The 47,807-nt window shown below is 56.5% G+C and carries 40 protein-coding genes and 4 tRNA genes (1 of these 44 only partly in view); 32 read left to right on the top strand and 12 right to left on the bottom strand.

Annotated features, from left to right (window positions below):
• The 3 genes from AO242_RS29595 to AO242_RS26730 all read right to left on the bottom strand — a co-directional run.
• On the bottom strand, positions 1-254 hold a 254-nt coding region (locus AO242_RS29595), incomplete at its 3' end, for a hypothetical protein (RefSeq protein WP_218927857.1).
• A 239-nt stretch (positions 255-493) separates the two neighbouring features.
• The gene (glyA, locus tag AO242_RS26735) at positions 494-1,747 is read right to left on the bottom strand and encodes a serine hydroxymethyltransferase (RefSeq protein WP_099271024.1); all 1,254 of its coding nucleotides are present in this window, start codon (positions 1,745-1,747) and stop codon (positions 494-496) included.
• A gap of 221 nt (positions 1,748-1,968) precedes the next feature.
• The gene (locus AO242_RS26730) at positions 1,969-5,820 is read right to left on the bottom strand and encodes a sensor domain-containing protein (protein ID WP_099271040.1); all 3,852 of its coding nucleotides are present in this window, start codon (positions 5,818-5,820) and stop codon (positions 1,969-1,971) included.
• Positions 5,821-6,217: 397 nt separating this feature from the next.
• Here AO242_RS26730 and ettA point away from each other — a divergent pair, with 397 nt between their 5' ends.
• The gene (gene ettA / locus AO242_RS26725) at positions 6,218-7,882 is read left to right on the top strand and encodes an energy-dependent translational throttle protein EttA (RefSeq protein WP_027901840.1); all 1,665 of its coding nucleotides are present in this window, start codon (positions 6,218-6,220) and stop codon (positions 7,880-7,882) included.
• Between the two features lie 173 nt (positions 7,883-8,055).
• On the opposite strand, the gene AO242_RS26720 is transcribed toward ettA, so the two are convergent.
• The 3 genes from AO242_RS26720 to AO242_RS26710 all read right to left on the bottom strand — a co-directional run bounded on the left by AO242_RS26720 (position 8,056) and on the right by AO242_RS26710 (position 11,174).
• Positions 8,056-8,553, bottom strand: coding sequence for a GreA/GreB family elongation factor (locus tag AO242_RS26720; RefSeq protein ID WP_099271023.1), 498 nt, complete (start codon positions 8,551-8,553; stop codon positions 8,056-8,058).
• Positions 8,554-8,724: 171 nt separating this feature from the next.
• Positions 8,725-10,578 carry an Lnb N-terminal periplasmic domain-containing protein gene (locus AO242_RS26715; protein ID WP_099271022.1) on the bottom strand — a complete coding sequence of 618 codons (1,854 nt, stop codon included), beginning with the start codon at positions 10,576-10,578 and terminating at the stop codon, positions 8,725-8,727.
• A gap of 107 nt (positions 10,579-10,685) precedes the next feature.
• Positions 10,686-11,174, bottom strand: a complete 489-nt coding sequence (locus tag AO242_RS26710; protein WP_099271021.1) for a DUF3015 domain-containing protein — start codon at positions 11,172-11,174, stop codon at positions 10,686-10,688.
• A gap of 282 nt (positions 11,175-11,456) precedes the next feature.
• Between AO242_RS26710 and AO242_RS26705 the strand changes: the two genes are divergently transcribed.
• The 5 genes from AO242_RS26705 to AO242_RS26685 all read left to right on the top strand — a co-directional run bounded on the left by AO242_RS26705 (position 11,457) and on the right by AO242_RS26685 (position 16,615).
• Complete coding sequence (locus AO242_RS26705) at positions 11,457-13,892, top strand: Lon protease family protein (protein ID WP_099271020.1); 2,436 nt, start codon at positions 11,457-11,459, stop codon at positions 13,890-13,892.
• Positions 13,893-14,398: 506 nt separating this feature from the next.
• A complete protein-coding gene (locus tag AO242_RS26700; protein ID WP_027901845.1) occupies positions 14,399-14,728 on the top strand; it encodes a PA4575 family protein in 330 nt (109 codons plus the stop codon).
• 176 nt (positions 14,729-14,904) lie between these two features.
• Positions 14,905-15,393, top strand: coding sequence for a TIGR00645 family protein (locus tag AO242_RS26695; protein WP_027901846.1), 489 nt, complete (start codon positions 14,905-14,907; stop codon positions 15,391-15,393).
• Positions 15,394-15,517: 124 nt separating this feature from the next.
• Complete coding sequence (locus tag AO242_RS26690) at positions 15,518-15,823, top strand: DUF6482 family protein (RefSeq protein WP_027901847.1); 306 nt, start codon at positions 15,518-15,520, stop codon at positions 15,821-15,823.
• Between the two features lie 174 nt (positions 15,824-15,997).
• On the top strand, positions 15,998-16,615 hold the full coding sequence (locus AO242_RS26685) for an FKBP-type peptidyl-prolyl cis-trans isomerase (protein WP_099271019.1): 618 nt from the start codon (positions 15,998-16,000) through the stop codon (positions 16,613-16,615).
• 80 nt (positions 16,616-16,695) lie between these two features.
• Here AO242_RS26685 and AO242_RS26680 read toward each other — a convergent pair whose 3' ends face one another.
• Complete coding sequence (locus AO242_RS26680; protein ID WP_099271018.1) at positions 16,696-16,938, bottom strand: PA4570 family protein; 243 nt, start codon at positions 16,936-16,938, stop codon at positions 16,696-16,698.
• 300 nt (positions 16,939-17,238) lie between these two features.
• Positions 17,239-18,207, bottom strand: a complete 969-nt coding sequence (locus tag AO242_RS26675) for a polyprenyl synthetase family protein (protein ID WP_027899707.1) — start codon at positions 18,205-18,207, stop codon at positions 17,239-17,241.
• A gap of 240 nt (positions 18,208-18,447) precedes the next feature.
• Here AO242_RS26675 and rplU point away from each other — a divergent pair, with 240 nt between their 5' ends.
• The 5 genes from rplU to AO242_RS26650 all read left to right on the top strand — a co-directional run bounded on the left by rplU (position 18,448) and on the right by AO242_RS26650 (position 22,379).
• Entirely contained in the window at positions 18,448-18,762 is a 315-nt protein-coding gene (gene rplU, locus AO242_RS26670) for a 50S ribosomal protein L21 (protein ID WP_003230856.1), read from the top strand.
• 34 nt (positions 18,763-18,796) lie between these two features.
• The gene (gene rpmA, locus AO242_RS26665) at positions 18,797-19,072 is read left to right on the top strand and encodes a 50S ribosomal protein L27 (protein WP_002551972.1); all 276 of its coding nucleotides are present in this window, start codon (positions 18,797-18,799) and stop codon (positions 19,070-19,072) included.
• A 234-nt stretch (positions 19,073-19,306) separates the two neighbouring features.
• Complete coding sequence (gene cgtA / locus AO242_RS26660) at positions 19,307-20,530, top strand: Obg family GTPase CgtA (protein ID WP_099271017.1); 1,224 nt, start codon at positions 19,307-19,309, stop codon at positions 20,528-20,530.
• A 103-nt stretch (positions 20,531-20,633) separates the two neighbouring features.
• On the top strand, positions 20,634-21,752 hold the full coding sequence (proB, locus tag AO242_RS26655) for a glutamate 5-kinase (protein WP_099271039.1): 1,119 nt from the start codon (positions 20,634-20,636) through the stop codon (positions 21,750-21,752).
• Positions 21,753-21,908: 156 nt separating this feature from the next.
• The gene (locus AO242_RS26650) at positions 21,909-22,379 is read left to right on the top strand and encodes a CreA family protein (protein WP_095096769.1); all 471 of its coding nucleotides are present in this window, start codon (positions 21,909-21,911) and stop codon (positions 22,377-22,379) included.
• 250 nt (positions 22,380-22,629) lie between these two features.
• Here the strand turns inward: AO242_RS26650 and rpsT are convergent, their stop codons facing one another.
• Entirely contained in the window at positions 22,630-22,908 is a 279-nt protein-coding gene (gene rpsT / locus AO242_RS26645) for a 30S ribosomal protein S20 (RefSeq protein ID WP_027899711.1), read from the bottom strand.
• 252 nt (positions 22,909-23,160) lie between these two features.
• On the opposite strand from rpsT, the gene murJ reads away from it, so the two are divergent.
• From murJ to ispH, 6 genes are all read left to right on the top strand, one after another.
• The gene (murJ, locus tag AO242_RS26635; RefSeq protein WP_027899712.1) at positions 23,161-24,699 is read left to right on the top strand and encodes a murein biosynthesis integral membrane protein MurJ; all 1,539 of its coding nucleotides are present in this window, start codon (positions 23,161-23,163) and stop codon (positions 24,697-24,699) included.
• A gap of 132 nt (positions 24,700-24,831) precedes the next feature.
• Positions 24,832-25,758 (top strand): bifunctional riboflavin kinase/FAD synthetase, encoded by a 927-nt coding sequence (gene ribF / locus AO242_RS26630; protein WP_027899713.1) that lies wholly within the window; start codon positions 24,832-24,834, stop codon positions 25,756-25,758.
• Positions 25,759-25,778: 20 nt separating this feature from the next.
• Positions 25,779-28,610: an isoleucine--tRNA ligase gene (ileS, locus tag AO242_RS26625; protein ID WP_099271016.1), complete on the top strand. Its 2,832-nt coding sequence runs from the start codon at positions 25,779-25,781 to the stop codon at positions 28,608-28,610.
• Positions 28,603-29,106, top strand: coding sequence for a signal peptidase II (lspA, locus tag AO242_RS26620; RefSeq protein ID WP_027899715.1), 504 nt, complete (start codon positions 28,603-28,605; stop codon positions 29,104-29,106). Before ileS ends, lspA begins: the two co-directional genes overlap by 8 nt.
• Complete coding sequence (locus AO242_RS26615; protein ID WP_027899716.1) at positions 29,099-29,551, top strand: FKBP-type peptidyl-prolyl cis-trans isomerase; 453 nt, start codon at positions 29,099-29,101, stop codon at positions 29,549-29,551. Before lspA ends, AO242_RS26615 begins: the two co-directional genes overlap by 8 nt.
• Positions 29,552-29,617: 66 nt before the next feature.
• Positions 29,618-30,565: a 4-hydroxy-3-methylbut-2-enyl diphosphate reductase gene (gene ispH, locus AO242_RS26610; RefSeq protein ID WP_027899717.1), complete on the top strand. Its 948-nt coding sequence runs from the start codon at positions 29,618-29,620 to the stop codon at positions 30,563-30,565.
• A gap of 135 nt (positions 30,566-30,700) precedes the next feature.
• Here the strand turns inward: ispH and AO242_RS26605 are convergent, their stop codons facing one another.
• Entirely contained in the window at positions 30,701-31,198 is a 498-nt protein-coding gene (locus AO242_RS26605) for a GspH/FimT family pseudopilin (protein ID WP_099271015.1), read from the bottom strand.
• Positions 31,199-31,329: 131 nt separating this feature from the next.
• On the opposite strand from AO242_RS26605, the gene AO242_RS26600 reads away from it, so the two are divergent.
• Genes AO242_RS26600 through thiO form a run of 7 tightly spaced genes read left to right on the top strand, consistent with a single transcriptional unit; the run spans position 31,330 to position 38,359 of the window.
• Positions 31,330-31,806 (top strand): GspH/FimT family pseudopilin, encoded by a 477-nt coding sequence (locus tag AO242_RS26600; RefSeq protein ID WP_099271014.1) that lies wholly within the window; start codon positions 31,330-31,332, stop codon positions 31,804-31,806.
• Positions 31,799-32,326, top strand: coding sequence for a type IV pilus modification protein PilV (gene pilV, locus AO242_RS26595; RefSeq protein ID WP_257153514.1), 528 nt, complete (start codon positions 31,799-31,801; stop codon positions 32,324-32,326). The genes AO242_RS26600 and pilV overlap by 8 nt, the downstream gene beginning before the upstream one ends.
• Positions 32,323-33,033, top strand: a complete 711-nt coding sequence (locus AO242_RS26590) for a PilW family protein (RefSeq protein WP_099271012.1) — start codon at positions 32,323-32,325, stop codon at positions 33,031-33,033. The genes pilV and AO242_RS26590 overlap by 4 nt, the downstream gene beginning before the upstream one ends.
• Before the next feature lie 11 nt (positions 33,034-33,044).
• Positions 33,045-33,548 (top strand): pilus assembly PilX family protein, encoded by a 504-nt coding sequence (locus AO242_RS26585; protein ID WP_241154149.1) that lies wholly within the window; start codon positions 33,045-33,047, stop codon positions 33,546-33,548.
• Positions 33,535-36,798, top strand: coding sequence for a pilus assembly protein (locus tag AO242_RS26580; RefSeq protein ID WP_099271010.1), 3,264 nt, complete (start codon positions 33,535-33,537; stop codon positions 36,796-36,798). Before AO242_RS26585 ends, AO242_RS26580 begins: the two co-directional genes overlap by 14 nt.
• 12 nt (positions 36,799-36,810) lie before the next feature.
• Positions 36,811-37,221 (top strand): type IV pilin protein, encoded by a 411-nt coding sequence (locus AO242_RS26575; protein WP_099271009.1) that lies wholly within the window; start codon positions 36,811-36,813, stop codon positions 37,219-37,221.
• Positions 37,222-37,249: 28 nt separating this feature from the next.
• Positions 37,250-38,359, top strand: a complete 1,110-nt coding sequence (thiO, locus tag AO242_RS26570; RefSeq protein WP_099271008.1) for a glycine oxidase ThiO — start codon at positions 37,250-37,252, stop codon at positions 38,357-38,359.
• A gap of 78 nt (positions 38,360-38,437) precedes the next feature.
• Here thiO and AO242_RS26565 read toward each other — a convergent pair whose 3' ends face one another.
• Both AO242_RS26565 and AO242_RS26560 read right to left on the bottom strand, forming a co-directional pair.
• Complete coding sequence (locus AO242_RS26565) at positions 38,438-38,677, bottom strand: PP0621 family protein (RefSeq protein ID WP_099271007.1); 240 nt, start codon at positions 38,675-38,677, stop codon at positions 38,438-38,440.
• 272 nt (positions 38,678-38,949) lie between these two features.
• Positions 38,950-39,963, bottom strand: coding sequence for an outer membrane protein assembly factor BamD (locus AO242_RS26560; protein ID WP_027899727.1), 1,014 nt, complete (start codon positions 39,961-39,963; stop codon positions 38,950-38,952).
• 148 nt (positions 39,964-40,111) lie between these two features.
• Here AO242_RS26560 and rluD point away from each other — a divergent pair, with 148 nt between their 5' ends.
• The 8 genes from rluD to AO242_RS26520 all read left to right on the top strand — a co-directional run.
• The gene (gene rluD / locus AO242_RS26555; protein ID WP_087272735.1) at positions 40,112-41,074 is read left to right on the top strand and encodes a 23S rRNA pseudouridine(1911/1915/1917) synthase RluD; all 963 of its coding nucleotides are present in this window, start codon (positions 40,112-40,114) and stop codon (positions 41,072-41,074) included.
• On the top strand, positions 41,071-41,802 hold the full coding sequence (gene pgeF, locus AO242_RS26550) for a peptidoglycan editing factor PgeF (protein ID WP_099271006.1): 732 nt from the start codon (positions 41,071-41,073) through the stop codon (positions 41,800-41,802). Before rluD ends, pgeF begins: the two co-directional genes overlap by 4 nt.
• Before the next feature lie 269 nt (positions 41,803-42,071).
• A complete protein-coding gene (clpB, locus tag AO242_RS26545) occupies positions 42,072-44,636 on the top strand; it encodes an ATP-dependent chaperone ClpB (RefSeq protein ID WP_099271005.1) in 2,565 nt (854 codons plus the stop codon).
• A gap of 284 nt (positions 44,637-44,920) precedes the next feature.
• A tRNA-Asn gene (locus tag AO242_RS26540) sits at positions 44,921-44,996 on the top strand.
• A gap of 21 nt (positions 44,997-45,017) precedes the next feature.
• Positions 45,018-45,094, top strand: a tRNA-Pro gene (locus AO242_RS26535).
• 5 nt (positions 45,095-45,099) lie between these two features.
• Positions 45,100-45,175: transfer RNA gene (locus AO242_RS26530), tRNA-Lys, on the top strand.
• 102 nt (positions 45,176-45,277) lie between these two features.
• Positions 45,278-45,354 (top strand) — tRNA-Pro (locus AO242_RS26525).
• 1,691 nt (positions 45,355-47,045) lie between these two features.
• A protein-coding gene (locus tag AO242_RS26520; RefSeq protein WP_099271004.1) for an alpha/beta fold hydrolase crosses the window boundary here: on the top strand, positions 47,046-47,807 show its 5' portion. 102 nt of this gene lie beyond the right edge of the window; only the first 762 of its 864 coding nucleotides appear in the window; its start codon is at positions 47,046-47,048; its stop codon lies beyond the right edge, outside the window.

Genomic DNA, 47,807 nt, shown 5'->3' with positions numbered 1-47,807 from the left:
ATCAGTGAATAGGAGTTATCGGATGGAGAGTATTTGAAGTAAAACTTTTGAGCGTAATGCTCAAATGTGTTGACCGTCATGTACTCGAAAAACTCAAGGTTGTAGCCCGCGTCATTTGGTGTGTCGCCTCCGCCAGAGAGAGGGTTCTGTATTGTCGGTGTGTTGGTATGCGTTACGTAGGAGAAATTAACTTTGGAGTCATCACTGGCCAAACTAAGCTCGCCGTAGAATGATTTGCTGATGTCGTCTGCCATTTTCGTTTACCTGTTGAGTTCCATCACGTGATGGTCAAGTCAGGCTAGTGAGTGCTGTGGGCGTTGACTACTGTCATAGTTGACAGTGGTTGGAATTAATGTCGATTTAAAGGAGTGTTTTTATTCCGAAAAAAGTGCTAGTTAAGCAGCCTGTTACGGGTTTGCGTTGACGCTGGGATATGAAAAAGCCCCGGCTCTCGCGAACCGGGGCTTTTTGTGACTGTTGCAAACGGGGCTGATTAAGCGCCGTATACCGGCAGTCTGGCGCAGATGGCTTTTACTTTTTCACGTACTGCGTCGATCACGGCTTCGTTGTTCAGGTCAGCCAGGATGTCGCAGATCCAGGTTGCCAGCTCTTTGCACTCTGCTTCCTTGAAGCCACGAGTGGTGACTGCCGGTGTGCCGAAGCGCAGGCCGGAGGTGACGAACGGGGAGCGTGGGTCGTTGGGTACGGAGTTCTTGTTGACGGTGATGAAGGCGCGGCCCAGGGCAGCGTCAGCGTCTTTACCGGAGATATCCTGCTTGATCAGCGAGAGCAGGAACAGGTGGTTTTCAGTACCGCCGGAAACCACGTCGAAACCGCGCTCGATGAATACACCGGCCATGGCCTTGGCGTTTTTCACGACTTGTTGCTGATAAGCCTTGAACTCAGGCTGCAGAGCTTCCTTGAAGCATACGGCCTTGGCGGCAATCACGTGCTCCAGTGGGCCGCCTTGGGCACCTGGGAAAACTGCGGAGTTCAGCTTCTTCTCGATGTCGGCGTTGGCGCGAGCCAGGATCAGGCCGCCACGTGGACCGCGCAGGGTCTTGTGCGTGGTGGTGGTCACGACGTCAGCGAAAGGCACCGGGTTCGGGTAAACACCGGCAGCAACCAGACCGGCTACGTGGGCCATGTCGACGAACAGGTAAGCGCCAACCTTGTCAGCGATCGCGCGGAAGCGCGGGAAGTCGAGAATCTGCGAGTAGGCAGAGAAACCGGCCACGATCATCTTTGGCTTGTGCTCAACCGCCAGGCGTTCAACTTCGTCGTAGTCGATCATGCCATTGGCGTCGATGCCGTACTGAACGGCGTTGTACAGCTTGCCCGACGAGCTGACGCTGGCGCCGTGGGTCAGGTGACCGCCGTGGGCCAGGCTCATGCCCAGAATGGTGTCGCCGCCTTGCAGCAGAGCGAGATAAACGGCGCTGTTGGCTTGCGAACCAGCGTGTGGCTGAACGTTGGCGTAATCTGCGCCGAACAGTTCTTTGGCGCGGTCGATGGCCAGTTGCTCAACCACGTCGACGTATTCGCAGCCGCCGTAGTAACGCTTGCCCGGGTAGCCTTCAGCGTATTTGTTGGTCAGGACCGAACCCTGAGCTTCCATCACCGCTGGGCTGGTGTAGTTTTCCGAAGCGATCAGCTCGATGTGCTCTTCCTGGCGCAGGGCTTCTTGCTCCATCGCGGCGAAGAGATCGGAGTCGTACTTGGCGAGAGTCAAATCACGGCTGAACATGGCGGTCCTCAGGGATCGGGGGCAGAAAAGGGGGGCATTCTAACCCAAGCGCTTTCTGGAGTGATATGAAACGCAGTCATGTTGTCTAGAAGCAGCTTCAAGTTACAAGTTGCAAGCTTCAAGCAAAAGCCGTTCTGCTTTTGCCCTTGCCCTTGCCCTTGCCCTTGCCCTTGCCCTTGCCCTTGCCCTTGCTTGTAGCTTGTAGCTTGTAGCTGTCCCTCTCAATCAAACATAAACAGCGCATCATTGCTGTACTGCGCCTCGAACATGCTGGCTGGCATCGGGCGGCCGAAGAGGTAGCCTTGCACTTCATCACAACCGTGCTCGCGCAGAAACTCGAGCTGCTCGTGGGTTTCGACGCCCTCGGCGATGACCGCCAGGTTCAGGCTGTGGGCCATGGCGATGATGGCGCGGGCGATCTGTGCGTCCTGCTCGCCCGAAGGCAGACCGTCGACGAAGGTCCGGTCGATCTTGAGGATGTCGATGGGGAACTGTTTCAGGTAGTTCAGCGACGAATAGCCGGTGCCGAAGTCATCTACCGCAATGCTCAGGCCCAGGCGCTTGAGGCCGTCGAGAATCTGCATCGCCACGCCGACTTCGCGCATCAGAATACTTTCGGTCAACTCCAGTTCAAGGCAGGCAGGGGACAGCCCGGTCTCCTGGAGAATATTGGCGATCCGGTTACCCAACTGGCCGTCAGCGAATTGCCGGGCGGAAATGTTGACCGAGACCTTGGGCACGCGCACCTTGGCCCGGTGCCAGGCTTTGAGCTGTTTGCAGGCCTCGGTGAGTACCCAGTCGCCCACTTCCACCACCAGCCCGAGCTCCTCCAGTACGGGAATGAACTCGTTTGGCGAGACCAGTCCGCGACGTGGATGACGCCAGCGCAACAAGGCTTCGGCACCCGTGAGGCGCTTGCCGTCGCCGCTGAACTGAGGCTGGTAGAACAGGGTGAATTCCTGCTGCTCCAGTGCATGGCGCAAGTCGCTTTCCAGCTCCAGGCGTTCCAGCGCCGAAGCGTTCATGTCGGCCTGATAGAACTGGAAGTTGTTTTTGCCGTTTTCCTTCGCGTGATACATCGCGGTGTCGGCGTTCTTCATCAACTGGCTCAGTTCGTTACCGTCTTGAGGGCTGAGGGCGATGCCGATACTGGCGGTCACGAAGAACTCCCGCCCTTCAAGGACGAACGGTGTGACCAGGCTGGTCAGGATCTGCTCGGCAACGTGAATGGCGCGGTTCAGGGCGAGCTCCCGAGTCGGACTCGGTTGCAGCAGCAAGGTGAACTCGTCGCCGCCCATGCGGGCAACTGTGTCGTCATCGGCGACGCACGCCAGCAGCCGCGTGGCCATTTCCTTGAGCATGCGGTCACCGGCCGCGTGTCCCAGGGAGTCGTTGATCGGCTTGAAGCGGTCAAGGTCGAGGAACATCAACACGACCCAGGCATTCTGCCGCTCGGCATGCTGCAGCGCTGAGTGCAGGCGATCCTGGAATAGCGAGCGGTTCGGCAAGTGAGTCAGGGCGTCGTAGTAAGCCAGGCGATGGATGCGCTGCTCGCTGGCCTTGCGCTCACTGATATCGGTGAAGAAGCAGACGTAACTGGCCAGATCGCCTTCGTCATCCAGTACTGCCGTGATGCCGACCCAGGCCGGGTAGTGTTCATCATTGCGACGTTTGAGCCAGACTTCGCCTTCCCAACTGCTGTGCTGATTCAGCTGTTTGACGATGTAGCGCAAGTGCGCTTCCTGCTGGTTATCGACGGTCAGCAGAGTGGGTAACTGGTCGAGCACCTGTGCTGCGGTGTAACCGCTGACCCGGCTGAACGCCTCGTTGGTTTGCACGATGTAGCCCGCCGGATCGGTAATCAGGATGGCGGAAGTCGAGTGTTCGAATACGGTAGCGGCCATGCGCAGGTCTTTTTCAGCCCGACGCTGCTGGCTGATATCACGTCCCACGCCAAGGATGCCCTCAAACGTACCCTGGTCGTCCCAGACCAGCACCAGGCGCAACTCGATAGGGATTTTCCGCCCGTCGGCGCGCAGGCAGTCAAACAGGAATAACTGGGTCGGGATCTCTTGGCGCAAGGCCGCCAGTGCTTCCGGTTTTTTCAGCACTTTGCGGATGCGATCCATCAGCGCGTAAAAGCCTGCCAGTTGCTGCGGGTTGGCGACGGTGGATTTCCAGCCGTGCTTGAGAATCCATTCGGCACTGTAACCGAGCACGCCCTGCACTGAAGGGCTGACGTAGTTGGGCGTGAGTTTGCTGTTGGTGGAGAAGATCACGTCGCTGATGCTTTCGGCCAGCATGCGGTAGCGCTGTTCGCTGTCACGCAGGGACTCGCTGGCTTCCAGCTGTTCGGTGATGTCTTTGGCGACGCCGATGATGCGCGTAACCTGATCATCAAGATCCCGGGACAACGCCTGCTCGCGGATATCGAAACGCCGCCATTTATTGTCACGGTCACGGAAGCGCAGCTGGCATTGCAGAAGTTCGCTGTGACCACGGTGGCGCTGTCGCAGGCGCATGTCCTGATAACGCTCGGCGTCATCGGGGTGCAGCAGCATCTCCCAGAAAAACTCGCCCATGCGCAGCAGTTCAGTCCTGCTGTAACCGAGTGTCTGGCCAAGGTTGTGGTTGCTATAGATCATCCGTTGGCTGAGCACATCCTGCACATACAGATGGTCCGGGACGGTGCGCACCACATTCGACCAGAACCCTTCGCGTTCCTGCTGCGACAGCTCGACCCGCTTGCGACTGGTGATGTCGCCGATACTCAGAATGACGGAATTGAAGTCCTCGCGGTCTTCAGGCAGCCGCACCACCAGCCACAGGTATTGATCTTCGCCGCGATCCCGAGTCAGGCGGATTTCGATTTCCAGCTGGTTTTTTCGGGTCAGCACCGCGTGGATCAGTTGCTCGCCAATCCCTTGATGGCTTCGCTGCCCGCCTTCTATAACGTGCTGCCATGCCTGATCGTTGGATTTGACGTTGAGCAGGCTCAATGCGACCTGATTGACTTCGGTAATGCGCAATTTGCGCAGCAGCGCCTTGAGTTGCCCGGGCTGGGCCTTGAGCAGTTCATTCAGTCCCTGGCTGTTATCGATTTGCAGTGTTTCGAGATAGCCGGGCAGGTCTGACATATCCAGCACGCAGATGGCGACGCCAGCACCTTCGAAAATATCCTGATAGCGGCGTCTGCTCTCATGGAGCTGACGTTGACGTCGACGCAGGCTCAACAGCGCGAATAACGGCAGGATTGAACAAAGCAGGCCAATCACGCATTTGCCGATCAACGGCCCGAGCAGTTGTTCACGCGCCTTGCTGACGTCGAACTGGCCGCGTAGCTGCCAATTACTATTGGTCAGAGGTTGAAGCAGCACGCTCTCGATCTCGCCAATGCTGCTCACCAGCGGTTCATGCTCGATGGTTTTGTCGCGAAATAACAGGCGATCAGTGGAGCGGTTCTCCAGGCGCCAGAGCGGCTGGAAACCCTGGCGCGTCTGACGCGTCAGGGACTTGAGGACGTCCGGGCTCAAACGCAGTGCCCAATAGCTTTGGTTGCTTTTACCGGGATGCTGGATCAGCAGGTAGATCTGCGAGCCGTCTTCACTGTTGTCGTAATAAAAAGGCCGGCCCATGGCTTGTTGGACCGTCTGCTTGAGAAACAAGGCGTCGGTGGAAGCATCCAGGCTGTCTGTTGTGACCTTGCCGCTCGCGTCCAGCCACGCAATGCTGCGCAAAGAGGGCAGCGAATGACGCAAGTCGTCCAACAGCTTTATTTTCTGCTCCGGGCTTTGAGGCTCCTGTGGGCTGCTGCGGCTCAGCAAATTGAGCGCCACTTGAGCACTCAGCTCCATGTTCAGGCTCAAGCGGTCCGCCAGCTGCACGCTGTAGTCGAGACTGCGATGGCGTTGACGATCCTGGTTCTGTTGGTACTGATCAATCAACTGCCAAAGAATCAGTGCAAGCATCATCAACACCAGCGCTGCCAGCATGCCTTTCAATGACCCGCGCAAAGGCACCGCTGTTGCGCTCCTGGTGGCGCTCGATTGAGACGGGGGAGTTGATGTTGGCAACATTGATCCTGACTACTGAACTGAACAGGCTGTTTGAAAACGATAGCATCGGGCTGCGCTGCCGCGAATGCGGGGGAACTATATGCCGACGCCCAAAGGGCGGCTAGCATGCCTTGAGTTGTGGCTAAGTGCCAGCCCCGCTGGCTCAGATGGTTTGCCCTCAAGCCCGCATTCGGGTAGCTTTGCCCAACGCGCAGCCTCTGCCGACTTCTGCATGAGTGACTCCACTGCTTGCAAACTTTGATCTGGTTCCACGGCCCTCACATCCTGCGATGTAGATAATTCAAGGCGTGGAACCGTCCAACGGCAAGTGCCGTCGACAAATAAAACGTTTTTTTGCGTCGTAGCGCCAAGCTCGCGTCCCTATTCAACAGTCATAAACCCAGGTTTTCATCCCATGGCCCAATACGTCTTCACCATGCATCGGCTGAGCAAAGTTGTGCCGCCGAAGCGGGAAATTCTCAAAAATATATCCCTGTCGTTTTTCCCGGGCGCCAAGATCGGCGTGCTCGGTCTGAACGGTTCGGGTAAGTCCACTCTTCTGAAAATCATGGCGGGTGTCGACACCGAGTTCGACGGTGAAGCACGTCCGATGCCTGAACTGAACATCGGTTATCTGCCTCAAGAGCCGCAGCTTGATCCGACCAAGACCGTGCGTGAAGTGGTTGAGGAAGCGGTCAGTGTGATCAAGAACGCTCAGGCGCGTCTTGATGAAGTGTATGCAGAATATGCAGACCCTGATGCTGACTTCGACAAGCTGGCTGCCGAGCAGGCGAAGCTGGAAGCCATCCTCCAGGCCTCCGATGGCCACAATCTGGACCGCCAACTGGAAGTCGCCGCCGATGCGCTTCGTTTGCCAGCGTGGGATGCGAAGGTTGAAGTGCTTTCCGGCGGTGAAAAACGTCGTGTAGCCCTCTGCCGCCTGCTGCTGTCCGCGCCGGACATGCTGCTCCTCGACGAGCCGACCAACCACCTGGATGCCGACTCGGTAGCCTGGCTTGAACACTTCCTGCACGATTTCCCGGGCACAGTGGTTGCGATCACGCACGACCGTTACTTCCTGGATAACGTCGCGGGCTGGATTCTGGAACTCGACCGCGGCGCTGGCATTCCTTACGAGGGCAACTATTCGGGCTGGCTGGAAGCCAAATCCGATCGTCTTGCCCAGGAGTCCAAGCAGCAGTCGGCCCATGAAAAGGCTATGAAAGAAGAGCTGGAATGGGTTCGCAAAGGTGCCAAGGCACGTCAGTCCAAGTCTAAGGCTCGTCTGCAACGCTTTGAAGAAATGCAATCGCAGGAATTCCAGAAGCGCAGTGAAACCAACGAGATCTATATCCCGGCCGGTCCACGCCTGGGCGACAAGGTCATCGAATTCAAGAACGTCAGCAAGGGTTACGGCGATCGCGTGCTGATCGACAACCTGTCGTTCGCCATGCCTAAAGGCGCAATCGTGGGCGTGATCGGTGGTAACGGTGCCGGTAAATCGACCCTGTTCCGCATGTTGATGGGCAAGGAAACGCCGGACTCGGGCAGCATCGAGATTGGTGAAACCGTGCAACTGGCTTGTGTTGATCAGAGCCGTGACGACCTGGATGGCAGCAAGACTGTGTTCCAGCAGATTTCCGACGGTTCCGACCAGATCCGTATCGGCAACTACGAAATCCCGTCACGCACTTATGTCGGCCGCTTCAACTTCAAGGGCGGTGATCAGCAGAAGTTCGTCAAGGATCTCTCCGGTGGTGAGCGTGGTCGCTTGCACTTGGCGTTGACCTTGAAGGAAGGCGGCAACGTCTTGCTGCTCGACGAACCGTCCAACGACCTCGACGTGGAAACCCTGCGTTCGCTGGAAGAAGCACTGCTGGACTTCCCTGGCGCCGCCATTGTGATCTCTCACGATCGGTGGTTCCTGGACCGGGTTGCGACCCACATCCTGGCTTACGAAGATGATTCGCAAGCAGTGTTCTTTGAAGGCAACTACACCGAGTACGAAGCCGACCGCAAGAAACGCTTGGGCGACGCTGCGGCCCAGCCGCATCGGGTACGCCACAAGAAGCTAGCCTGATTTATTCAGGTGTTACAGAAACGGAGCCTACGGGCTCCGTTTTTTTTGGCAGCAATGTTCGCTTATCGATATGTAAAGCGTCCGGCAGGAGCGAACTTGTTCGCGAGGCAGACGACGTGGTGTGTCAGGTGCATCGCCTCGCGAACAAGTTCGCTCCTACCGGGCGGCATACCCTATGCATCCGGTTCAATCAGAATAACCTCGATATCCTGATCTCCGGCCGGGCGCTTCCAGAGCACTTCATCACCCAACTGCGCGCCAATCAAGGCGCGACCCAGCGGCGAGGCCCAGTTAATCAAACCTGCGGCTGCATCAGCCTGATCTTCGCCGACCAGTTGCACGCGATGTTCAGTGCTGTCTTCATCGGCATAGGTCACCCAGCTTCCGATCTGGACCTTTTCCGTCGAGATGGCGGGAGTGACGACTTGTGCACTTAGCAGGCGCTGATTGAAATAACGCAGGTCACGTTCAAGGTCAGCCAGATGCTGTTTGTCGTTGTCTTGATCCAGTGCCGCGATCTCGCTGTGATGGGCCTGAAGTTCGGCGACGCGGCGCTGCAAATGCTCCAGACCGCTGGCGGTAACGTAATTGGGTTGCTCGCTGATCAGGCGCTCGACCGGCTGGTCGGCATCCGCAGCGGCGTTGTCTTCGTTGACGAAGGCGCGGCTCATGGTTTTTCTCCTCTAATGGAGGTTGGGCCATGGGTGCGGGGGATAAGTTTCGTTGATTATTACGCAGATGTTATTCCCTGTAGGAGCTGCCGAAGGCTGCGATGGGGCGTGTCAGGATGAATGCTTTCGCAGCCTTCGGCAGCTCCTACAGGTACTCGCACCGCCTATCAATCAATAGTGATACCACTTCACCTCAAGCATCACTTCGTTCTGCGGGGAGCTCAGTTGGCTGAACTCGCGCTGTGCGCTCAGGCGCAGGCCAAAGTTGCGTGACAGTTCCCACTGCTGGTTGAGGCTGATGCTGCGGCGGACTTCGCCGTTGGTGAAATAGTCGCCCTTGGTTTCAAGGCTCAGGTTACCCAACGGATTACGCCACAACACGCCGGTGTTGAAGCCGGCAGCGGGTGAGATGAACTCGGCGAAATCGTTGTTGTGCTCGACACGAACGGTGCCCAGCGCGAAACCCAGCACGTCTTCGCCCAACTGCCATGTCCCGCCTGCGCCGCCGTTCACATGGGAAACCAGCGTTTCATCGCCGTGTTTACCGAGTACTCGCTCCAGACCGCCAGTCACTTGCCACGACCAGGGTTGCAGCAGCGCATTGCGCGGCGTCAGCGAACGAATCGTCGCCAGATCCAGTTGCTGCAGTTGCCAGTGATTGCCTTCGTACTGACGCAGCTTGAGTTGCAGGATTTCGATCTGCGCCCCCAGCGGGAAGCCATAGGCGTTGTCGTTGAGATCGTGATAGGCCATGCGCAGGCCATATTCTGCAAAGGCCTTGTCATCACGGGTGCCGACGCCGGCTTGCCAAGTGCGGGACTCGTGACCATCTTCGGGTAAACCGGGACGTTTGATGTCCAGCGCTGGCGGCGGGTTCTGATTGATTGCACGCAGTAGCTCGAAGCTGCGCTGAGCGCGCCCGGCATCACGTTCCTGACCGTTCGCGCGGTAGCGTTCCAGGCGATACGCGGCATCCTGAATCAGCGCGCGACGCTCTTTGGGTTGAGCAAGGTATTCAGGGTTTTGCAGTTGCTTCTGATCGGCACTGACATCCAGTACCCATTGCTGCTCGGAGCTGTTTAGCGGTTTTGCGCGCTCAAGCAGTTCGCGTTCCCGGGAAGGACGGTAGTCGATCTTGTCCACAAGGCCAGCGGCTTTGACAGCCTTGACGGTATCGGTCGGGATAGCGGTCAGAGGGAATTGCTCGGTGAGCTTCAAGCCGGGGCGAGCAACCTGCAGCAGTTCCAGTAGGCGATAAGAGCAGTTTTCGTCGAAGAAGTAGTAACCGAAGCGGATCTGCTTGAGCTCCCACACGTGTTCAACCATTCGCCCGGTTTCTTCCGGGGTCAGGTTGAGGTGGTATTCCCACAGGTCGCGGTTTTCCAGGCTGCGATATTCCGACAGTTTTTCCTGGTAAGGCACCAGCGCGAACAGGCCGGGGTAGCCGCCAGCCAAGCCCTTCCAGGCATACAGAATGCTGTTGTCCATGCCTTCGATATAAGCACCGAAGTTGATCGCATAGCTGAGCAGGGCAGTGTTATTGGTTTTTACATCAGCCTGATCGATGCGCAGCAGCGTATGGCCGAACATGGATGACGGGCTGTTCAGGTAGGCGGCGGGGAAGATCATTACTGCGCTGTCGGGTGCAACGTCCTTGAACCATTGAGTGAACTCTTTGCACTCTACGGCTGGCAGGTCTTTGAGCTGCAATTGATCCTTCAGCCAGCGAGTGCGTGCCGGGTAGACACACTGGGCGTGCTTCTCGCCCGCGCTTGCCGGGGCATAGAGGGCATCAACGGTGGCGCTCAGCTCCGCCTTCGGGTCGTGTTCACCGTTGGCCGAGAGAAAGAATTTTGGGTCGTCAACATAGCTGCGCCAGCCACCCAGCTTGGCGGTCTCGTAATGCCCTAATGAAATCCAGAATGGCTCATTGGCCAGTTGCTGCAAACGTTCATCGCTCGCGTGTTGCGCGGCGGACAGCGGGGTGCAGACGCAGAGCGCCAGATACACAAGGCGTTTGAGCATGGAAAGCAACTATTCAAGAGATCGTCAGGAGATCGGGAAGTCAGCAGTCTAGCGCGTGAACGCAACAAAAAGCCCGCCCTCCGAGTGGGAGGGCGGGCGCAACGAGCTTATGCCTGGGTAGCGTACTTGGCCAGGGTTGGATCGTTTTTCAGTACGTCGATGGTGTTGGTGTGAACGTCTTCAGCGGTGGCGTCTGCCTTGCTGAAAATCTGGTTGAAGTGCTCGTGGGTGACAGCGGCGAAATGCGCACGGTCTTCCGGTGCAACGCCCAGCACTACCGCGTAAGTAGTCAGTGCTTCGCCTTGACCCATGGCCATGTCCTTGGAGAGCTCGTCCATCATGCCGTTCATGGCAATCCAGGATTTACCGCCGTAGGTCAGTGCGCTGTTGGTGGAGCAGCCGTTGGTGCCCGAGGTCATGCCGAAAGTGGCGTTGCCCGAAGTACCGTTAGTGGTTGATGCGAGGAAATGAGCGGGAGTACCGCGTTGACCTTCGAACAACATGTTGCCCCAGCCGCAGTCCGGGCCACCAGGAGCCTGGGCCATAGCGTTGATGGAAACAGCTGCGAAGAGACTACCAAGAAGAATCCGTTTCATAGCTTTATTCTCTTTATATTCAACCAAGGGTCAGGGTTCATGGCTTAAGTTGCGCCAAGGCGGCCAGCGTTAAATGTCTGGTGCGCCAAAGTTGGAGCTTAGGCGCTATCCAAGGGTTCCGCCTTTTATTACAAAATGTTCATCAAAAAAATCTCATTGATATAACGCTCTGGCCAGCGTACCGCAGGGTTTGTGACGACTTGAGTTTTTTACTGTCTTGCAAGTCGAGTCCAGCGAGCGCCAGAATGCCGCCATCTGCCCCGCCTGATGTAAGGATGCCCGATGCCCGATACTGTTGCTGCCAGCCTGCGTCTTGCGCCTGAAGCGCTGACGCGTCCTTTTTCCGCTGAACAGTTCAGCTTTTCGACGACCAATGATCTGGAGCCTTTTCGCGGTGTGCTCGGCCAGGAACGAGCAGTAGAAGCCCTGCAATTCGGTGTGGCCATGCCGCGCCCCGGTTACAACGTGTTCGTCATGGGCGAGCCCGGTACCGGCCGCTTCTCGTTCGTGAAGCGATACCTCAAAGCCGAAGGCAAGCGTCTTCAAACCCCCAGTGACTGGGTTTACGTCAACCACTTCGACGAACCCCGCGAGCCCCGTGCACTGGAGTTGCCACCGGGCAGCGCGCATCAGTTCATCACTGATATTGGTGGTTTGATCGATAACTTGCTGTCGACCTTTCCGGCCGTCTTCGAGCATCCGTCGTATCAGCAAAAGAAAAGTGCCATCGACCGCGCTTTCAACCAGCGGTATGACAAGGCACTGGACGTCATCGAGCGTCTGGCGCTGGAAAAAGACATCGCTCTGTACCGCGACAGCACCAATATCGCCTTTACCCCGATGCTGGACGGCAAGGCGCTGGATGAAGCCGAGTTTTCGCAACTGCCTGAAGCTGATCGCGAGCGCTTCCACGAAGACATCTCGGCACTTGAAGAGCGGTTGAACGAAGAGCTCGCCAGCTTGCCGCAGTGGAAGCGCGAGTCCAGTAATCAACTGCGTCAGTTGAACGAAGAGACCATCACCCTGGCGCTTCAGCCACTGTTGGCACCATTGTCCGAGCAGTACGCGGAGAACGCGGCGGTCTGTGCGTATTTGCAGGCGATGCAGGTTTACCTGTTGAAGACCGTGGTCGAGCAACTGGTCGACGACAGCAAGACCGATGCTCAGGCGCGCAAGCTGCTTGAAGAGCAATACAGCCCGAGTCTGGTGGTGGGTCACGCAGCCAGCGGCGGCGCTCCGGTGGTGTTCGAGCCGCATCCGACTTACGACAACCTGTTTGGCCGTATCGAATACAGCACCGATCAGGGCGCGCTTTACACCACCTACCGCCAGTTGCGGCCAGGTGCATTGCATCGCGCCAACGGTGGGTTCCTGATTCTCGAAGCGGAGAAAATGCTCAGCGAGCCTTTTGTCTGGGACGCCCTCAAGCGCGCCCTGCAATCGCGCAAACTGAAAATGGAATCCCCGCTGGGTGAGATGGGGCGTCTGGCTACGGTCAGCCTCACGCCGCAAGTGATCCCGTTGCAGGTCAAAGTGATCATTATCGGTGCGCGGTCGCTGTATTACACGCTGCAGGACCTGGATCCGGACTTCCAGGAGATGTTCCGGGTACTGGTGGATTTCGATGAAGACATCCCGATGTACGACGAAACTCTTGAGCAGTTCGCCCAGTTGCTGAAGACCCGTACTTCGGAAGAGGGCATGGCGCCACTGACGGCGGACGCGGTGGCGCGTCTGGCGACCTACAGCGCTCGCCTGGCCGAGCATCAGGGGCGTCTCTCGGCGCGAATCGGTGATTTGTTCCAGCTGGTCAGCGAGGCTGATTTCATTCGCCAGTTGGCTAACGATGAGCAGACCGACGCGGGCCATATCGAACGAGCACTCAAGGCCAAGGCCACACGGACCGGTCGTGTGTCGGCGCGGATTCTCGATGACATGATGGCTGGCATCATCCTCATCGACACTGACGGTGCGGCGGTCGGCAAGTGCAACGGGCTGACGGTGCTGGAAGTGGGCGACTCCGCTTTCGGTGTACCCGCTCGGATTTCCGCCACGGTCTATCCGGGCGGCAGCGGCATCGTCGATATCGAGCGTGAGGTTAACCTCGGCCAGCCGATTCACTCCAAAGGCGTGATGATCCTGACTGGCTATCTGGGTAGCCGGTATGCGCAGGAATTTCCGTTGGCGATTTCGGCGAGTATCGCGCTGGAGCAGTCTTACGGTTACGTGGATGGCGACAGTGCGTCGTTGGGCGAGGCGTGCACGCTGATTTCGGCTTTGTCGAAAACCCCGCTCAAGCAGTGCTTTGCAATCACCGGCTCGATCAACCAGTTCGGTGAAGTGCAGGCGGTGGGCGGGGTCAACGAGAAGATCGAAGGCTTCTTCAGACTCTGTGAGGCACGCGGTCTGACCGGCGAGCAGGGCGCAATCATCCCGCAGGCCAACGTGGCGACACTGATGCTTGATGAGCGTGTGCTGCAAGCCGTACGCGCCGGGCAATTCCACGTTTATGCAGTGCGTCAGGCGGATGAAGCCTTGAGCCTGTTGGTGGGCGAGCCTGCCGGTGAGCCGGACGAGAACGGCGAGTTCCCGGAAGGCAGCATCAATGCCCGTGTCGTCGAGCGTCTGCGTGATATCGCCGAGATGCTCAGCGATGACGATCTCAGAGAGGAGCTGGAGAAGGAGCCTGCGCAGCTGGCACCAGAGTTCAAGGCTTAACCACGGAAGTGGCAACGCCTTCTGTGCAGACTCTGTGAAAACTACTGCGCTCGGCAATACTGCGTTAAAAACAGGCGAAAAATGCTCATTTAGAACACCTAAACTCCGCTTTTTCGCCTGTTTTTGCCTTGTCTTGCCGTCGCTCGCTACGTTTTCACACAGTCTGTGTGGGAGCGAATTCATTCGCGAATACGGTATGTCAGCCGACGATGATGTTGACCGTGCCGGCCCCTTCGCGGATAAATCCGCTCCCGCAGGCCCTAAATTCAGCACGATTCCTGTAGGAGCTGCCGAAGGCTGCGAACGACGGAGTGTCAGGAGCATCGCTTCGCAGCCTTCGGCAGCTCCTACAGACTTCGATGGCTACCGATGCGCCGTTCATCCCCCTCAACTTTCCCAATTCATCTTTTCCTCTATCCTGTTTCCGTACCACGGTTGTCAAAGGGACTGACGCGCCTTAAAGCATTTTCAATGCGGCGAACACCGTAGCCAACGAGGAGCTCGCCATGTCGCGTAGCCTCTGCCTTACCCGCCAATGCCTGGGTCTGATGACCCGGATCGAATGTGTGATACGCCCCCTTTCTGGTGACAATGGCATGTGGACGTTGCTATTTGCTGCTGGCATGACTGGGGAACAACCCTCTGCGATCAAGACTCAAGGGCCTTTTCCCGGGGCTCCGGCTGCCGAGTCAGTGATGTTGGCGATTGCCGAGAGTCTGACTTCCAGCGGTTACGAAGAAACAGACGATATGCCTATCTGGAGCCTGCACCTGCAGGGCGAGTTACGCCGGATCAATAGTGATTCATCCGGGGCCCAGCGTTCTTCCCCTTTCTAGCCTCATTCAACCTGCGCTACGACGTTACCTTGCGATTCATATGATCCATATGGAAGGCTGCAGTAGTAACGTCGGATCTTCACTTTCAATCCGTCATGCGTGGCTTTAGGTCACATTCTGCGAATCGTCGGGTGGCTGGTATACTCGCCGCCATCTCCACGCATCTGTGAGTTCAAATGGAACGTTTTGTCGAAAATGCCATGTATGCCTCGCGCTGGCTGCTGGCCCCTCTGTATTTCGGTCTGTCTCTGGGTTTGCTGGCACTGGTACTGAAGTTCTTTCAGGAGATCTTTCACGTCCTGCCCAACGTGTTTGCGTTGGCCGAGGCTGACCTGATTCTGGTCTTGTTGTCCCTTATCGACATGGCGCTGGTGGGTGGCCTGTTGGTGATGGTGATGATCTCCGGCTACGAAAACTTCGTGTCGCAACTGGACATCGACGAGGGCAAAGAGAAGCTCAACTGGCTGGGCACCATGGACTCTTCGTCGCTGAAGATGAAAGTTGCCGCCTCCATTGTTGCGATTTCCTCGATTCACCTGTTGCGGGTGTTCATGGACGCCAAGAACATCGAGCCGCAGTACCTGATGTGGTACGTAATCATCCACATGACGTTCGTGGTATCGGCATTTGCCATGGGTTACCTGGACAAGGTCACCAAGCACTGACATCGTTGCGCTAATTGCTTCACATCGCCGCCCGTCCATTGAAAAATGGACGGGCGGCGTCGTTTCAGGTGATTGAAATCCGTTACCTTGTTTAGCGATCGTGTTCTTGAGCGAGGAGTTCAAAGTGACTGAAGATGAATTGGCAGTACATCTCAATGCCGGCAGCATCGACGAGCTGAACCTGATTTCCATCGAGGGCGGGATTTATCTGCTTGAAGCGCGCATGCAGGGCGTCGTAGAGCTTCTCAGGGGCGAGCGAGGCGAGACGGTCCGGTTACGCTCGGTCGAGCATGCGCGCGAGCTACTCAAAGACTTCACTCCTGTGCCGTTTCATCTGGTTCACGCGGTGGTCCACGACGAAATGTGCGGCATGCCAGTGGATAAGCGCGAGGCGCTGCGAGTGCCGATCAGCTTTCATTCGAAGTGGTAGTTTTTGTTTTTTGTAGGAGCTGCCGAAGGCTGCGAACAGTAGTGTGCCAGGAATATCGCTTTCGCAGCCTTCGGCAGCTCCTACAGTGGCGTATGCAGGTACTTCATGTGCTAGGCTGCTCGGCCTTTTGATACGGAGTGCCTGGTTCAGGCATTCCTTTAGCGGAGCAGTGATATGTCCGAAGTCAACTTGTCCACCGACGAAACTCGCGTCAGCTACGGCATTGGCCGTCAGTTGGGCGGCCAACTGCGCGACAACCCTCCGCCGGGCGTTAACCTGGATGCGATCCTGGCTGGCCTGACCGATGCGTTCGGTGGCAAGCCAAGCCGTGTTGGCGAAGAAGAAATGTCCGCCAGCTTCAAGGTGATCCGCGAAATCATGCAGGCTGAAGCCGCTGTCAAGGCTGAGCAGGCTGCTGGTGCTGGTCTAGCTTACCTGGCTGAAAACGGTAAGCGCGAAGGCGTTACCACTCTGCCATCCGGACTGCAATTTGAAGTGCTGACCACCGGTACTGGCGCCAAGCCAACCCGTGAAGATCAGGTTCGCACTCACTACCACGGCATGCTGACTGACGGCACCGTGTTCGACAGCTCCTACGAGCGTGGCGAGCCAGCTGAATTCCCGGTAGGTGGCGTTATTGCTGGCTGGACTGAAGCGCTGCAACTGATGAACGCTGGCAGCAAATGGCGTCTGCACGTACCGAGCGAGCTGGCTTACGGCGCTCAGGGCGTTGGCAGCATCCCGCCGCACAGCGTGCTGGTATTCGACGTTGAGCTGCTCGACGTTCTCTGATCGATTTCATATCGGTTCAGTAACGGGCAGGGCGAGTCTTGCAGGCTCGCTCTGCTCTTGTTTCAGCGGCTGGCGTCATGTCAGTGCAATTCCGCGATCGGGCGCAACGCTCGGGCATAGCAGAACAGAAATAGATTGCGCACCAACTCTTTCAGCACGATCGGCTCGCTTGAACTTAGCTCGTTGACGTCCAGATCCCCTTGATCGCGCAGTTCATCCAGCGCTTCCTTCTCCAGCACGGCACACACTTCCCCGGTTTCGCGATGCAGAATTCGCAGGTAAGGGTGAGGGCGGTCCAGCCATGCATCGATCAAATACGTCATGTTGCTTCTCCTTGAAAGGTTTCAATGAGAATAATTCTTATTGGTGGAATAGCAAGTCTCTATTGAGAATAATTCGCATTTTAATGCCGGGTGGTTGATCTGGGTCAGGTTGGGACATTGAATTTTGTTCTGTGGGAGCTGGGCTTGCCCGCGATAAGGCTGAATACGGTTCACCTTTAGATCGCGTGCAGCCTTATCGCGGGCAAGCCCAGCTCCCACAGGATCGCGATATTCAGCACGTTTTCATTTGCCAACAAAAAGCCCGTCACAGGGACGGGCTTTTTTAACAGCTCATGGCGATCAGTGGGTACGGGCCACCGCAAACTCGCTCAGTTCAACCAGTGCGTCGCGGTATTCACTCGGCGGCAGGGCATCCAGGCATTTGATGGCGCGAGCGACGTAATCGCGGGCCAGCTGCGCGGTGTAGTCCAGCGCACCAGCGCTTTCTACGGCGCTACGAATGCTTTCCAGATCTTCCAGGCCACCTTTCTGGATGGCCTGACGTACCAGGGCAGCCTGTTCGGCAGTACCTTCGCGCATGGTGTAGATCAACGGCAGGGTCGGCTTGCCTTCGGCCAGATCGTCACCGACGTTCTTGCCCAGGGTTTCAGCGTCGCCACGGTAATCGAGAAGGTCGTCTACCAGTTGGAAAGCGACGCCCAGGTGGTCACCAAAGGTGCGCAGCGCTTCACTTTGCTCTTCCGTGGCGTTGCACAGGGCTGCGGCGCTATGAGTCGAGGCCTCGAACAGCATGGCTGTCTTGCCGCGAATCACCTCCATATAGATCTCTTCGGTGGTGCTTGCGTCGCGCACTTTAGACAGCTGCAGCACTTCGCCTTCGGCAATGACCCGGGTCGCTTTCGAGAGGATCTTCATGACGGGCATCGAGCCCAGCTCGACCATCATTTCGAAAGAGCGGGAATAAAGGAAGTCACCGACCAGCACGCTTGGCGCATTTCCCCACAGCGCGTTGGCGGTGGAGCGGCCGCGGCGCATGCCCGACATGTCGACCACATCGTCATGGAGCAGTGTCGCGGTGTGCAGGAACTCGATGGTAGCAGCCAGCAGACGGACGTCGTCGCCCTCGCGGCCAAGCGCTTTGCCACAGAGAAGAACCAGCAGCGGACGCAGGCGTTTGCCTCCAGCCGAGGTAATGTAGTCGCCGATTTTCGAGACCAACGGTACCCGCGACGTCAGCTGCTTCTTGATAATGACGTCGACGGCACTAAAATCGTCCGCCACAGCGCGGTAGAAGGCTTGAGGTTGCATCAGCGAGGGGTGCTCCAGAAGGGTTGCGCCGCATGCTAGGTTGCGGGTCAGAGCGTGTCAAGGTATGACATCCCGCCTCTTGCAACCGTTTGATGCCTTGCGTACAATCGCGCACCCTAACTTTCCTGGGCAGCACCTGCCTTACGCAATTGCCAACGGGCCTTTCCAGCCCCAGGCAGCCATGCCAGCCGATACTCTACTTATAAAGAGCTGGGTGAGCAGGATTTTCGGAGAAATACCATGTCTTATGCAGTAATCGTTACCGGTGGCAAGCAGTACAAAGTTGCCCCAGGTGAATACCTGAAGATCGAAAAACTGGAAATCGCCACTGGCGAATCCGTTACCTTCGATCGCGTTCTGTTGGTTGCCAACGGCGACGACGTTAACATCGGTGCACCTGTTGTTGCCGGCGCTACCGTTGTAGCTGAAGTGATCTCGCAAGGTCGTCACGACAAGATCCGCATCATCAAGTTCCGTCGTCGTAAGCACCACATGAAGCGTATGGGCCACCGCCAGTGGTACACCGAGATCAAAATCACCGGTATTCAGGCTTAATTTCAGCCTAATCCCTCACTAGGAGAATTGACTCATGGCACACAAAAAAGCTGGTGGTAGTACCCGTAACGGTCGCGATTCAGAAGCCAAACGCCTTGGCGTGAAGATGTATGGCGGCCAGGCTATTATCCCGGGCAACATCATCGTGCGTCAGCGCGGTACCCAATTCCACGCTGGCTACGGCGTTGGTATGGGTAAAGATCACACCCTGTTCGCGAAAGTGGAAGGCGTGATCAAGTTCCAGGTTAAAGGCGCCTTCGGTCGTCGCTACGTGAGCATCGTTCCGAAGACTGAAGTCTCCGCAGCGTAATCATGCAGCAGCTGGAAAAGCCCTGTCTCGCGACGGGGCTTTTTCGTTTTTGAAGGTTGTTGGCTACAGGCTTTAAAAGGCTTTGGTGAGTCTCTTGCAAAACTGTTTGTGCGGGCTGTTGTGATGTTGACCTGTGAGGTCACTGGTTTTTGATCGGTATCGCAACGCTCATTTTTGCAAGAGTCTTATGTATTTATGTTGTTCTGCTCGTCCCTGTGGCGGGAGGCGTGCGTTATGAAATTTGTAGATGAAGTATCCATTCGAGTAAAGGCCGGTGACGGTGGCAACGGTTGCATGAGCTTCCGTCGCGAAAAATTCATCGAAAACGGCGGTCCTAACGGCGGTGATGGTGGTGATGGCGGCTCGATCTTCATGGTCGCCGACGAAAACCTCAATACCCTGGTTGACTACCGTTACACCCGTCACTTTGATGCTGAGCGCGGTTCCAACGGCGGCAGCGCTGACTGCACCGGCAAGAAGGGTGAAGAGTTGGTGTTGCGTGTGCCGGTAGGTACTACGGTCATCGACGCCAGTACCCAGGAGATCATCGGCGACCTGACTAAAGCTGGTCAGCGTTTGCTGGTGGCAATGGGTGGGTGGCACGGTCTGGGTAACACCCGATTCAAGTCCAGTACCAACCGTGCGCCACGTCAGACTACGCCGGGCAAGCCGGGCGACCAGCGTGACCTCAAGCTTGAGTTGAAAGTATTGGCTGATGTGGGTCTGTTGGGTTTGCCGAACGCTGGCAAAAGTACCTTCATTCGCTCTGTGTCTGCTGCCAAGCCGAAAGTCGCTGACTATCCGTTCACTACCCTGGTGCCAAACCTGGGTGTGGTCAGCGTCGATCGCTGGAAGAGCTTTGTGGTTGCGGACATTCCAGGTCTGATCGAGGGCGCTTCCGGTGGTGCAGGCCTCGGCATTCGCTTCCTCAAGCACCTGGCGCGTACTCGCTTGTTGCTGCACCTCGTTGATATGGCCCCGCTGGATGAGAGCAGCGCTCCGGATGCTGCGGAAGTCATCGTTAACGAGCTGGTCAAGTTCAGTCCTTCTCTGGCTGAGCGTGATCGCTGGCTGGTGCTGAACAAATGCGACCAGATTCTCGAAGAGGAGCATGAAGCTCGCGTCAAGGAGATCGTTGATCGTCTTGAGTGGACAGGTCCTGTCTACGTGATCTCGGCCATTGCCAAAGAAGGCACCGAGCAGCTTAGCCGCGACATCATGCGTTATCTCGAAGAGCGTGCTCAGCGCATTGCTGAAGAGCCCGGCTATGCTGAAGAGCTGGCGGAGCTGGATCAGCGCATCGAAGATGAGGCGCGTGCTCAGTTGCAGGCACTGGATGACAAGCGTGCATTGCGTCGTAGCGGCGTGAAGAGCGTGCATGACATCGGTGAAGATGATTGGGACGAAGAAGATGAGGATGATGAAGACGGTCCGGAAATCATTTACGTCCGTGACTGATCCTCTGCAGTAAACTAGACGCCGCTTAGAGATAAGCGGCGTTTTTGTATCTGATATCTTGAATTTGTATCTACCAAAATTCTCTGGCTAAGGTTGGAAGATGATGCGCAGCAAAGTGACAGGTGCCCGACGCTGGGTCGTAAAGATTGGCAGTGCCTTGCTGACTGCGGATGGCAGGGGGCTGGATCGTGCGGCGATGGGTGTTTGGGTCGAGCAGATGGTGGCGCTGCATGAGGCGGGCGTTGAGTTGGTCCTGGTTTCCTCCGGGGCTGTGGCTGCCGGTATGAGCCGTTTGGGCTGGACGTCGCGACCCAGTGCCATGCATGAGCTGCAAGCTGCCGCTGCAATTGGTCAGATGGGGCTGGTTCAAGCGTGGGAATCCAGCTTTGCCGAGCATGGTCGCCATACGGCGCAGATTCTGCTGACTCATGACGACCTGTCCGATCGCAAGCGCTACCTGAATGCTCGCAGTACGCTGCGTACCCTGGTTGATCTGGGGGTCGTTCCGGTCATCAATGAAAACGACACTGTCGTGACCGACGAAATTCGCTTTGGCGACAACGATACCCTGGCGGCGTTGGTGGCGAACCTGGTTGAGGCCGACTTGCTGGTGATCCTTACGGATCGCGACGGCATGTTCGATGCCGATCCGCGTAACAATCCTGAAGCGCAGTTGATCTACGAAGCGCGTGCTGATGATCCGGCCCTTGATGCTGTTGCGGGCGGTACGGGTGGTGCGCTGGGTCGTGGTGGCATGCAGACCAAATTGCGTGCTGCACGATTGGCGGCTCGTTCGGGGGCTCACACGGTGATTGTCGGTGGGCGCATTGAGCGCGTGCTTGCGCGCCTTAAAGGTGGTGAGCGTCTGGGGACGCTGCTGTCTCCTGAGCGTGAAATGCTCGCAGCTCGCAAGCAGTGGCTGGCGGGGCACTTGCAGACTCGCGGCACTCTGGTTCTGGATGAAGGTGCCGTGGCTGCGCTGAGCAAGGATCACAAAAGCCTGCTGCCTGTTGGTGTCAAGCTGGTCCAGGGCAGCTTCCGTCGTGGCGAGATGGTTGTGTGCGTTGCGCCTGACGGTCGCGAAGTTGCGCGTGGGCTGAGTAACTACAGCGCCCTTGAGGCGCAGAAAATTATTGGTCAGTCGTCAGAGGCAATCGTGCGTGTGCTGGGCTATATGGCCGAGCCTGAGCTGGTGCATCGGGATAATCTGATTCTGGTTTGAAATCAGCTGATACATCGTCGTTCTGGCGAAACGGGATTCCGGTAGGAGCGAACTTGTTCGCGAGCAGTTGTATGGTTGTGGCGAAGGCCGTCTCGCGAACAAGTTCGCTCCTACCAAGTGTGAATTGGCCGGATATCTCAAGATAAGGAATACGTAATGCGCGTAATGAAGGGACTGCTCGGGGCTTTGCTGGTGCTGCCGATGCTGGCTTCTGCGGAAGAGATTGGTCAGGTGTCGACGGTGTTCAAGCTCGTTGGCCCGAATGATCGAATTGTGGTCGAGGCTTTTGATGATCCCAAGGTCGATGGCGTGACTTGCTATCTTTCGCGCGCCAAGACGGGTGGGGTGAAGGGTGGTCTGGGTCTGGCCGAAGATCGCGCCGAGGCATCCATCGCTTGTCGTCAGGTCGGCCCCATTCATTTCAAGGGTGAGTTGAAGGATGGGGATGAAGTGTTCAAAGAGCGCACTTCCCTGGTGTTCAAAACCATGCAGGTTGTGCGCTTCTTCGATAAAAAGCGTAATGCGCTGGTTTATCTGGTGTACAGCGACCGGATCATCGAAGGAAGTCCGCAGAATGCGGTGACTGCGATTCCGATTCTGCCGTGGTCTCCTGCTCCCGCGCCGTGATGCTGTTCCTGGCACCGCGCTGTCCTTGGTCGGCATGCGGCTTGTAGGAGCGCGCTTGCCCGCGATTGCGTCAGAGCGGCCCATGCATTCATTGGTTGATAGAATCTAATCGCGGGCAAGCGCGCTCCTACAGGTCCTGTGTCTATCTCGTGACTGTGTAGTGTTAGGAGCAAGTGCGATTATTCAACAAATTGCAGGCAACAAAAAACCGACCCTTGGGTCGGTTTTTTTTACGGCTTAAGCTTATCGCTTAGGCTGCAGCAGCAACGCTCAGGTCTTTGATGTGACCGTTCAGGCGGCTTTTATGACGAGCAGCTTTGTTCTTGTGGATGATGCCTTTATCGGCCATACGGTCGATAACTGGCACGGCCAGAACATAAGCAGCTTGTGCTTTTTCAGCGTCTTTTGCGTCGATGGCTTTAACTACATTCTTGATGTAGGTACGAACCATGGAACGCAGGCTGGCGTTGTGGCTGCGACGCTTCTCAGCCTGTTTTGCACGTTTTTTGGCGGAAGGTGTGTTGGCCACCGTCGAGCTCCTCGAAAGACTTTTTAGGGAATAGCTTACAAAATAGGCCGCGAATCATGCCGATGACTGGATTGATTGTCAAGGGGTGGTGATCGGTTCCGCCGAGTGGTCGCTATGTTCGACCGGGATATTTATTTCCGGTGCGCGACCTGTAAACTCGCCGGCTTTGCCTCTGTGCTTTTGCGGCGCGGAGTATCGCATAAATGGACAGGTTTATCGCCTGGTCCTTTAGCCAAGGCGCTAAATTCTTCAATGAACCTACTCAAATCGTTGGCTGCCGTCAGCTCTATCACCATGCTTTCCCGGGTGTTGGGCTTCGTTCGAGACACTATTATTGCGCGCACATTTGGCGCGGGAATGGCGACGGATGCCTTCTTTATTGCTTTCAAATTGCCGAATCTGCTGCGCCGGATTTTCGCTGAAGGTGCGTTCTCTCAGGCCTTCGTGCCGATTCTGGCGGAATATAAAAGCCAGCAAGGCGAGGAGGCGACTCGCACGTTTGTCGCCTATGTCACCGGGCTCCTGACGCTGGTCCTGGCGTTGGTCACGCTGCTGGGGATTATCGCTGCGCCTTGGGTGATTTGGGCCACTGCACCAGGTTTTGTCGATACGCCGGAAAAATTCGCGCTGACCACTGATCTGTTGCGCGTGACCTTTCCTTATATATTGCTGATTTCCCTGTCGTCGCTGGCGGGCGCGATTCTCAATACCTGGAACCGCTTTTCGGTCCCGGCGTTTGTGCCAACGCTACTGAACGTCAGCATGATTTTCTTCGCTCTGTTCCTCACGCCTTATTTTGACCCGCCCGTAATGGCGCTGGGCTGGGCGGTTCTGGTCGGCGGCCTGTTGCAGCTGCTCTATCAACTGCCGCACCTGAAAAAGATCGGCATGCTGGTACTGCCGCGTCTGAATCTGCATGACACTGGCGTGTGGCGGGTAATGAAGCAGATGCTGCCTGCCATCCTTGGCGTCTCGGTCAGTCAGATTTCTCTGATTATCAATACGATATTTGCCTCGTTCCTTGTCGCCGGTTCAGTCTCCTGGATGTACTACGCCGACCGTTTGATGGAGTTGCCGTCCGGTGTGCTGGGTGTGGCGCTGGGTACGATTCTTCTGCCGATCCTGTCGAAAACCTATGCCAGCAAAGATCGTCAGGAATATTCGCGGATTCTTGACTGGGGGCTGCGCCTGTGTTTTGTGCTGGTCCTGCCGTGCACGCTCGCGCTGGGGATTCTGGCTGAGCCGTTGACCGTTTCCCTGTTTCAATACGGTAAATTCGACGCGGTTGATGCAGCCATGACCCAGCGGGCGCTCATCGCTTACTCGGTGGGTTTGCTGGGCATTATTGTGATTAAAGTGCTCGCACCGGGGTTTTACGCCCAACAAAATATTCGCACCCCGGTGAAAATCGCGATTTTCACCCTTATTGTCACTCAACTGCTTAACCTGGTTTTTATCGTACCGCTGCAGCATGCCGGTCTGGCCCTGGCGATCAGCGTTGGCGCTTGCATCAACGCGATGCTGTTGTTCTGGCAATTGCGCAAGCAGGATCTGTTTCAGCCGCAGCCGGGGTGGACAAAGTTTCTCTTCAAGCTGTGTCTGGCGGTTGGGGTGATGTCTGGCGTGCTGCTCGGTCTGATGCATGTGATGCCGGCCTGGAGCGACGGGCAGATGCTTGAGCGCTTCATTCGTCTCGGCGGGCTGGTGGCGGCTGGGGTTGTGGCTTATTTCGCGACCCTGTTGCTGTTGGGTTTTCGCCTCAAGGATTTCGCCCGCAGCGCAGTACTGTAAGCAATAGTTGTAACGGGTAGTCGTCGGTTTTTCCCGTCGTGGAGCGATGACTATTGTTTTGCCTTGGCGTGTTCCTGTCGTCCGGGGCTGTGTGTGGTTATAATCGGCCACTTTATGAGCAAGAAGTGCGTTATGCAGCTGGTTCGAGGCCTCCATAATCTGCGCCCCCAGCATCGGGGCTGCGTCGCCACCATTGGCAACTTTGACGGTGTTCACCGGGGCCACCAGGCTATCCTGGCTCGCTTGCGTGAACGTGCGGTCGAGTTGGGAGTGCCCAGCTGTGTGGTGATTTTCGAGCCGCAGCCGCGTGAGTTCTTTGCTCCTGCTACTGCTCCGGCCCGTCTCGCACGCTTGCGTGACAAGCTGGAGCTGCTGGAGGCCGAGGGCGTTGATCGGGTGTTGTGTCTGGCGTTCAACCAGCGCTTTAGCAAGCTCAGCGCGGCAGAATTCGTCGATACGATATTGATCGACGGGCTCGGCATACAACATCTTGAGGTAGGCGATGATTTCCGTTTCGGTTGCGACCGAATGGGAGACTTCGACTTCCTGCAACAAGCGGGCGATGCCCGTGGTTTTACGGTTGAGGCGGCGCAGACCGTCGAAATCGATGGCGTTCGCGTCAGCAGTACCAAAGTGCGTAATGCCCTGGCCGTGGCGGATTTCGCTCTGGCCGAGCGCATGCTCGGGCGACCGTTCCGGATTACCGGACGTATTCTGCACGGCCAGAAGCTGGCTCGGCAGTTGGGCACTCCCACCGCCAACGTGCAGCTCAAACGGCGTCGTGTGCCGCTGACCGGGGTTTATCTGGTCAGTGCAAGCATTGATGGCAAGACCTGGCCGGGCGTCGCCAATATTGGCGTGCGTCCGACCGTGGCAGGTGATGGCAGTGCCCACCTTGAAGTACATCTTCTGGACTTTGCCGGTGATCTTTACGACCGGCGTTTGACGGTGGCTTTCCACCATAAGCTGCGTGATGAGCAGCGTTTCGCCTCCCTGGAGGCGCTCAAGACGGCAATCAATGCGGACGTCGCCGCCGCCCGTGCCCATTGGCATGGCTAACCGCTAATCAAGAGCCTGAAATGACCGACTACAAAGCCACGCTAAACCTTCCGGACACCGCCTTCCCAATGAAGGCCGGCCTGCCCCAGCGCGAGCCGCAAACTCTGCAGCGCTGGGACAGCATTGGCCTGTACCAGAAGCTGCGCGAAATTGGCAAGGATCGTCCGAAGTTCGTTCTGCACGACGGTCCTCCTTACGCCAACGGCTCTATTCATATCGGTCACGCCGTTAACAAGATTCTCAAGGACATGATCCTGCGCTCGAAAACGCTTTCGGGTTTCGACGCGCCTTATGTTCCGGGTTGGGACTGCCACGGTCTGCCGATCGAGCACAAAGTTGAAGTGACTCACGGCAAGAACCTGTCTGCGGACAAGACTCGCGAGCTGTGCCGCGCTTATGCTTCCGAGCAGATTGAAGGGCAAAAGTCCGAGTTCATTCGCCTGGGTGTTCTGGGCGACTGGAGCAATCCCTACCTGACCATGAACTTCACCAACGAAGCCGGCGAAATCCGGGCGCTGGCGGAAATGGTCAAAGGTGGCTTCGTGTTCAAGGGCCTCAAGCCCGTGAACTGGTGCTTCGACTGCGGTTCGGCTCTGGCTGAAGCAGAAGTCGAATATCAGGACAAAAAATCCTCGACCATCGACGTGGCGTTCCCGATTGCTGACGAAGAGAAGCTGGCCAAGGCATTCGGTCTGAATGCGTTGAGCAAACCTGCTGCCATCGTGATCTGGACCACCACCCCGTGGACCATTCCGGCCAACCAGGCGCTGAACGTTCATCCCGAGTTCGAATACGCGCTGGTTGATGTTGGCGACAGGCTGCTGGTGCTGGCCTCCGAGCTGGTTGAAAGCTGTCTGACCCGCTACAAACTGGAAGGCTCGGTTATCGCCACTGCGAGCGGTGCTGCGCTGGAACTGATCAACTTCCGTCACCCATTCTACGACCGCCTGTCGCCAGTCTATCTGGCTGATTACGTCGAGCTGGGCGCTGGCACTGGCGTCGTTCACTGCTCGCCTGCTTATGGCGTCGACGACTTCGTGATCAGCAAAAGTTATGGTCTGACCAACGATGACATCATCAGCCCGGTGCAAAGCAACGGTGTCTATGTCGAGTCGCTGGAGTTCTTCGGTGGCCAGTTCATCTTCAAGGCTAACCAGGCGATCATCGACAAGCTGGCCGAAGTCGGCAGCCTGATGGATACCGAAACCATCACCCACAGCTACATGCATTGCTGGCGTCACAAGTCGCCGCTGATCTATCGCGCTACCGCGCAATGGTTCGTGGGCATGGACAAACAGCCTGAGTCCGGTGACACCCTGCGTGAGCGCGCGGTAAAGGCTATCGAAGACACTCAGTTCGTTCCGGCATGGGGTCAGGCGCGCCTGCACTCGATGATCGCCAACCGTCCTGACTGGTGCATCTCGCGTCAGCGTAACTGGGGCGTGCCGATCCCGTTCTTCCTGCACAAGGAAAGCGGTGATCTTCACCCGCGTACCGTTGAGTTGATGGAAGAAGTCGCCCAACGCGTCGAGAAAGAAGGTATCGAAGCCTGGTTCAAGCTGGACGCCGCCGAGCTGCTGGGTGACGAAGCGTCGAAGTACGACAAGATTTCCGACACCCTGGACGTCTGGTTCGACTCCGGTACTACGCATTGGCACGTGCTGCGCGGTTCACACCCGATGGGTCATGAGACCGGTCCACGCGCCGACCTGTACCTTGAAGGTTCCGACCAACACCGCGGCTGGTTCCATTCGTCGCTGTTGACCGGCTGCATGCTGGACGACCACGCGCCGTACCGCGAATTGCTGACCCACGGCTTCGTCGTCGACGAAAACGGTCGCAAGATGTCCAAGTCGCTGAACAACGTTGTGGCACCGCAGAAGGTCAACGATTCGCTGGGCGCAGACATCATGCGTCTGTGGGTATCGGCGACCGACTACTCTGGTGAAATGGCTGTTTCCGATCAGATCCTGCAACGCAGCGCTGATGCCTACCGCCGTATCCGCAACACTGCCCGCTTCCTGCTCTCTAACCTGAGCGGTTTCAATCCGGCTACCGATATCCTGCCGCCGGAAGAAATGCTGGCGCTGGATCGCTGGGCGGTAGACCGTGCCTTGCTGCTGCAACGCGAGCTGGAAGAGCATTACGGCGAATACCGTTTCTGGAACGTGTATTCCAAGATCCACAACTTCTGCGTGCAGGAGTTGGGTGGTTTCTATCTGGACATCATCAAGGACCGCCAATACACCACGGCCGCTGACAGTACTGCACGTCGTTCCTGCCAGACCGCGCTGTTCCATATCTCCGAAGCGCTGGTGCGCTGGATCGCGCCGATCCTGGCATTCACTGCCGACGAGCTGTGGCAGTTCCTGCCGGGCGAGCGTAACGAATCGGTCATGCTCAACACCTGGTATCAGGGGCTGAGCGAGATGCCGGCTGACTTCGAGCTGGACCGCGCCTACTGGGAGCGAATCATGGCGGTGAAGGTCGCAGTCAACAAGGAAATGGAAAACCTGCGTGCAGCCAAGGCGATTGGCGGCAACCTGCAGGCCGAAGTGACTCTGTATGCTGAAGACGCACTGGTCGCGGACCTGTCGAAACTGAGCAACGAACTGCGCTTTGTGCTGATCACCTCCACGGCCAGCGTCGCGCCATTGCTCGATGCTCCAGCCGATGCGGTAGTGACCGAAGTGGCGGGTCTGAAGCTCAAGGTGGTCAAGTCCGGTCATGCCAAGTGCGCCCGTTGCTGGCATCACCGTGCTGACGTGGGTGTGAACCCTGAGCACCCGGAAATCTGCGGCCGTTGCGTAGACAATATCAGCGGCGCAGGCGAGGTTCGTCACTATGCCTAATACAGGTTATGGACGTCTGGCCTGGCTCTGGTTGAGCCTGTTGGTCCTGGTCGTTGACCAGGCCACCAAGTACTACTTCGAGCACCGCCTGGAGTTGTACGAGCAAATCGTGATCATCCCTGACTACTTCAGCTGGATGCTCGCTTACAACACTGGCGCGGCGTTCAGCTTCCTTGCCGACAGCTCGGGCTGGCAGCGCTGGCTGTTCGCCCTGATCGCCGTCGTGGTCAGTGTGGTGCTGGTGGTCTGGCTCAAACGTTTAGGGCGTGATGACACCTGGCTGGCCATTGCTCTGGCATTGATACTGGGCGGCGCGCTCGGCAACTTGTACGACCGTGTCGCTATCGGTCACGTCATCGATTTCATTTTTGTTCATTGGAAAGAGCACGGCTTCCCGGCATTCAATATCGCTGACAGCGCCATTACTGTTGGTGCGATCATGCTGGCGCTGGACATGTTCAAGAGCAAAAAAACCGGAGAAACCGTTAATGACTGAACAGTTATTGACCGAGCAACGCATCGGTCAGAACACGGAAGTCACTCTGCATTTTGCTTTGCGCCTGGAGAACGGCGAAACAGTCGACAGCACCTTTGACAAGGCTCCGGCCACGTTCAAGGTGGGTGACGGCAACCTGCTGCCTGGTTTTGAAGCGGCGCTGTTCGGTTTCAAGGCTGGAGACAAGCGCACTGTGCAGGTTCTGCCGGAAAATGCCTTTGGTCAGCCGAACCCGCAAAACGTACAGATCATCCCGCGTTCGCAGTTCCAGGACATGGAGCTGTCGGAAGGCTTGCTGGTGATCTTCAATGATGCGGCCAATACTGAGCTGCCGGGTGTGGTGAAAGCTTTCGATGACGCGCAAGTGACTATCGACTTCAATCACCCGCTGGCGGGCAAGACCCTGAGCTTCGAAGTGGAAATCTTCGAGGTCAAGGCGCTTTAAGCACGCTTGAACCTGAGCCCGGCCTGCTACGGCCGGGCTGTTTCGCACGTAGACACGAGGCCCCCCATGCAAATCAAACTCGCCAACCCCCGCGGCTTCTGCGCTGGAGTGGATCGTGCGATCGAAATCGTCAATCGCGCCCTGGAAGTGTTTGGCCCGCCGATCTATGTGCGCCATGAAGTGGTTCATAACAAATTCGTTGTCGAAGACCTGCGCGCTCGTGGCGCGATCTTCGTCGAAGAGCTGGATCAAGTACCTGACGACGTGATCGTGATCTTCAGTGCCCATGGTGTTTCGCAAGCCGTACGTACTGAAGCGTCGGGTCGTGGCCTGAAAGTGTTCGATGCGACGTGTCCGCTGGTGACCAAGGTTCACATCGAAGTCGCACGTTATAGCCGCGACGGTCGCGAATGCATTCTGATCGGCCACCAGGGGCATCCGGAAGTTGAAGGCACCATGGGGCAGTACGATGCCAGCAACGGTGGTGCGATCTATCTGGTCGAGGATGAAGAGGACGTCGCCAACCTGCAGGTGCGTAATCCTGAAGCCCTGGCGTTCGTGACCCAGACTACGTTGTCCATGGACGACACCAGCCGCGTTATTGATGCCCTGCGCACGCGATTCCCGGCGATTGGCGGGCCGCGCAAGGATGACATTTGCTACGCCACGCAAAACCGGCAGGATGCGGTCAAGCAGTTGGCCGACGAGTGCGACGTGGTATTGGTCGTTGGCAGTCCGAACAGCTCGAACTCCAACCGGCTGCGTGAGCTGGCCGAGCGCATGGCAACCCCGGCCTATCTGATCGATGGCGCAGAAGACATGCAACGTGCGTGGTTCGATGGCGTCGGGCGCATCGGCATCACCGCAGGTGCTTCCGCACCGGAGGTGCTGGTGCGTGGCGTGATTCAGCAACTGCACGCCTGGGGCGCGACCGGTGCTGACGAGCTGGCTGGCCGCGAAGAGAACGTCACTTTCTCGATGCCCAAGGAACTGCGGGTCAAGTCGTTGTTGTAATCCGGCAAACACACACTGTAGGAGCTGCCGAAGGCTGCGATCGCGGTATTTCAGGTTAAATGCCTCGCAGCCTTCGGCAGCTCCTACGGAAAATGCTTTTGCAGGTGGAAGTCGGTAGGACCCGATTCAGATGAATTAACCGCAAAGCTCTTCCGGCTTCGTTTCACTCTCAATTCTGACTCTGCCAGTCCAGGCCATCACCACCGCGTGGTGGCTTACCGCTTTTTTCGTGTCGCAAACGAAAAGCGTCCCTGCAAGAGCGCCATTGCCTGCTGGAACACCCAATGCGTTAAAGCGAACTTGCCTGACGAGATGACGGTTGCCAAAAATCGGCACTTTCCCGCTTCGAGTGCGCTCCGTCAGCACCAGATCATCTTCGCTGCCTTTCGGGTCCACAACGATCTGCCAGCCCTTGCTCCAATCCTTATCAATCGCCCGGATCACCACAGGCTGACTTCGTAAAATCGCTTCCGTGCGTGCTGTGCGTATCCCGCTGGCCAGTTGTTGCGCGGCATCAATGCGGCGCTGGCTCATCAGGAATTCACTGAAAGCCGGAGCGGTGAGGGTGACAACTATTCCGATGATCAGCATTGTCACTACCAGCTCAATGATCGTGAAACCTGCGTGTTTCATACATTTCCCTCCCTGGAAATTCTCATTTGAATGCCATGCGGGCATTCGTCCCTGTCAAACTACCGTACATCCTTGTTTACAGTTTCAGGCGGGGATGCTGTCCTATAGTCGTAACGTCTAGGAGACACTCAATGACCCAGCGATCCAAGGGGTTCACCCTCGTCGAATTGTTAATCACTGTGTCGTTGGTTGGGATACTCGCGGTTATCGCCATTCCCAGTTTCAATAGCTCGATACAGAACTCAAAGGCCGATACTGAAATCAGTGATCTTCAGCGCGCGCTCAACTTTGCGCGGCTTGAGGCGATAAACCGTGGAGTGAATGTTCAGGTGCGGCCCAACGTCGACGGTGCAGGCTGGAATACTGCGCTCAAGGTGGTTCCGTCATCCAATGTAACCGGTGCCGCTTTGCGTGTGACTGCGCCGATGAGCAGTGGCGCCGGGCTCGCGGTCCCCAATGTCAACCTGATCGAGTTCAATAACCTCGGCGGCCTTTCGGCTCCGGCCACGGCGGTTGCAATGACTTACACACTAGGCACGACTATCACCAAGACTGTGTATGTATGCTTGAACGGCCGAATTGTTTCGAGTGGGAATTGCGATGGGTAAGGGACGAAAGAGCCGTCAGGTTGGCATGACGCTGATCGAGGTGTTGGTGTCGGTGTTGATATTGGGCATTGGCCTCTTGGGGGCTGCGGCCATTCAATTGAACGCCCTTAGGTACACCGACAGCTCGGCCATGACCAGTCAGGCGAGCTTCATTGCCTATGACATGATGGATCGTATTCGGGCGAACATGGATGGCAATGCGACTAACAGTGGCTCCACTGTTTTGGCCAGCTACGGCCTGGCATCGCTGGCCGGTGCGCCCTCTGCGGCTAACCCTAATGATGCAGTTGCTCAAGACAAGTTTGACTTCAGTAGCAATATCACAGCATTTGCGGGCGCGGCGGGCGCGGCCAGCAGTGTCGTGATCGACAAGCGGGTTGTGACTATTACCATCACGTGGGATGACACCCGGGCGGCGGCCGCGAGCGATATCGGTTTGGGTAAAACCGCTAGCGCGACCAATGCGCGACAATTTGTTCTGACCTCGCGTATTGGTGTCGACGATGTGGTGGCTCAATGAAGAAAATAGCCCGGGGTTTTGGCCTGGTCGAGATCATGGTCGCGCTGGTGCTGGGTTTGATTGTCAGTATGGGGATCGTGCAGATTTTCATCGCTTCCAAAGGTACGTATCAGTCTCAGAACGCTGCTGCACGGATGCAGGAAGATGCGCGCTTTGCTCTCAGCAAAATGATGCAGGAAATCCGCATGACCGGAATGTTCGGCTGTCTGGATCTCGACACGACGACTCCAGTGGCACCGTCGATTGTCAAACCCCCTGATTTCCTTACCCCAATCCTTTGGGATAACGCGAGCAATACGTTGACACTTATCACCGCCGATGTGGGGACATCGGGTAGCACTCCGACCTGGACCGTCGTGTCCGATTGCAGGACTTATACCCGAATATATAACGGTGCAAGAACTCCGGCATCAGGGGAAATCAGCTTCCCCCTCCGTAAGATCACTTACAGCCTGACCGGTACGAACCTGAATGTGAAGGTCGGTACCGGCTCCGATTCAGCACAGCCGTTGGTGAGCAATGTGGGTCGGTTTGCCGTCTCCTTTGGTTTGACGGGTTCGCCCATGTCCTACACCACGGTGATTGGCAATAGTGCCCTGGCCAACAATATTCGCAGCGTGCGCTTGACCCTCACAGTGACTGATCCAAACGGCAGGGTTCGCGATCAAACCTATAACGTTGTTGCTGCTTTGCGTAACCGTTTCTGATGGGGACTGCCATGAAGAAAAGAATCTTAGCTTCCTCGCCAGGATTGCCCCGACAACAGAAAGGTATGGTGCTGCTGGTCAGCCTGGTGTTTCTGCTGCTGCTGACGCTAATCGGCGTCTCGTCGATGCAGAACGCCACTTTGCAGGAGAAAATGGCAGGTAGCGTGTCATTGCGTAATAGGTCTTTTCAGATTGCGGAAGCGACACTGCGAGTGGGCGAGTCGGCGATTCAGGCCCCCAATTATTCGCTGGCCGCCTGCACCCCTCCGGCCGGTTGTGCGCCTCCAACAGATTCATCGACTGTCACCGCTGCGGGCAATAGCTCTGCGGGTGTTCCGTGGGTCGCGTCGGGAGAAGGCTTTTACGTCATTCAGAACCTTGGCACGACAACCACCCCGGCAAATCGCCCCCCGAGCTGTTCGGCCAGTACTTCCTTCACACTTTATCGCGTGACGGCGAGTGTGCTTATCGGGACGTCGAGAACGGTATTGGAGAGCATTTATGCCTTTTGTTAAGTCGTCGGGCCGTTTACTGAAGTACCTCTACGGTGCATTACTGGCGTTGTACCTGACAGCCCCTGCTTATGCATTTACTCCTGCGCAAGTGCCGTTGCTCAGCTCTCCGGCTGTACCACCGAACCTGATGTTGCTGGTGGATAACTCGGGGAGTATGTACAACATTATTTGGTCGTCGTCCTTTGATCCCTTGGTAAAACGTACGGACGTCAGCTATTTCTCAACTCAGTGCTTGAACGCCGCTGGGGCCATCGTCATATGTCCCTTCGAGACCACCATTTCCGGAGATCAGACATTAACTCTGGGAGATATCAACAGTAGCGGCGTCCTCTTGGGAATTTCACTGAATTGCCTGCTGGGTGGGGTACCTGTACGCCGCAGTGGCACCACTTATTGCCTGGATTTGCCGGATCCAGCGGGTAACGGCCGCACTCGTTACACCGCAAACTATTTGTCGTGGTTAATTGATTCCGTCCGGCCTGTCAGAGTGTCTCTTATTGGTATCGGGCTCGTGACGATTTACTACAAAGACTATACCGACGGCAGCATCCCCAATGACTATCGGATGAATGTTGCCAAAACCGTAGCAACCAATCTAGTAACCAACAACACCTCGCTGCGTATCGGACTTGCACAGTTCAATGAACCCATCGACGGCGGCGACCGAGGTCCTGGCGGGCGCATTTCCAGGGAGATCACTGATCTCTCACCGGTTACAGCAACGACTTATCAGCCGAATGGTGTCAATCAGGGTCAAGCCAATATAAATATCACTAATTTGAAAAACGCTATTTCTGCGCTGGTGCCTACAGCCAATACGCCACTGGCTGAAACCTACTATGAGATAACCCGCTATTTTCGCGGGATGACGTCCTATTACCCGCGCCAGCAGACAACTTACACCAGCCCGATTCAATACCGGTGTCAAAAGAACTACGGGGTCGTCATCACCGATGGTTTACCCACGTATGACAGAACGTTTCCCGGTGATGATCCGGATGACGTTGCTGATACCTCCCGCTCTCTACCTAACTGGGACAACGTCGCCAACGATGGCACCGACCCGATCACCAGCAACAGTGCTGGCGGCGATGATGAGGGTGACACGCTTTATCTGGATGATCTGGCCAGGTTTGCTTACGACATTGATATGCGCAAAGCTGGAAACGATCTGACGGGCAAAAGCTGGGACACCACAGGTTTCAACAAGCAGAACATGAGCACTTACACCATTGGCTTCACGACATCATCGGACCAGATGCTGATTGATGCCGCAGATGACAGCCATGGTCGCGGCAAGTATTACCAGACCGGTGACAGTGCCGGACTGACCGCCGCATTGAATCTGGCATTGGGTGATATTTATGCCAAGGCCGGATCGGGCGGAGGCGGGGCGACCAACTCGGCTACGTTAAGCAGCGGTACGCGCTTCTATCAGACCATGTACGACCCCAAGGACTGGCACGGCACGCTCAAAGCATTCAACCTCAATGCCACTACCGGCGCGTTGAGCACTGCTTTGTGGAGCACGGACAACCTGATTACCAGCTCGTCTCCCGGCCCGCTTTTCGAATCCTGGAATACCGTGTCGGGCGCCAGGATGGTTCTCGATTACAACAACCTGACCGGCGCCCAGAAAACTGCGTTCGACGCCACGCTGACCAACTTGCCTACCGGAGTTACCGGCGCGCAAGTCGTGAACTGGAGCAAAGGCACCGCCAATGCAAGGCTGCGTGCCCGCACGATTCTGCTGGGCGACATTATCAACTCGCCTTTGATCCCGGCGCTGCCAACCGACAAGACTTCTGCTGATATGGCGGGTAACACGACGTACTCGACTTATTTGACGAGGAAAGCGTCGAGCATGAATTACAACCTGCTGGTTAACGCCAACGACGGGTTCTTCAACGTCATCAACCCCGATAACGGGGCGCGACGCTATGCGTACATGCCTTCTACTTCGTTGGCTTCACTGGCGACCATTGCCTCAACAACCTATGGCTCCGGCACTCATAAATTTACGGTCGACGGCCAGATTGCGGTTTTTGATACTCAGGCAGGAACATCCTGGCGCACCATTGCGTTTGGCGGCACAGGCGCGGGCGGCAAAGCTTTTTTTGCGATCAAACTCTTCGAGAGCGATAACTCGATCCAGGCACTCTGGGAGGTGAAGGCTCCGGATACTTCGACGCCTGCCAATCTCTTCAACAATCTGGGTTACGCCTACTCCAAACCTGACGTTGCACGGATGGCCGATGGTACGAGCATCGTAGTGATGGGCAATGGTTATGGCAGTTTTACCGGCGACGCGTCGTTGTTCGTGCTCAATGCCAATACCGGTGCGCTGATCAGGGAGATCCCTATTCCAGCGTCAGCAAAGCTGGCGGACAACGGGCTGTCTTCCGTCAAACTGCGAGTCAATGCGCAAAACGTCGTGCAGGCGGCTTATGCGGGAGATTTGAAAGGACGCTTGTGGAAATTCGACATGAGCAGTTCCTCCGCAGCCAACTGGAGCGTGGCCTTCAGCGGCAAGCCACTGTTTACGGCCACCGCACCGGATAACACCCCGCAACCTATTACCGCTCAGCCGTTGCTGCTGGATCATCCTCTCAACGGCAAGATGGTTTATTTCGGCACTGGCAAGTTCAGCGAAATCACTGACAAGACGACTAACAGCCAGCAAGCGTTTTACGCAATATGGGATGGGGACGCGGCTACTGGCGGGTACGTCCAGAACAATCTGCAACCGCAAAACATTACCGGCACAATCACGGGAAATGGTGCGACTTATTTCACGACGTCCAATAACGATGTGGACTGGACCCTTAGAAAAGGCTGGTACATGACCTTGTCCACCACGGATCCATACGTGGGTGAGCGCATCATCTACCCGGCGCAAACCAGCCGTGGCCGGATAATATTCACAACAGCGGCGGTGAACTCCAGCGACCCTTGTGAAAGTACCGGCATCGGGCGTCTGTTCGAGCTGGATGCAGCCAAAGGGGGCATGCTCAATTATCAGGTCCTGGATACCAACGGCGATGGCAGGATCGACTCCGCCGATACAATAGTTGCCGGTATTGGCATTGGTACGGGCATCCCGAACCTGGCTGCAATTGTTTCGGGCACTTCCGGCCGCGATGACACCAAGTACCTGATCGATTCGAGTGGCGGCCAAGCTACCTCGTTGCAGGAAAAAGGCGGCCCTGCCAACATTTATCAGCGCATCATGTGGCGGCAAATACAGTAAGGAATACGGTGTATGCGAAGCAGATCAACAGGGTTTACCTTGATCGAACTCATGATTGTCGTAGCGATTGTGGGTATTCTGGCGGCCATCGCGTATCCCAGCTATACGGAATATGTGAGGCGTACCCACAGGGCGGAAATTGCCAGCTTGTTGAATGAGCAGGCTCAGGCGCTGGAGCGATACTATTCGCGTTATGGCGGTGTGTATTCGGATGCTCCGAACAGTCCCGCGCTGACCCTTTCGGCTGGCAACGCTTATTACACGATCGTCCCTGAGCGGGCTGCCCAGACGTTCACCTTGACTGCGAAGCCTAACGCCGGCTCGATGATGAACGGTGACAAATGCGGTAATTTCATCATTACCAATACCGGCGCTATCAGTAACTCAACGGGTCTTGCGAGCAAGGATTGCTGGGGCCGCTGATCCCCCAATTCTTTTTAACGAGAACAAGATGTCCAGGCAGCAGGTTGTGATTGTTGGCGGTGGTGTGATCGGTTTGTTGACCGCTTTCAACCTCGCCTCCGAAGTTGATCAGGTCATCCTTCTGGACCGTTCCGGTGTCGGGCAAGAAGCGTCATGGGCGGGCGGTGGCATTGTTTCTCCGCTCTACCCGTGGCGCTATAGCCCCGCAGTCACAGCATTGGCGCATTGGTCGCAGGATTTCTATCCACAACTGGCGGAGCGTCTGTTTGCACAGACCGGGATCGATCCCGAAGTGCATACCACCGGTTTGTATTGGCTGGATCTGGATGACGAGCAGCAAGCGTTGGAGTGGGCAGCCCGAGAGGCGCGACCACTCAGCGCTGTGGATATCTCGTCGGTCCACGACGCTGTGCCCGTGCTGGGCGAGGGTTATGAGCGTGCCATCTACATGGCCAACGTCGCCAATGTGCGCAATCCACGATTGGTCAAATCCCTGAAAACGGCGTTACTGGCGCTCCCCAATGTCACCGTTCATGAGCAATGTGCAGTCACTGGCTTTGTCCGTCAGGGTGATCGGGTGTCGGGCGTGAGCACGTCCTCCGGGGATATCCTGGGCGATCAGGTGGTTCTTGCGGCAGGTGCCTGGAGCGGAGAGTTGCTCAAGACCCTTGGCCTTGAACTGCCGGTTGAGCCGGTCAAAGGCCAGATGATTCTGTACAAGTGCGCGTCGGATTTTCTACCGAGTATGGTGCTGGCCAAAGGGCGATATGCGATCCCTCGCCGCGACGGACATATTCTGGTGGGGAGTACCCTGGAGCACGAGGGCTTCGACAAAACCCCAACCGATGTGGCGTTGGAAAGCCTCAAGGCCTCTGCGGTGGAGCTGCTTCCCGCGTTGGCGGATGCTCTGGTAGTCGGTCACTGGGCTGGCCTGCGTCCAGGCTCGCCTGAGGGCATTCCCTATATTGGTCCCGTGCACGGTTTTGAAGGCCTGTGGCTCAACTGTGGCCATTATCGTAACGGCCTTGTGTTGGCGCCCGCGTCCTGCCAGTTGCTGGCGGATCTGCTGTTTGGGCGTGAGCCAGTGATTGATGCGGCACCCTATGCGCCTGGCGGTAGGGTGGCCGGGCTGCTGTAGGAGTGAACGTGTTCGCGAAGCAGTGTGTCAGGCAAAAGGCCTCGCGAACACGATCACTCCTTCAGAAGCATGCGCAACTCAGCGATCGCGAGTCGCCGGCCCTTCCAGGCGATGTGCCTCGCTGCAGTACCATTGCTGGCCCTGATTGATGGCGCGGTCCTGAGGCAAATGCACACCGCATTGAGCGCAACGCACCATGGGTGCTGCCACACTTTCAGGGGGCGGAGCTTTGCGACGTGGGGCAGGCGGGTTGAGCAGACGCTTGACGAACCACACAACCGCCGCGATCAGCGCGACCCACATAATTAAGCGAATCATGATTTCCAGCTTAGTGATTGGAGATTTTGCAGTGTAGCGAAGGCGAGGCTATTGGAACAGATTCATCCCGCAGGACTGGCTTTAGCCGGGAGGGCGATATTCCTGCCACAGAGGATGTATTGGATTTACTTGCGCTCTCCCGGCTAAAGCCGGTCCTACGGGGTAGGGGTGCGCGCCTACAAGACTACGCGTCCCGATTGCTCCTGCAGAAACACTCAACATCGGGGCACAAAAAAAGAGGCCCGCAGGCCTCTTTCTTGTTAACGCTGATATCAGTCAAACATACCAAACGTCATGTAGCTGAACCACGAGCGGTCTTTTTCGCCTTTCGCTTCGCGTTCCTGCTCGTCGAGCTCTTCCTGATTTTCCGGCAGCAGCTCACGCGGGATGGCTTGCTTGGCGTCTTCGTACTGCTTGATCACGTCCTGGTTGGCGCGGGTTTCACCCGGCGGCAGCGGCGGATTGCTTTCGATCAGGCCCAAAGTCGCCTTGGACAGCCACGAGCGGTTGTCCGCTTCGGCTTCACGCGGTACGAACTGACCGTCAACCAGTTGTGGATGGTTCGGGTAGTTGGCCTTGAGCACTTCCAGGCTGGTGGCCGCCAGATCGTCCAGATGCAGACGCTGATAGGACTCGACCATCACGGCCAGGCCGTCACCCACGGATGGGGTTTCCTGGAAGTTTTCGATCACGTAACGGCCACGGTTGGCGGCAGCGACATAGGCCTGACGAGTCAGGTAATAGTCGGCAACGTGAATTTCGTAGGAGGCCAGCAGGTTGCGCAGATAAATCATGCGCTGCTTGGCATCCGGCGAATAGCGGCTGTTCGGGTAGCGACTGGTCAGTTGCGCGAACTCGTTGAACGAGTCACGCGCGGCACCCGGGTCACGTTTGGTCTGGTCCAGCGGCAGGAAGCGCGCCAGCAGGCCAACGTCCTGGTCGAACGAAGTCAGGCCTTTCATGTAATAGGCGTAGTCGACGTTCGGGTGCTGCGGGTGCAGGCGGATGAAGCGTTCGGCAGCGGATTTCGCGGCTTCCGGCTCACCGTTCTTGTAGTTCGCGTAAATCAGTTCGAGCTGTGCCTGATCAGCATAGCGACCGAATGGATAACGCGACTCCAGCGCCTTGAGCTTTTCTGTGGCAGTCGAATAGCTGTTGTTACCCAGGTCGGCCTGCGCCTGCTGGTACAGCTCGACTTCGCTCAGGTTTTCGTCAATCACTTCCTTCGACGAGCAGGCAGCGGTGAGTGCGAGGATGGCTATCAGCAGCAGGTGTTTCACTTGCATGGCGGCTTGCGTCCCTATAACGGTCGCTGTCTTGGGCGTGACCGTCCTGTTATGATGAGCACCCCGCGGAACCCCCGGGGCAAAAGACGCCGTATTTAACCACAAGCGCGCTGCCGAAACCAAAGGCTAGCCGCCACCTAGTCTGGCCATGTCCGAAAATATAGAACTTCGCGCAGAGGTGCCGTCCGAATTGGGCGGTCAACGCCTCGATCAAGTCGCTGCACAATTATTCGCTGAGCACTCTCGCTCGCGCCTTTCTGCCTGGATCAAGGACGGCCGTCTGACGGTTGACGGAGGCGTCTTGCGCCCCCGTGACATCGTACACGGTGGTGCTGTCCTGCAATTGATTGCAGAGCAGGAGGCCCAGGGAGAATGGCTCGCTCAGGACATCGAACTCGATATCGTCTATGAAGACGATCAGATCCTGGTCATCAATAAACCTGCCGGTCTGGTGGTGCATCCCGCTGCCGGTCACGCCGACGGCACGCTGCTCAATGCCTTGCTGCACCACGTGCCGGACATTATCAACGTGCCGCGCGCCGGTATCGTGCACCGTCTCGACAAGGACACCACCGGTCTGATGGTGGTCGCCAAGACGATTCAGGCGCAGACCCAGCTCGTTACCCAACTGCAAAGCCGTACCGTGAGCCGCATCTATGAATGCATCGTGATCGGTGTTGTCACTGCCGGTGGCAAGATCGACGCGCCGATTGGCCGCCACGGTCAGCAACGTCAGCGCATGGCGGTCATGGAAGGCGGCAAGCAGGCGGTGAGTCATTACCGCGTGCTTGAGCGTTTCCGGTCCCACACCCATGTGCGGGTCAAGCTGGAAACCGGCCGTACCCACCAGATTCGTGTGCACATGGCCCATATCAACTACCCGTTGGTGGGTGATCAGGCTTACGGCGGTCGTTTCCGCATTCCGCCAGCCGCCAGTGTGACCATGGTCGACTCGTTGAAAACCTTCCCGCGTCAGGCGCTTCATGCGCGTTTCCTGGAGCTGGATCATCCGACCACCGGTAAACGCATGAGCTGGGAATCGCCGCTGCCTGACGATTTCGTCTGGTTGCTGTCGCTGCTCAAGCAGGATCGCGAGGCGTTCATCGGGTGAGTGACTGGCTGATTCCCGACTGGCCCGCGCCTGCGGGAATCAAGTCATGCGTCACAACCCGTAATGGCGGCGTCAGTCTGGCGCCGTTCGACAGTTTCAATCTGGGGGATCATGTTGATGATGATCCGCAAGCCGTCGCTGCCAATCGCCTGCGTCTGACCTCGGAGCTGAAGATTCAGGCTGCGTGGCTTAAGCAGGTGCATGGCGTGGTGGTTGCTGAGGCCGACCCGACCCAAGTGGTCGAGGCTGACGCCAGCTGGACTGCAACGCCGGGCATTGCCTGCACCATCATGACCGCCGATTGCCTGCCTGCTCTTTTCTGCAACCGGGCCGGTACTCGTGTGGCGGCTGCTCACGCCGGTTGGCGTGGTCTGGCCGCCGGTGTGCTGGAGGCAGCAGCCGACAGTCTGCGAGTGGCGCCTGAGGACATCATGGTCTGGCTCGGCCCTGCCATTGGCCAGCCTTCCTTTGAAGTGGGTGGGGAAGTTCGTGAGGCTTTTATAAGCACGCATCCGCAAACTGACGCCGCTTTTATACCCAGCAAAAATCCTGGCCGGTTCATGGCCGACATCTACGCCCTTGCTCGCTTGCGACTGGCGGCCCACGGAATCACTGCTGTTTATGGCGGTGGCTTCGATACCTTCACTGATCCTCGCTTCTATTCCTACCGCCAGAGCGCCCGAAACGGCCGCTTTGCTTCGCTGATCTGGATAGATCCAGTCAGGTAGGAGCGAACTTGTTCGCGAAAAAGGGTGCAGCCGATAGATAAACGTCGCCTGCCGCCCAATCTCGCGAACAAGTTCGCTCCTACCGGCACGGTCCCCGTGCGGGAATTCATTCATGAGGCTATCGTTCAGACGTCTCACTGCAATGCTGATGTGCGTCAATTAAATTCAGCTTGAATCTCACGCAATTGCCCGCATGTAGTGGGCATCCAGCAGGTTTTTTTCATAGGTGTGTTTATTTGCTCCGGCCTGCTTATATAGGAAGGTGACTAATGCGTATCGATAGATTGACCAGCAAATTACAGTTAGCGTTATCCGATTCCCAATCCCTGGCGGTAGGTCTTGACCATCCGGCCATTGAGTCTGCGCACTTGATGCAGGCGTTGCTTGATCAACAGGGCGGCACTATCAAGCCACTGCTGCTGCAAGTGGGCTTCGACATCAATAGTCTGCGCAAAGAATTGAGCAAAGAGCTCGACCAACTGCCGAAAATCCAGAACCCGACGGGCGACGTGAACATGTCCCAGGATCTGGCGCGTCTGCTTAATCAGGCAGATCGTCTGGCGCAGCAGAAGGGCGACCAGTTCATCTCCAGCGAGCTGGTCTTGCTGGCGGCGATGGACGAAAACAGCAAGCTGGGCAAGTTGCTGCTTGGCCAGGGTGTCAGCAAGAAGGCGCTGGAAAATGCCATCAGCAACCTGCGCGGCGGCTCGGCAGTCAACGACCCCAATGTCGAAGAGTCGCGCCAGGCTCTGGATAAATACACCGTCGACCTCACCAAGCGCGCCGAAGAAGGCAAGCTCGATCCAGTGATCGGCCGTGACGACGAAATCCGTCGGACGATCCAAGTGCTGCAACGCCGCACCAAGAACAACCCGGTGCTGATCGGCGAACCTGGCGTGGGTAAAACTGCCATCGCTGAAGGTCTCGCTCAGCGCATCATTAATGGTGAAGTGCCGGATGGCCTCAAAGGCAAGCGCTTGCTGTCTCTGGACATGGGCGCACTGATCGCCGGTGCCAAGTTCCGGGGTGAGTTCGAGGAGCGCCTGAAGTCACTGCTCAATGAGCTTTCCAAACAGGATGGTCAGATCATCCTGTTCATCGACGAACTGCACACCATGGTCGGCGCCGGTAAAGGCGAAGGCTCCATGGATGCAGGCAACATGCTCAAGCCTGCGTTGGCGCGTGGCGAGTTGCATTGTGTCGGTGCGACCACGCTCAACGAGTACCGCCAATATATAGAAAAGGACGCGGCCCTTGAGCGGCGCTTCCAGAAAGTGTTGGTGGATGAGCCGAGTGAAGAAGACACCATCGCGATCTTGCGTGGCTTGAAGGAACGCTACGAGGTTCACCACAAAGTGGCGATCACTGACGGTGCGATTATTGCGGCCGCCAAGCTGAGCCACCGTTACATCACCGATCGGCAGTTGCCGGACAAGGCCATTGACCTGATCGACGAAGCGGCCAGCCGTATTCGTATGGAAATCGACTCCAAGCCGGAAGTGCTCGACCGTCTTGAACGCCGACTGATCCAGCTGAAGGTTGAATCCCAGGCATTAAAGAAAGAAGACGACGAAGCCGCGATCAAGCGGCTGGAAAAACTTCAGGAAGAAATCGTTCGTCTGGATCGTGAGTACGCTGACCTGGAAGAAATCTGGACCTCGGAAAAAGCCGAGGTCACCGGCTCCGCGCAGATTCAGCAGAAGATCGAACAATCGCGTCAGGAGCTGGAAGCAGCCCGTCGGCGTGGCGACCTGAATCGCATGGCTGAATTGCAGTACGGGATCATTCCCGACTTGGAGCGCAGCCTGCAAATGGTCGACCAGCATGGCAAGCCTGAGAATCAGTTGCTGCGCAGTAAAGTGACTGAAGAGGAGATCGCCGAAGTCGTCTCCAAGTGGACCGGGATCCCTGTGTCGAAGATGCTCGAAGGTGAGCGCGACAAGCTTCTGCGTATGGAAAGCCTGCTGCACCAGCGCGTGATTGGTCAGAACGAAGCGGTGGTTGCTGTTTCCAACGCGGTACGTCGCTCTCGTGCCGGGTTGTCTGATCCGAATCGCCCAAGTGGTTCGTTCATGTTCCTCGGCCCAACCGGTGTCGGTAAGACCGAGCTGTGCAAGGCGCTGGCGGAGTTCCTGTTCGACACTGAAGAAGCGATGGTGCGTATCGATATGTCCGAGTTCATGGAGAAACATTCCGTGGCTCGACTGATCGGTGCACCACCAGGCTATGTAGGTTATGAAGAAGGCGGTTATCTCACCGAGGCGGTGCGTCGCAAGCCTTACTCCGTGATCTTGCTGGACGAAGTGGAGAAGGCGCATCCGGATGTGTTCAACATCTTGCTGCAGGTGCTGGAAGACGGTCGCCTGACTGACAGCCATGGTCGTACAGTGGATTTCCGCAATACCGTGATCGTCATGACCTCCAACCTGGGCTCGGCGCAGATCATCGAGCTTTCCGGGGATCGCGAAGCACAGCGCGCGGCGGTGATGGATGCGGTAAGCAATCACTTCCGGCCGGAGTTCCTGAACCGTATCGACGAAGTGGTGATCTTCGAACCTCTGGCCCGCGACCAGATTGCCGGCATTACGGATATTCAGCTGGCTCGCCTGCGCAGCCGTCTGACCGAACGCGAACTGAAACTGGAGCTGAGCCCCGAGGCGATGGATAAACTCATCGCGGTGGGTTACGACCCGGTTTACGGCGCTCGTCCGCTCAAGCGTGCTATCCAGCGCTGGATCGAGAACCCGCTGGCGCAGTTGATACTGTCGGGCGGTTTTATGCCTGGCTCCAGCGTCACCGGCACAGTGGTGGACGACGAAATCGTCTTCAACTGATGGGGTTTGTAGTTCAGGCTCGCCAGCGATGGGTTATTGCAGGTGAGCCTGGCGCTGCTGATTGATGGATTTGCGAGGGCCGAAAGGCCATCTGAAAAAAAATCGCAAATCATTGTCTTAAAAGCAATTTAAGGGGTTGACACCTCTTTTTAAAATTGTAGAATAGCGCGCCTCAGAGACGTGAACGCAGCGATGCAAAAACATCGAAGAGGCTGAATTAACAAGTTAACAGCGCGTTAGTTCAGAGCAGTAAGTTGTAAAAGTTGCATCTGAAATCGATACGTTCCGCGATAGCTCAGTTGGTAGAGCAAGTGACTGTTAATCACTGGGTCCCTGGTTCGAGTCCAGGTCGTGGAGCCAGATTTCAATATGTAGCTGTATCGGGGTATAGCGCAGTCCGGTAGCGCGCCTGCTTTGGGAGCAGGATGTCAGGAGTTCGAATCCCCTTACCCCGACCATTTTTGGGTCGTTAGCTCAGTTGGTAGAGCAGTTGGCTTTTAACCAATTGGTCGTAGGTTCGAATCCCACACGACCCACCATTTTTGGCCTCAGCAGCAATGCCGGGGCCGAATCTTATAGATCTGATGCCAATCGCATCAGATCGCAGACGGCTAGTTGAGGCGTCTTTAAAAAGTTTCACCCGGGGTATAGCGCAGTCCGGTAGCGCGCCTGCTTTGGGAGCAGGATGTCAGGAGTTCGAATCCCCTTACCCCGACCATCTTCACAAAAAAGCCTGATTTAAGCCTTGTGCTCAGATCGGGCTTTTTTGCGTCTGCGTTTTTTTTGGTTTGCGACGTCACTTACGCTCCGCCTGAAGGATTGCAAATCCCGGTAGGAGGCAACTTGTTGGCGATGCGGTAGAAGGGGCGACTCGAAAACAACGCCTCGCGAGCAAGTTCGGTCTCATGTAATCGCATGCAACGACTGGATTGAAATGCATTTTCTGTAGGAGCTGCCGAAGGCTGCGAGACATTTCTTCTGATACACGGCGATCGCAGCCTTCGGCAGCTCCTACAAGTCTTGTGTTTGCCGCGAGGCAGCGCTAGAGGTCGCGTTTCTCGCGGCATCATCAAATAGCATGCAACGACTGGGTTGAAATGCATTTCTGTAGGAGCTGCCGAAGGCTGCGAGACATTTCTTCTGACACACCGCGATCGCAGCCTTCGGCAGCTCCTACAAGTCTTGTGTTTGCCGCGAAGCAGCGCTAGAGGTCGCGTTTCTCGCGGCATCATCAAATAGCATGCAACGACTGGATGAAATGCATTTCTGTAGGCGCTGCCGAAGGCTGCGAGACATTTCTTCTGACACACCGCGATCGCAGCCTTCGGCAGCTCCTACAAGTCCTGTGTTTGCCGCGAAGCAGCGCTAGAGGTCGCGTTTCTCGCGGCATCATCAAATAGCATGCAACGACTGGATGAAATGCATTTCTGTAGGCGCTGCCGAAGGCTGCGAGACATTTCTTCTGACACACCGCGATCGCAGCCTTCGGCAGCTCCTACAAGTCCTGTGTTTGCCGCGAAGCAGCGCTAGAGGTCGCGTTTCTCGCGGCATCATCAAATAGCATGCAACGACTGGATGAAATGCATTTCTGTAGGCGCTGCCGAAGGCTGCGAGACATTTCTTCTGACACACCGCGATCGCAGCCTTCGGCAGCTCCTACAAGTCCTGTGTTTGCCGCGAAGCAGCGCTAGAGGTCGCGTTTCTCGCGGCATCATCAAATAGCATGCAACGACTGGATGAAATGCATTTCTGTAGGCGCTGCCGAAGGCTGCGAGACATTTCTTCTGACACACCGCGATCGCAGCCTTCGGCAGCTCCTACAAGTCCCGTGTTTGCCGCGAAACAGTGCGGCACCTTTTCCGTTTCAAGGTCGCGTCCCTGTCCGCTATACGCCGACTTGCGTCGCTGGACATCGCCAGCACCATGTGAAAACCCTCTTCCAAAAACGCGTCAAATTAATTGCGGCCTTCGAAGTCAATGGGCATCAACGCGTCTAAATCAACGTTTCGGGCTGCAAGTCACAAGAAAAATAGAAAAGTTCCGCCCAAAGTTGTAACTATATGTTTCAGAAAAACGCCGCTTTTGTCACATTTCGGCATCCATGAGCCATCAGAAAAATTGAAAGACATCCAGTCTCTATTGCTCCTGAAGGCCCGTGAACAATAGTTGGATCCAATGTCTGAACTCTCGTTTCCCTTCGAAAATAGCGTATAGCCATTTTTATGACGCCAACAGGGTGTCGTTTTTTGATCTCTTATTCGTTAACAATAGCGTTAATCGATTCAGCTTATCGATGCACTTAAAAACAAGAACTCAACGGATTTTGCCTGTAACCGGGTGAGGCTTTGGCATGGCAGCCGAAGCAGAGAACTTAAAAACTATTGGAATTACGAAAGCTAGGAGGCTGTCATGGGTGCGCAAACCAAGATTCTGGATGTCGAAGAGTTCAAGATCTATACCGAAACTTACTGGAAAAGTGATAGCGCCAAGACCGTTCTGCTCGTCAATGGCGCGCTGTCGACCACTGGCTCATTTGGTCAGACGGTGAAGTATCTGGCGCCACACTTCAATCTGGTGCTGTTCGATCTTCCGTTCTCCGGTCAGTCCAAGGCTCACAACCCTGGCGATACGATTGTGACCAAGGAAGACGAAGTCAGAATTCTCCTGAATATCATTAATCTCTACAAAATCAATTACTTGCTTTCAGTGTCCTGGGGTGGCGTGTCCGCGTTGCTGGCCCTTTCCGAGTCGCCCGCGTCGGTTGAGAAAGCGATCATCAGCTCGTTCTCGCCAGTGCTCAATGAGCCGATGCTGGACTACATCGACAAGGCGCAGCTCTACCTTGCCGCACGTGAAAAACGAAAAATCGGTTCGTTGCTTAACGACACCGTGGGCAAGTATCTGCCGCGACTTTTCAAACTGTATAACTACAAACACCTGATCAGCCTTGCTGAACATGAATACGGCCAGATCGACTTTCACATCAGCCAGATTCGTAAACTCAGTGCCAGTAATTACGTCGAGCGTTTCTCTTCTATCAAGATCCCTGTGTTATTCGTCAATGGCGAGAAAGATGAATACACCACCGTTGAAGATGCCCGCAGTTTCTCCACGTACATAGCGCAAAGCAGCTTCAATGTTGTGCCTGATACCGGCCACTTTCTCGACCTT

The organism is Pseudomonas sp. ICMP 561 (genome assembly GCF_002699985.1).
Classification (GTDB): domain Bacteria; phylum Pseudomonadota; class Gammaproteobacteria; order Pseudomonadales; family Pseudomonadaceae; genus Aquipseudomonas; species Aquipseudomonas quasicaspiana.
Note: the sequence above shows the minus strand (reverse complement) of the source record. Positions and strands in the feature narration are given on the sequence as shown.

Coding starts and splice junctions, on each gene's coding strand:
- glyA (WP_099271024.1), bottom strand. CDS start 1,747: ATGTTCAGCCGTGATTTGACTCTCGCCAAGTACGACTCCGATCTCTTC.
- ettA (WP_027901840.1), top strand. CDS start 6,218: ATGGCCCAATACGTCTTCACCATGCATCGGCTGAGCAAAGTTGTGCCG.
- AO242_RS26720 (WP_099271023.1), bottom strand. CDS start 8,553: ATGAGCCGCGCCTTCGTCAACGAAGACAACGCCGCTGCGGATGCCGAC.
- AO242_RS26715 (WP_099271022.1), bottom strand. CDS start 10,578: ATGCTCAAACGCCTTGTGTATCTGGCGCTCTGCGTCTGCACCCCGCTG.
- AO242_RS26710 (WP_099271021.1), bottom strand. CDS start 11,174: ATGAAACGGATTCTTCTTGGTAGTCTCTTCGCAGCTGTTTCCATCAAC.
- AO242_RS26705 (WP_099271020.1), top strand. CDS start 11,457: ATGCCCGATACTGTTGCTGCCAGCCTGCGTCTTGCGCCTGAAGCGCTG.
- AO242_RS26700 (WP_027901845.1), top strand. CDS start 14,399: ATGTCGCGTAGCCTCTGCCTTACCCGCCAATGCCTGGGTCTGATGACC.
- AO242_RS26695 (WP_027901846.1), top strand. CDS start 14,905: ATGGAACGTTTTGTCGAAAATGCCATGTATGCCTCGCGCTGGCTGCTG.
- AO242_RS26685 (WP_099271019.1), top strand. CDS start 15,998: ATGTCCGAAGTCAACTTGTCCACCGACGAAACTCGCGTCAGCTACGGC.
- AO242_RS26680 (WP_099271018.1), bottom strand. CDS start 16,938: ATGACGTATTTGATCGATGCATGGCTGGACCGCCCTCACCCTTACCTG.
- AO242_RS26675 (WP_027899707.1), bottom strand. CDS start 18,207: ATGCAACCTCAAGCCTTCTACCGCGCTGTGGCGGACGATTTTAGTGCC.
- rplU (WP_003230856.1), top strand. CDS start 18,448: ATGTCTTATGCAGTAATCGTTACCGGTGGCAAGCAGTACAAAGTTGCC.
- rpmA (WP_002551972.1), top strand. CDS start 18,797: ATGGCACACAAAAAAGCTGGTGGTAGTACCCGTAACGGTCGCGATTCA.
- cgtA (WP_099271017.1), top strand. CDS start 19,307: ATGAAATTTGTAGATGAAGTATCCATTCGAGTAAAGGCCGGTGACGGT.
- proB (WP_099271039.1), top strand. CDS start 20,634: ATGCGCAGCAAAGTGACAGGTGCCCGACGCTGGGTCGTAAAGATTGGC.
- AO242_RS26650 (WP_095096769.1), top strand. CDS start 21,909: ATGCGCGTAATGAAGGGACTGCTCGGGGCTTTGCTGGTGCTGCCGATG.
- murJ (WP_027899712.1), top strand. CDS start 23,161: ATGAACCTACTCAAATCGTTGGCTGCCGTCAGCTCTATCACCATGCTT.
- ribF (WP_027899713.1), top strand. CDS start 24,832: ATGCAGCTGGTTCGAGGCCTCCATAATCTGCGCCCCCAGCATCGGGGC.
- ileS (WP_099271016.1), top strand. CDS start 25,779: ATGACCGACTACAAAGCCACGCTAAACCTTCCGGACACCGCCTTCCCA.
- lspA (WP_027899715.1), top strand. CDS start 28,603: ATGCCTAATACAGGTTATGGACGTCTGGCCTGGCTCTGGTTGAGCCTG.
- AO242_RS26615 (WP_027899716.1), top strand. CDS start 29,099: ATGACTGAACAGTTATTGACCGAGCAACGCATCGGTCAGAACACGGAA.
- ispH (WP_027899717.1), top strand. CDS start 29,618: ATGCAAATCAAACTCGCCAACCCCCGCGGCTTCTGCGCTGGAGTGGAT.
- AO242_RS26605 (WP_099271015.1), bottom strand. CDS start 31,198: ATGAAACACGCAGGTTTCACGATCATTGAGCTGGTAGTGACAATGCTG.
- AO242_RS26600 (WP_099271014.1), top strand. CDS start 31,330: ATGACCCAGCGATCCAAGGGGTTCACCCTCGTCGAATTGTTAATCACT.
- pilV (WP_257153514.1), top strand. CDS start 31,799: ATGGGTAAGGGACGAAAGAGCCGTCAGGTTGGCATGACGCTGATCGAG.
- AO242_RS26590 (WP_099271012.1), top strand. CDS start 32,323: ATGAAGAAAATAGCCCGGGGTTTTGGCCTGGTCGAGATCATGGTCGCG.
- AO242_RS26585 (WP_241154149.1), top strand. CDS start 33,045: ATGAAGAAAAGAATCTTAGCTTCCTCGCCAGGATTGCCCCGACAACAG.
- AO242_RS26580 (WP_099271010.1), top strand. CDS start 33,535: ATGCCTTTTGTTAAGTCGTCGGGCCGTTTACTGAAGTACCTCTACGGT.
- AO242_RS26575 (WP_099271009.1), top strand. CDS start 36,811: ATGCGAAGCAGATCAACAGGGTTTACCTTGATCGAACTCATGATTGTC.
- thiO (WP_099271008.1), top strand. CDS start 37,250: ATGTCCAGGCAGCAGGTTGTGATTGTTGGCGGTGGTGTGATCGGTTTG.
- AO242_RS26565 (WP_099271007.1), bottom strand. CDS start 38,677: ATGATTCGCTTAATTATGTGGGTCGCGCTGATCGCGGCGGTTGTGTGG.
- AO242_RS26560 (WP_027899727.1), bottom strand. CDS start 39,963: ATGCAAGTGAAACACCTGCTGCTGATAGCCATCCTCGCACTCACCGCT.
- rluD (WP_087272735.1), top strand. CDS start 40,112: ATGTCCGAAAATATAGAACTTCGCGCAGAGGTGCCGTCCGAATTGGGC.
- clpB (WP_099271005.1), top strand. CDS start 42,072: ATGCGTATCGATAGATTGACCAGCAAATTACAGTTAGCGTTATCCGAT.